The sequence below is a fragment of the Paenibacillus sp. cl141a genome (assembly GCF_900109305.1).
Lineage (GTDB): Bacteria > Bacillota > Bacilli > Paenibacillales > Paenibacillaceae > Paenibacillus_AQ > Paenibacillus_AQ lautus_A.
Window position 1 is genome coordinate 461,372 of sequence record NZ_FNZO01000001.1, and the last position, 57,671, is coordinate 519,042.

Here is a 57,671-nt window from a genome sequence, read left to right on the forward strand (position 1 = left end):
GAACTTCGGCAGGAATTCAAGAGCCATGGATATTCGCCGCCGCAAAGCGAAATCTATCGTGCTCTGCATGAATTGGTGCAGGAGGGTGTTCTATACCGTACCAAACAGCTGAAAGGAAACGATCCGCGGGTCGATTTCCAGGAAATCGTCCTTTATCATTTTACTGACGAAGGTGCCGAGAAGGCCAAACACTATAAAAAACAGGTTAAGACCGATTTGGATCGATGCTTGGGGATCCTTCATAAAGCCGTAAACGACAATTATTAAAATTCGATCCGGAATGCAGCCAAAGGAGGAATGGCCTCGTGAGCAAGAAACTGCGCTTTGGGATTATGAGTACCGCCCGTATAGCAAGAAATTCAATGATACCCGGCATATTGAAATCGGAACGCTGTGAGGTTGGGGCCGTCGCTAGCCGCAATGCCGAAAAAGCCAGGGAACTCGCGGAACGATACCATATTAAAACATACTATGGTTCTTACGATGAGCTTCTGGCGGATCCCGACATTGATGCGGTGTATATTCCGTTGCCGAATCACCTGCATAAACCTTGGACCATCAAAGCCGCTGAGGCCGGAAAGCATGTCCTGTGCGAGAAACCGGCGGCCCTGACGGAAACGGATGTCCGTGAGATGGCTGAGGCAGCCAAAGCACACAACGTGCTGTTCGCCGAAGCCTTCATGTACCGCTACCATCCGAAGCACGCACGCGTCCGCGAAATCATCGAAAGCGGCGAAATCGGCCAGCTTCGCGGAATACACGGGTCGTTCACCTTCAACAATGCGGAGGATAAAAGCAATGTCCGCTACAGCAAGGACATGGGCGGAGGTTCGATCTACGACGTGGGCTGTTATCCCATCTCGGCGGCGAGAATGATATACGGGCAGGAGCCTAAAGCCGTGACGGCCCACGCTTTTTTCTCGGAGGAGCATGACGGCGTGGACATGATGGTCCATGGAATGATGGAATTTGGCAATGGACTGGGCCTGACATTCGACTGTGGCATGTGGACCTACTCCAGATGCTCGTTAGAGATTGCGGGAACCGACGGCAGGATTGAGCTGCCCTCCGCCTTCGGCTGGGAGAGAATGGAGGATATGGCCCAGATATTCGTTCATACGGCCAAGGGAACCCGCGAGGAGAAAGTGGGGATTTACAACCATTTTGCCTTGCAAGCGGATGCCATGGCTGCTGCCGTGATGGACGGCGCGCCATTGCCTTACGGGCCGGAAGATGCCATCAGCAATATCAGAGCCATCGAAGCATGCCTTCAAGCTGCGAGATCATCCTCGCGGGTGGAAATTAAATAATGCTGCGCTATCAAATATAAACGTTAGACCATAAATCGCCAACATGGCGATTTATTTTTTTTGCCTATTGCATTCCTCTTCAAAATCATTAAAATAAACTTAACGTTAAAAAATATTTAACGTAATTATAATTTTAATGAACAATAAAATTTAATGAGACCATTTCATAACGAAGAGGAGAAAGAAACATGCAAAATGCCGCCGTTTTGGAAAAACAAGGATTTGGCCAATTGTTGAAAATCCGTCCATACCTGATTTATTTATCTGCTCAAGCGATTACCCGATTAGGGGATTCCTTGGATTCCATCGCTTACAGCTGGATGGTTTATATGCTCACAGGCTCGGAGCTGTTAATGGGAACCTTGTTCGCTTTTAACTTTCTGCCGGGATTGCTTTTCAGTTTGTTTACGGGAACCTTTGTAGACCGCTGGCCTAAGAAAAGAGTCCTCGCATTAACCTACCTCAGCCGCGGCATCGTGGTGTCTCTGACGGCCTTTCTGTATGCGATCGGTTCTCTTCAAGTCTGGCATCTGTTTGTCTTCACGTTCCTGAATTCAACGCTCGAATGTTTCTCGAGACCCGCCGAAACCTCCATCGTTCCTCGGCTGCTCCCCAAGGAGCAGCTGCTCGCGGGTAATTCTTTCTCCACATCCGTTAGCCGCAGCGCCGAATTAATCGGTCTGTCCATTGCCGGAGCCCTGATCGCCTTGATCGGAATCTCGGGAACGATCCTGATCGATGCCGTGACGTTTCTAATCGCCGCGGTTATTATTGCATTCATGCCGAATCCGGAAGCGGCCGAACAGGCCGAATTCTCTGGACCGGTGCCTGAGAAGAACAGAACGGTGCTCGGCGACATCAAAGAGGCGCTTTTGTTTGTGAAGCAGCATTCGCTGCTTCTCATCACGACGGTTCTGGCGATGATCAATAATTTCTGCTTGGCACCGTTGAACGTGTTGCAGCCGGTCTACGTCAAGGAGACGTTGGGTGCCGGAGCGGGAGGTCTGAGCGTAATGGGAACGGCGCTTCTGATCGGTATGGTTTGCAGCGGGCTCTGGATTGGTCGCTACGGCAAGAGTTTCAAAAAGAGCACCTTGATCATGTCAGGATCGATCATGCTCGGGATCGGATATTTTGCATTAGGGATTCCGGGGTATCTCCCGGCGTGGCGCGTGGAGTCCGCGGCGGTCTGCATGTTCGTTGCCGGTTTTGCCGTCTCGATGCTGAATGCCCCGATCTCGACGTATCTGATGGAAGTAACGCCGCGGCATATGCTTGGCAGAATTGGCGCCCTGATGACGGTATTGTGCACGGCTGCTATTCCTGTCGGAAGCTTGATAACGGGAGTTGTGGCAGAGCATCATTCCCCTCCGGTGCTCTTCTCGATGATGGGATTCGTCATGCTGGTGCCCGTGCTGTTCCTGTTTCGAAAGAAGAGTTTCCGTGCCATCTGAACCCATCGCCATTTTGTAATTTCGACATTCTCGGCCTATAATGAAAAGGTGAAAAATTAACGTGAAGCTGAGGTGTACGGTGTGGAAACGAAGGAATTGACTACACTGGAAGAGATCAAAATATATTCAGATCCATATCGGCTCCAGATTTTGAATGTATTAAACAAGATGGATCGTCCGGCAACCGTAAAGGAGGTTGCGGATAAGATCGGGGATGTGCCTGCGAAGGTTCATTATCATATGAAGAAGCTGGAGCGGATCGGCCTGGTCAAGATCGTATCCACGAAAGAGATCAACGGAATTATCGCTAAATATTACGAGCCTTTTGTCGGTACGGTAAAGATCAAGCGCGGGGCGGATTCCGACGAGCCGGTCATCAAGGAATTGATTCGATCCGAAACGAACAAATTATTATCCGAGCTGTTCGACCAGAATCGAGACCGTTTCTTTAAAAATATGAGCCAGGATGGCGAAGCGACGTCCATGTTGACCAATACCACCTTGTATATGAGCGAAGATGAAGCGCGCGAGTTATTTGTTGAGCTGGATAAAATGCTAACCCCTTATAAAAAGAAGCGCGGGGAAGAGTACGACGAATACGAGTTTTTTGCTTCCAATGTCCGGAACCATAAAAAATCTTGATTACGCAAAAAAAGCTGGTACCCGAGCGTCAGGTACCAGCTTTCCCTTCTAATTTGCCAAATCAATTCATACATTCTTCTTATAATCATCTTGTCCGGGTTTTATGGACATGCCGGGCGATGTGGAAGTTCCGTAATCTTCCACGGCATCCCAAGCGCCGGCGTCATCAAATTTACCGTCGGCTGCTTGGCGGTTGACGCCCGCGCCCGACGGGGGCGGGGTCATGACATCCTCTTCAACCGGACGGTTGTCGTTGATGTCTTTTCGCGGAGTATGCTCGAGGCAATAGGCCGTATAAGGCAAAGCTTCCAGCCGTTCATACGGAATTTCCCGTCCGCATTCGGCGCAGGTTCCGTATTTGCCTTGGTCCATACGCTGCAGGGCAGCATCAATCTGCTCCAATTCAAGCTCGAGCGTCTCCTGAATGGCCAGGTCCCGACCGCGCTCGAAAACTTCGGTGCCTACGTCAGCGGGATGGTTGTCGGCAGCGCTCAGCTCTCCCGTGGAGTCTCGCAGGGAAAGATCCTTGTTGGTGTCTTCCCGGGACTCCAATTGATTTTCCAACCGTTCTTTATCACTGAGCAACCGTTGTCTTAGTTCACTGTATTGTTGTTTTGTCATGCTGGACATAGGAATAGTCGCTCCTCTCTGGGTTATGTGCACTATAGAACTTCTTATAAATTCAATACCCGAAATGGATTGGCAACAATCACATGAAGCATGGGAATGACGGCCTGCCGTTTTTGGAACATTCTCCAAAAAAGCCCCGGAGTGTTTTAATCACGGTGCTTAATATGATATAAACAATGTTAGAGAGAAGGCTAAGAAGAAGGGGCTGCACCAATATTTGGAGGTAAATCGTTATGGATGAACACATGAAACGCCGATTGGATAAACAGAAAAAGCTTTTTCGTCAGCTAGGCATTCAACTGGACGCTTTGTCTATCCATGAAAAGAATTTTTCGAATAAACTGCGGGGTTACGATCAGGAAGAAGTGGATTCCTTTCTGGACGAAGTGATCCAAGATTATGAGCGGTTCTATGCCACCATCTCCGATCTGATGGATAAATGGCAGGAGCAGCAGATCACCATTCGCGATCTGAGGGCTGGCGTTAAGCCAGAAGCTGAGCGTCCGGCACTGAATCCCGAAGAGATCGAAGAGACGGTGGCGAAGCTGGAAGCCGACTTGCGGCTGCTGAAGAAGCAGATCCGCCCTGAACAAAAATTCTATATTGATTAATGCCATACAATGCGAGCGAAATCATTACATAAGAAGTGACCCAGCAACACGAACCACACGTGGCCGATCACCGGCTCCGTGTGGTTTTGTTGTTAGGTTGCCCGGTTTTGAGCCATGGCGGCCCCGGCAGGGGCTTCTCCGGAGTCTCGCTCTCGATCCTGTTTTGCAGCGGGACGGGCGTAAGGAGAGTATTCGAGTAAAGCCGTTTGTTCGGGTCGTTACCTTCAAAGGCAACTTCTTTGTATAGCGAATAAGGCCATAACGGTGCAAGATCGATTTGGTGCGGATCCCCGGTCCGATAGATCAAGAGAAGGATTGTTCCGGGGGATAGCGATGTAATCCAGTGACACCAACCGATCGGGGCATGTACCACCTGACCGGTCACGGCTTGAAACACGAGATTCCGGTGACTTCCCGGATCCACCAGGGAATAACTGATGTCTCCCTGAATGATGTAACACAATTCATCGGTATCCGGATGGCCGTGAGGCGGGAGGCCCTCACCGCGGTCGAGATGGATTTCCGACATGAACATGCCCTGCAGAAGGGGCAGCTCCAGGGACGACACGTTCGCTGCTCCACGACCGGCAGTACGTTCAGCCTGTTTCCTGGAATGATATACATGCCTTGTCACCGCAGTGTCTCCGCAAACGCTGTTACGTTCCTCATATGAGCGGTCCTCCTTTTTTTGGCTGGATACTATTAATAGTATACAAGCACGTCCCCTAACAATATATGCCCAAACGTTTATAAATCTGACTGCCTACGACTAAAGAATCATTGAATGACATGAAAACTGGTTTTGCTTGTAAACCATTTTCATAACAATTACTATGAGAATATGAGCAGACTTATACTGATCGATAATAAGGGAGGTTAGCCGTATGTCTAACAACCTGAAATTCAACATCCGCAGCAAGATTGTCATCGGCTATTTATTGATATTAATGTGTCTTGGAGCTTTTCTCTGGATTGTCTCCGACCGTATCGCTTCCCTGCAGCAAGAAGCGGATTTTATAGAGAAACATGATATCGAAGTACATAATCTCACGCATGAAATCGAGAAGAATATGCTGGAGATGGAAACCGGCCAGAGAGGGTACGTCATTACGGGCGATGAAACCTACCTGGAGCCGTTCAACCAAGCGCTGTCGTCCTGGCAGATCAATTATAACAAGCTGTACAAGCTTGTGAGCGATAACTCGGAGCAAGCCAATCATCTGGAAAATATTAAGGAGAATATCAAGGAGTGGATTACCAACGCCGGACAGCCTGCGGTTCAACTCATGCAGCTGGGACAGGATGAAGAGGCCCTTCATTTCTTTATTAACGATCCCGGAAAGCAGGCGATGAATTCCATTCATGAGCTGTTCCTCTCCTTTCGAAGCAAGGAACGTGAACTGACAACCAGCAGAATCGAGGAAATGAAGGAGAGCAATGCCCGTTTATTGTACACGATGTATCTGTTATGGGCCGGGGCGGCACTGATCACCATATGTGCGGCTTGGGTCATATCGAAAAGCATTGTAAAGCCGATCAACCAAGTAACCAACATCATCTCCGACATCGTCAAGGGAGGAAACCTCTCCCAGCGTATCCATGTGCATTCCAATGACGAGGTCCGTCAGCTGGCCGATACAACCAACGAATTGCTCGCACAGGTCGGCAGGCAGAACTGGGCCAAGGACCATGTTTCGGTCATGTCGACGATTCTTCAATCGTCCGATCGCGTGGAGACGGCCGTGCAGTTCTTCATACATAAGCTGGCTTTGATCATGAAGCTTCCGTACGGGGCGGTGTTTATTACCCGGTCAGGATCGGAACTGGTTAAGGCTGCTGCATTTGCCGACCCGGACGGCGAGCCTTGGAACAAAGTCAGGGATCGCTTCCTGCCGGGCGAAGGTTTGGTGGGGCAGTGCATGCTGGAGCAGCGTATGATCATACTGGATGATATACCGCCCAACTATGTGCGGATCGAATCGGGACTCGGCGATGCTGAGCCTTCCACGCTGCTGCTGGCGCCCGTGATGTTTGAGGGACAAGTTCTCGGCGTGATCGAATTGGCCAAGTTCAAACCCTTCGACGATCTGGAGATTCAGCTGATCGAACAGTTGAATTTCCAGCTGGGAGTGACTTTGAATTCGATTCAAAGCAAAATGGAAATCCAGCAGCTGTATCATGAATCACAAACGCTGAATGAGGAACTGCAGAGCCAGACCGAAGAGCTGCAAGCGCAGACCGAGGAGCTTCAAACGCACTCCGTGGAAATGCATCTGCTGAATGAACGGTTGGGAGCCCAAAAGGAAGCGGCTTTAATCGCAGCCGGCGAATTGGAAAAATACGCGAAGGAGTTGGAGAAGAGTTCCAAATATAAATCGCAGTTCCTGGCCAATATGTCCCATGAGCTGCGGACGCCGCTGAACAGCATGCTCATCCTCTCCCAGATTTTGGCGGAGAACAAACAGGGGAATCTGACGGAGGAAGAACAACATTACGCTACCGTCATTCATAATTCAGGCAGTGAATTGTTGAATTTGATCAATGATATCCTGGATCTGTCCAAGGTCGAGGCAGGTAAGATGCAGATCGAAATGGACTTGGTGAACTTGACGGAATTGCCGGAGCTGATGGAAGGATACTTCTCCAAAAGCGCGGAATCCAAAAATCTGGAATTTGATATCGAGATGGCGGATGACCTGCCCGACATGATGTACAGCGATGGGATGCGCCTCCATCAAATTCTGCGCAACCTGCTCTCCAATGCGATTAAGTTTACGGAGAGCGGCAGCGTGAAACTGCGGGTAAAGAAAATGAATTCGATTGTTACTTCGGATTTCATTATCAGCGGCGAGGTCATTGCTTTTTCCGTTGAGGATACCGGCATCGGGATTGCGGCAGAGCATCTACAGCCGATCTTCGAAGCATTCCAGCAAGGCGAAGAAACCACCGCCAGAAAATTCGGAGGCACGGGTCTCGGTTTATCCATATCGCTGCATTTGGCCAAACTGCTTGGTGGGTATATAACCGTGGAGAGCGAAGTAGGAATCGGCAGCACCTTTATATTATATTTGCCGCTCGTTACGGAGGGCGGTGCAGTCGACAGCCTGTTTATGCTGCCCGAAGTGGCTGCCACGGCAAGCGACAACAACTTGAGCGATATCCGGATGGAAGAGTACGAACAGGAGGAGCTTAGCCGGTTGGAGAACAAAACCGTATTGATCGTCGACGATGATATACGGAATGTGTACGCATTGACCAATGCGCTGGAGAAACTCCAGTTGACCGTGCACACAGCCCAGAACGGCTTCGAGTGCTTGGAGCTGTTAAGCAAACATCCCTCCATCGATGCGGTATTGCTGGATACGGTCATGCCTGAAATGGACGGCGTCGAAACGATGAAGCGGATTCGGGAGAACCCGGAGTGGAGCGATCTGCCTCTGATTGTCATGAGCTCGAATGCGATGAGGGATTCGGATCAATTCCTTGGAGAAGGTGCGAACGGCTACCTTCACAAGCCGCTACAAATCCGCGAGGTCATCCTTACCCTTCAGACATGGATAGGGTAATAAGCGAGCAAGTCAAAATCGGGATATGACGGCGCTAATGTGCTGTTCCTTGCAAGGGCATGTCGTAAGTTGACGAATGCAGGCGGGTTGTTTTATGATGGAAACATAGTAGAAACATAAAACGGCGTGTTACCTGAAACAGGGCATGAGCCAAGAAGAGACATCTTTTTAAAGGGGGTCTTTTCTTGGCTTTTTCAATGTTCATGCGGTGGGAGTATTTCTCCGCATATGAATCCTATGACTGAACACTGTTTAAACTTAAAGGAAAGGGGGAAGTTAATGAGCGGGATCGAGTTGTTTACAGTCGTTCGTGTTATTGGTAACAATGTCGTGATGGTTACTGGCGGCAAAAAAGAATCAGAATACGTCATCTTAGGCAAAGGCATTGGCTTCGGCGCAAAAATTGGCGGCACGATCGCTTCGGACGATAAGCGGATTGAAAAGCTGTTCAGGCTGGAGGATCGGGAGCAGTGGAGCCAAGCTCACCATCTGCTGGAAGAATTTGATCCGCAGGTGATGGAGATTACGGATCAAATACTGAATCTCATCGGACAGGAATTTCCGGGCACATTAAATGACAAGGTATACCTGGCGCTTCCAAGCCATATCCAGTTTACGATCTACAGAATCCGCAAAGGCATGGATATTATTAATCCTTTCCTTGAAGAAACCCGGATCAGCTTCCCAAAAGAATATGATATCGCAGCCAAGGCAGCGGAATTGATCGGCAAGACCTTCGATATAGAGGTTCCCGAGGATGAGATTGGCTTCTTGACCTACCATGTGTATTCGGCCGTCAGTCATGTACCCGTTGGCCATCTGGTCAAGGCATCGAACGTGGTGGGGAGCCTGGTGAAATATATTGAAGAGGAGCGGCAGGTCGCCTTTGACCGGGGAAGCATGGATTATGTTCGTCTGCTCATGCATTTAAGATTCTCGGTAGACCGCATGCTGAATCAGGAAATCCATGTCGACAATCCGTTTGCGGAACAAATCCGCTCCAAGTTCACGCAGGAATACGGTTTGGCAACACGTCTCGCAGGCATGATGGAGAAAGAACTCGGCAAGAAAGTGCCCGAAGCGGAGGTCTGCTTTCTAGCTATGCATTTATACCGGCTCTTCACAGGCCGACTACAACAAAAGAATCAACCCAGGGAGGAATCTTAACATGTTTGATCGTTGGAAAAAGAAAAAAACAGCTACAGTCATTCAACTCACAGCTCCATTGACGGGTAAAGCCGTGCCTTTGTCCCAAGTGCCCGATGAGGCATTTGCTGCCGGACATATGGGCCAAGGCATTGCCATCGAGCCTGCCGAAGGCAAATTAATCGCGCCATTTGACGGGACCGTTGCGCATGTCATCAAGTCCAAGCATGCCGTCATGCTGGAGGATCCCGCAACCGGCCTGCAATATTTGTTCCATATCGGGATTAACACAGTCGGTTTGAAGGGGGAAGGCTTCACAAGCCATGTTCAAGCCGGTGATCAGGTGAAGTCGGGTCAGACGCTCATCGAATTCGACATGGCTGCGATCCAGGCCGCCGGTTATCCGACGATTACGCCGATTATCGTAACCAATGCGGATGAAGTGGCTTCCAAGGTGGACGGTCAGACCGGTGATGTCGTGTCCGGCCAAAGTCCTGTTATGACCATCGAATTGAAATAATTCCATTCGATAGGGAATTAAATATTCGTTGTTGACAAAACAGGAAGACGTGAATTAAGATAACAACATCAAATGAATACGTTTTAAGGCGTGTTACCATAAACATGGGCATGAGCCAAGAAGTAACGGACTATTTAATGCATAGTCGCCGTTCTTCTTGGCTTTTTTTGTTGACCCTAGAATGATAATGGCATCCATGCCGCCTTAAAATGATGAATACAAATGCTCGCAAGGAGGAGGATTTTCTGAGGTTTTTCTTTTCCGGGGTGAATGAAAAAAAATGGTTATTATAACGACGCATTATGTAAACGGTTTCAGCAGAAGCTAAATTATTGAAGTTGAAAGGATGATTGACATGCTGGCTAAATTGCAAAAGCTGGGTAAGTCCCTTATGCTGCCGGTGGCCACGTTGCCTGCGGCAGGTATCTTGCAGGGGCTTGGATTGATCGACTATCAAAAAGACATACCCTTGGGAGCTCTTGGAGCTTTTCTGAATCAATATGTAACTCCGTTCATGACTTCCGGCGCCCTTGCCATTCTGGATAATCTGCCGATTATTTTTGCGATCGGCGTTGCGATCGGATTCGCCGGGGATGCCGTTGCGGGTCTTTCCGCCCTTATCGGGTACATGGTGCTTACAAGAGTACTGGCGCAAGTGCCGCTGCAAATGCCGTTTATACCGGATGACGTGAAGCTGAATATGGGCGTTCTTGGCGGTTTCTTTGTCGGTCTGTGGTCCGCCTACCTGTATAATAAATTCCACAACATTAAGATGCCGGATTGGTTGGGCTTCTTTGCGGGTAAACGCTTCGTTCCGATCATCACGGCAGCCTCCACGATGGTGCTGGCAGTGCTGATCGGCATGATATGGAGCCCGATCCAGGATGGCATTTCCGCCTTCGGCAACTGGGTTGTCGGTCTGGGAGGCATCGGTTCGTTCATCTTCGGTACGGCTAACCGCTTGCTGATCCCTCTGGGTCTGCATCACGTATTAAACTCCATCGCCTGGTTCCAGATCGGCGATTACACCAATGCTGCGGGCGAAGTCGTTCACGGCGACCTGTGGCGTTTCTTTGCGGGAGACCCGACGGCCGGTATGTTCATGTCCGGTTTCTTCCCGATCATGATGTTTGCGATGCCGGCTGCGGCGCTGGCCTTTATGCATACCGCCAAGCCGTCCAAACGCAAGCTCGTCGGCTCCATCTTTATCGGTTCGGCAGTGGCGTCGTTCCTGACGGGGATCACCGAACCGCTTGAATTCGCGTTCATGTTCATTGCTCCGGTACTGTATGTGGTGCATGCGATTTTGACAGGTCTTTCCGGGTTGATCATGTATGCACTGGATGTGCATTTGGGCTTCTCGTTCTCGGCGGGCCTGATCGATTACCTGGTGAATCTGAAGCTGTCTACCAATGCTTGGCTGCTCCTGCCGGTCGGCTTGGCTTTCGGAGTCGTTTACTATCTGCTGTTCAGAATCCTCATTGTCAAGCTGAACTTGAAAACACCTGGACGCGAGGAGGATGACGACGTGGATACGGTTTCTAACGAGGGCGATACAGCTGCCCCGGCTCCATCCGGCGCGGCATCCAATGAGTCCAAGGCGGCCAAGGTTTTGCAAAACATCGGCGGTGCGGATAATATTACAAGCATCGATGCTTGTATCACGCGTCTGCGCCTTGTCGTTAAAGATGAGAAGGCCGTAAAGGACTCGGAGTTGAAAAAATTAGGCGCATCCGGTGTCATGCGTCTGGGTCAAGGCGCGGTTCAGGTCGTATTCGGGCCGCAGGCGGAATCCATTAAAGATGAAATAAAAAAGATGATGTAAAGGCGGCAGAAACTGCTACTTACGAGAGAAACCCTGTGCTATCAAGCACAGGGTTTCTCATTATTGCACAGGTTTCATTACCGGTTCAGGCTTTTGCGCTGCCCCCAGTATCGGAGGTTGACATCGACATCAACCTCAAGGGTCGTTTCGTCGTAGATTTCCTTTTTCTGATCCGCTAATTTCTTCCAGAGTTTGGGATCGATTCGGTACAATTGGAGGCACAGCTCATAGGGATCAGCGTGAATCAATGCGGCTTTACGGAAGGTGTTCAGTAATTCTTTTCGCAGGGTATCTTCCGTTAATCGCTTCATTTCCTTAATCCCCACCTGCTTGTATATATTCTGTACCGTCCCAAAGACGTTCAGCTTGATTCGATACGACGCATCGTTTGGCTTCCGGATGACTTCGATGGTAGATTGGGGCTTCTCCAGCCGAATGCTCCCAACGGCTTCACCGTCCGCCTGAACGACGACGGCAGCGTGAGTATTATTCGATGCTAACCAGCGGGTCCCCAGCAGATCGGATCGTGGGAGCCAGCCCATCAATTCCTTGTTCTTGATCAGAAATCCACCGTTCACTTCCAATATCGGATGCTGCTTTAGATTTTCCGACCAGTTCTGCGTCGAAATATGAAGGGAGGGAAGCAGCACGGTGGCGGCTTTTTCCCTGTAGAGACGAATAAAGTTCACGAATTGGATCGGACGTATAAACGAGAATTGGACATAGCTTTCCCTGGGTTCATGAAGCAGTGAATGCAGGGGGGAGAGCTGAAAGAACGGCGATACCGTAAAAAGATCCTCCATCTTATCCTTGGTCCCGTATATCCATTTCGTATACCGGATTTCCTGGGAACGGTTGGTCAAGTCGAACACTTGGGCCAACAGCTTAGGTTTTAATACCGATTCGCTAAGCACCAAAGCCGTCACATGACCCCAAGAGACCCGCTGTTGACTCGACGTGTACAGATCAATGAGGGCTTCAGTCAACGTGGTCCCGGTTCCTCGGCCAACCCAGATAGGCGCTTTCTCCGTCTGTTTGTTCGATTCTTGTTTGGCAATCGTGGCAAAGTCAAGCATCTGCACATAAATGATATATTTCTCGTCCTTGTAATCTACGCCGAGCGCCGTGATGTAGTTGATATCCTGGACTTCATTGTTGTCCCAGCAGCCTGAGAGCAGCAGAGACGTTAGACATACGAGTATCCATACCCGCTTCATAACGCGCCGCCCTTTTTCCGTTTCCCCGGAAATCGCAAGAGATTGCCCAGGACTTTGGATTTGGAGAAGGGCGAGAAGGGGGCAAGGTACGGCTGCCCGAACGGATTATGGTTTGCTGCATATTGAACGATCATGAAGACCGATATGAAGAAACCGAATAAACCGAACACCGAGGACAGGGTAAGGACAAAGAAACGCATGATCGTCTGGCTGACAACAAAATCCTGATTGGAGTGGGTAGACCCCGCCACAAAGGATAGGGCCCCGATGACGGTCATCGTCGGGGAGAAAAAACCGCCCCGAATCGCCGCATCGCCGATAATGATACCGGAAACCACCGTAATGGTTGACGCGATCGGAGAAGGCATCTGCATGCCGGCTTCCCGCAGCAGAGTGAGGAGAAACAGGATGATCAGCATCTCAAACCCGGTCGGGATCGGAAGGCCGAGCCGGGTATTTGCAACCGTTGCCAGCAGCGGAAAAGGGATTTGATCCTGGTGAAAGGCTAATAGCGTTATATAGAAGCCGGGAAGGAAAATGGAAATCAGGAACCCGAACATTCTCAGAATTCTCCAAGGCATCACGAAATAGAACGGCATTTGGGGGTCTTCGGCAGCGAACAGCAGCTGCATGAAGCTCGCAGGTGCAATCAATAGGACGGGGCTCCCCTGCAAAATAATGACCAATCGGCCGCGGGTCAGAGAGTCGTATGCCAGATCCGTCCGCCCCGTGTAGTCAAACATGGGAAGCACGCTGAACCTGTATGGAGTCAGATGCTCCGCAAGCTCGCCGATCCCTACGGGAGGATCCCCGGCGTAATGGTTTAGCTTGTCCACGATGGCTGTGACGGTCTCCGGTATGACCTTGTCCTTTAAATACATGATGCCGACGGTGGTTTTGCTTTTGTCTCCAAGCTTAAAGGAGGAATAGACAAGTCCCGGTGATTTCAGCCTTTTGCGGATAAGTGCTACATTGATATCCAATTCCTCGACAAACCCGTCGCGAGGTCCTTTGACCGAGGTTTCCGTGGCGCTTTCTTCCGGCGTTCGGCCGATGGTTTTGCCGGCGCTGTACGAATACAGCTTATCGTCCTTGGGAAAATACAAGGCAACGTAGCCGGAATAAACAATGTCATCGACGGACTCCAAATCGGCATCGGCGACATCCAGCGTAAGATAATATTCAAGGCTGGTCGGGTCAAGCGGATGCTTTTGCGAAACGGAAGTATTCCATTCCTTGCTGATGACAGGCAAAAAGATCTCGGACAACACTTTCGAATCGCACATCATCGGGCTGTAAACCATAATCGCCCAAGGCTCTTCATCCATTCCCGGGTAGGACGTTATATAGACGTCATCGGAATCGGCATAACGATCGCGCAGCTGCTGTTCGGTCATGTTCATTGCGGCGTATCTCCTTTCGTGGAACTGGCATCCTGCGGCTCCTGCTGATTCGGTTTGCGGATCAGGAAGAATAACAGGAGGCTTAGGATGGTGATATAAACGGCGGATGCGGGCAAGAAATAGTCGGCCATGGCATAATACATTTTCAAATTGCTGATCGGTGAGGCGCACAGTATGATGAGCAGCGTGGTGGCGGCTAATACGCCAACGCTCTGTCTGGACTTGGGAAGAAGGGTTTCGCAGAGCAAAAAAATCGAAATGGAAATGGAGACATAAGCTCCGCTAAGCCACTGGAAGATGGATAAAAAATCGACGTGTTCCACGAATTTGCCCAGCTTCACGAGACGCCATTGCTCATAGGCGGGGTACCGCTGAAGCTTCATTTCTTCTGGACCAAATTCGGCAATGCCGCCGATCGTGGGTCCAAACGTGAGGAAGATGAGAACCAGATGGATGAGCAGGAACGTCAAGAAACCGGGCTTTTTCTGCAGGTGAGGCCGCAGAAATAAGATTAGGATAAATTGGGACAATCCCCCGAACATGATCGGGATTCCGCTGAGCACCGGCATGAAGCCTTCCTCAAGGACAGGCAGCAAGTAGCTGTAGTTTTTTACTTTCAGGTTGGACACGGACACGAATATGCCAAGCAAGACGACGCAAGGCAGCAAGATGCCGGCGGCAACGCCGATGGTTTTGATTCCATGGTTAATGCTGATAAGGCACAGCATCATGAGCACGAAGGCCGTTGCAATGACAGGGGTTTGGACCATATAGGTCGATTTCGTCCAATCGATGACTTCCTTCAAGGTATAGAAGGCAAAAGCGAAAAAATACAAGCCGGACATGCCCATTGCAAGCATGCGAGCCGCTTTGCCGCTGCTCTCGTCCAACGCTTGCTTGATCGAACGGGGGCCGACTTTTTTGATGATTCCGTAAACTAGCAGAACCCAGGGCATAAATAACACGGCTGACACTAGAATGGTGATCCAGGCATCCCGTCCGGACTTCTCCAGAAGCACAGGGATGATCATGACATGATTGGTCAAACCTGCCGTGAGCATCATAATCATAAACGCCTGATTCGTTGGAATACCGCGAGCTAATGACATGTGTGATCCCCCAATTCTGCTTTCTTCCGTTTATACTTCTCGGGGAACAGCCAAAATATGCGAGAGCATCCAGCCCCCGGGCTGCATAATCCGCTTGCTTGTCTTCTCTTCATGGAACTTTAAAGGCATTTTTAGGCTGGGCGGCACGGTACATAAATCACGGAGAATCCCTTCATAATAAGGAAAGTTTTGAACGAATACATCACGACATCCGGAGGACATAACCGTGAACAGAGGAGCGAAGACCGAGGCAGGGAAAGTAAAAGGGAATCTGAAGTGGTGGCAGCTATCGCTGCTGGGAGTTGCATCAACGATCGGCACGGGGTATTTTCTCGGATCCGCACTGGGTATCCGGCTTGGCGGACCGGCTTTTCTTCTTTCTATTATATTGGCGGCGACGGCCACCTACTTCGTGTTTGATGTGCTGGCGCGAATGACGGCAGAGGATCCGCAAAAAGGCTCGTTCCGAACCTACGCCAAAAAAGCCTACGGCCGGTGGGCAGGCTTCTCAACAGGTTGGATGTACTGGTGCTCCGAAGTGTTGATCATGGGAAGCCAGATGACCGCGCTGGCGATTTTCTCCCGCTTTTGGTTTCCTGGCGTTCCGATGTGGATATTCGCATCAGGATATGCCGTACTGGGGCTTTTTGTCATATGGATCGGCACCAAGGGCTTCGACCGCCTGGAGAATGTGTTGGCTGTTATTAAGGTCGCTGCCATCGTCATGTTTCTTGTCATTGCCGCCGCCGCTTGGATGGGATGGTTGAAAGGCGGGACTAAGCCCCATGTTCCGGGCAGCATGAACGCCTTATTTCCGACGGGCGGAAAAGGCGTGTGGTCGTCCTTGATCTTTGCGTTTTATGCTTTCGGCGGAATTGAAGTCATGGGAGTGATGGCCGTCCGCTTGAAGAATCCGAAGGAAGCGCCGAAATCGGGCAAGGTGATGATTCTCCTGCTGTCCATCGTATATGTGCTGTCTATTGGCATGGCCGTCATGATGGTAGCCTGGAATCGCTTCTCCACGACGAAAAGCCCCTTCGTTGTAGCGCTTAACTCGTATCAACTGCCTTTTATCCCCCATCTATTCAATGCGGTCTTAATCATTGCCGGATTCTCGACGATGGTTGCCTCGCTGTATGCCGTAACCACGATGCTGGTCACGTTATCCGAGGATAAGGATGCGCCCAAGCTGTTTTCCAGAACAATGTTTAAGCGCGATACGCCCATCTTCTCCCTTTCCCTAACCGCCGCCGGGTTGATTGTATCCATCGTGCTGTCTCTGCTCATGCCCGGCAAGATTTACGAGTACCTGACAACTGCGGCAGGCCTTATGCTGCTGTATAACTGGTTTTTTATCCTGATATCGGCAGGCCGGCTGATCGAGCTTACGGGATGGGGCAAGGTCAAAAGATACATCGGAATGATACTCATAGCGGCTGCCGTCAGCGGAACCGCCCTGCACCCGACGAGTCGGCCGGGACTCTGGATCAGTCTCGGGTTCATATTGTTAATCGGACTGGTCGTATTATGCATGCGTTCCGTGTGGAAAAAATCCGGTCAGGGCCGCCTGATGGAGAGGGAAAAGCCCAAGCTTAGCCCCAAACCGGCCCGTTAGAATACGAGCGGATAAAGCAATGCCAGAGCCCGAATTCCGAAATAAACGCCAAACACGATTAGCGAGATCCCGGAAAGCACCGAAATGAGAGAAAGCGCCCGCTCGTTTAAATATCGGCGGAATATGCTGCCGAGCGCGGCCATGAACAAATCCCACAGCACGACCCCGGCGATGACGGCAACGCTGTAGAGAAACAGGTTCCCGGACCCTTCGTCCGCAGCCGTTTTGACCAGGATGGATCCGTAGATGCCGAGCCAGAACAGAATCGTCATCGGATTCGAGACGGACATGAGAAACCCGGAGAGCATGCTTTTCCATAACGAATCATCGCTTTTTTCTTGACTGATCGTCACTTTATTGGCGTTCAGGATGCTTTCCAGCCCGGAATAGATAAGGACAAAAGCGCCGAACAGCCAGAGGAATGTCTGCATGAACGGCGTATTCAGAAAATGAACAACGCCGAGATAGACGAGGACCATATACAGGATATCCGCAAGGACCGCACCAATGCCAAACAGCCAAGCATGCCAGAACCCTTTCTTGATCCCCTTATCAAGCTGCGCCGCATTAATCGGACCAACGGGGGCTGATAGGGAAAGGCCAAGGATCATGTAGCTAATTAGAATACTCATCAACTTCCACCTCTCGTCTGGATCATGGATAACACAGCTTGTACCTGCTTGCTCGTACATTCTATTCGGCGGGCGGACAAACTAAAACTGAATTGGAAATTTTTTCTGGCTTAAAAGAAGACATGAAAAACCGCGCAGTTCCCTGTGCGGTTTTATTTGATTTCGTTTATTTGGTAGGATATAGATGAATGTCAGATGGCTGATATTGCAGCATTACATAACTATAAGAAGAGGTGCATCCCAATGAGCCGCCCATATCGGATTACGGTATTGTCAGACACCCATATGCCCAAAAAAGCGAAGGAACTGCCAGACCCGCTGCTAGAAGATTTACAGCAATCGGAGCTTATTCTTCATGCCGGAGACTGGTCCGATTGGGAGCTCTACGAGCTGTTAAGTCAATATGCTCCCGTGGAGGGAGTGGCCGGTAATGTGGATGACGCGCGGATCGTGGAACGCTTTGGATATAAAAAACGGGTTGAAATCGAGGGCAAGCGCATCGGGATTGTGCACGGACACGGTCAAGGCGGAACGACGCCATCACGAGCCAGAAAAGCTTTTGCAGATACGGAAGTGGACTGCATCTTGTTCGGCCACTCCCATATCCCCTTTAAAGAAGAGGTACAGGGGGTCCTGCTGTTCAATCCCGGTTCCGCTACGGATAAAAGGCGGCAGCCCCGTTATTCGCATGGAAGGATCGAGATCCTGGACGGAAAACTGGAAGCCCATCATGTTTTTTATGATCGGAAGTGAACGAAATCAAGGCAATGGTAAAATCAGTATGGGGCTGCCTGCTTTTGAAATCACCCGTATCAGGTTAATTAATAGAAGTCCCCGATATGGTAAATCATGTGGATGAGAGGATTGTTATGTCAAAGGAAGATAATCAAAAAGATGTGATTCAGGTAGGTTTGTCCGGGTGGGGAGATCATGACAAGCTGTATGACGAAGGGGCAAGGCCTGCAGATAAACTGGAAATGTACAGCAGGCATTTTCCCATCGTGGAGATGGACAATTCGTTCTATGCCATACCCTCGCCGGAACAAATGACAAAATGGGCGGCAGCCGTCCCGGACCATTTCGGTTTTATTGTAAAGGCCTATCAGGGCATGACAGGACATGCCCGCGGACAGGGCAAGGACAGATACCCCAGCGTAAAAGCGATGTTCGATCATTTGCTTGCATCGGTCGAAGAATTGCGAGCGGCGGACAAATTAAGGACCGTGCTTTTCCAATACCCGCCATGGTTTGGTTGCGAACGCAAGCATGTGGACACTCTGAAGCGTACGCGGGAATGGATGAAGGACGTTCCGGTAGCCTTGGAGTTTCGCCATCAGAGCTGGTATGCGCCGGAGTTTCGCGAGAAGACCCTCGCATTTATGCGGAGCGAGGGCTGGATCCACAGCATAGCTGACGAGCCGCAAGCCGGTATCGGATCGGTGCCGGTCGTACTTGAGACATCCGGCACGGAGGCCGTGATGATCCGGATGCACGGACGCAACGCCGATGGGTGGCATTCCAGCGGTCAGCCCAACTGGCGAGAGGTCCGGTATTTGTACCGTTACAGTTCGGGAGAATTGGAACAGCTGAGAGGATGGATAGAACAATTGCTAAAGAAAGCGAAGCAGTGCTGGATCATCTTCAACAACAATTCAGGCGGCGATGCTTCCGACAACGCCAAACAGCTTCTTCAATTGCTGGGGATGGACACCGGGCCCGAGCCGCTGCGGCAGATGGACTGGCTGGAAGAGGATATTTTTTCCGAATAAATGGGGTTAAATGGAACTCCATACAGAGAACTGGTGAATGAGCGGACAAAACGTCAAAAAATTGACGCAAATTCATCTGTTTCTGAGATCATTATTATATATAAAGGGTATTTTCGGTATGGAGGCCAAGTGTATTATAATGTAATCGTAAGAAAACGTTTATTTAATGTAAAATGTAGTATGCAAAATGTAAAATTAGAAATTCCGTCCTTGAGCAATCAAAATAATCTGACGGAGGGAGTCAGCGATGAAGACCCTTGACAGAATGACAGAGGGACCATGGCAGAAATATCACGGTCCGAACTTGGGGTACATTCAAGATCAGTATGAGAAGTTTTTGCAAGACCCGCAATCTGTGGAGCCAGGATACCGCGAGCTGTTCGCCAGCTGGGGGCCGCCTCCATCTTTGGAAAACAATGAAAAGAAAGCGGATTCGCAGGGACAAGGTGTTAGCTACGACCCGCAATTGATGAAAAAAGGGGTAGCTGCCGGCAAACTGGTGTGGAACATTAGAACCTACGGTCATCTGGCCGCCGACATTGATCCGATTGGAATCGGAAACGAAGCCGACACGCGTCTGCTTCAACCGGAAAGCTACCAACTCAGCCAAGCGGATTTGGCCGCCCTGCCTGCAGAGATCGTCTGGGAGGAGGCTCCTGGCGATGTCAAGAACGGCTTAGAGGCAATCCAGCGGCTGTTGCAACTATATACAGGCTCCATTGCCTATGAATTTAGCCACGTCCACGATGAAGAAGAACGCAAGTGGCTCAATCAGCAGGCCGAATCTGGCCGCTACTTGACCGACATGAGCGTTGAAGAGCGCAGGGGACTGTTGAAGAAGCTGCTCGAAGCCGAGCAGTTCGAGGAATTCCTGCATCGCACGTTCGTAGGCGCGAAGCGCTTCTCGGTTGAGGGCAACGAGGCACTCGTGCCGCTGCTCGACGAGATCGTTCGCCAAATGGCCGAAGCGGATGTCAACTCCATTCTCGTGGGTATGGCGCACCGCGGACGTTTGAACGTCCTGGCTCATGTACTGGGCAAGGATTACGGCAAGATTTTCTCGGAGTTCATGCACTCTCCGAATAAACACTTGGTGCCGTCCGAAGGCTCCATGGGCATCAACTACGGCTGGACGGGCGACGTAAAGTACCACTTGGGCGCGGACCGTTACCTGAAGAAGGATGAAGCCCGGCAGGTTCGGATCACGCTTGCGAACAATCCGAGTCACCTGGAATACGTCAATCCGGTAGTAGAGGGCTTTGCTCGTGCCGCCCAGGAGGATCGCAGCGAAGCGGGTTATCCGAAGCAGGATGTGAACAAAGCGCTGAGCATTCAGATTCATGGCGATTCCGCGTTCCCTGGCGAAGGCATTGTGCCGGAAACCTTGAACTTCAATAAACTGCCTGCGTTCCGTACGGGCGGATCGATTCACATCATCGTGAACAACCGCATCGGATTTACGACGGAAGGCAAGGATTCCAGATCGACTCATTATGCGAGCGATTTGGCAAAAGGTTATGAGATTCCGATTATCCACGTGAACGCGGATGATCCGGAAGCGTGTATCGCAGTGGCCCGTCTTGCCAGTGATTACCGCAACAAGTTCAAGAAGAGCATTCTGATCGATCTTGTCGGCTACCGGAAATATGGCCACAACGAGACGGACGATCCGGAAACGACCCAGCCGCTGATCTACCAGAAGGTGAAGAACCATCCAACCGTCAGCACGATTTATATGAAGAAACTGATGGATGGAAACATTCTGACCCAAGAACAAGTGGACGGTTTGAAGAATGGCGTCGTGGAGGTCTTGAAGAACTCTTATGAGAACGTGAAGACGAAGGATCCGGTTGATCAGATTCTGCTCGGACTGAACCCTACGGACGGCAAAACCAAGACGGAAGCCGCGACGAATGTATCTGCAGAGGTGCTGCGCGGCATTAACCGCGAGCTCCTGCAGTGGCCTGAAGGCTTTACGGTATATCCGAAGCTTCAACGCATCCTCGAGCGGCGCAGCAACTCGCTTGACGAGGGCGAGAAGGTGGACTGGGGTCATGCCGAAACGCTGGCCTTCGCTACGATTCTTGCTGACGGCAAGCCGATCCGGATTACGGGACAGGATGCCGAACGTGCAACGTTTGCCCATCGAAACCTGGTGCTTCACGATGCGGTCAATGGAGAAACCTTCTGCCCGCTGCACCGGCTGCCGCAAGCCAAGGCATCGTTCGCGATCCACAACAGCCCGCTGACCGAAGCTGCGGTCGTTGGATTTGAATATGGCTACAATGTGTACTCTCCCGAGACTTTGGTGATCTGGGAAGCGCAGTACGGCGATTTCGTCAACTGTGCACAGGTGATCATCGACCAGTTCATTACGGCCGGCCGTTCGAAGTGGAGACAGAAGTCCAGCTTGGTGATGCTGCTTCCTCACGGCTATGAAGGAAACGGCCCAGAGCACTCCAGTGCTAGATTGGAACGCTTTCTCCAGCTGAGCGGCGAGGATAACTGGACGGTTGCGAATCTGACTTCGGCCGCCCAATATTTCCACCTGCTGCGCAAACAGGCTTCCCTGACCAACACGGACGATGCCAAGCCGCTGGTGGTTATGGCTCCGAAGAGCTTGATCCGTAACCCGCGTGTCGCGTCGCCTGTGAACGCGTTCAGCGAGGGCGGTTTCCAGAAGGTAATGGAACAGCCGGGTCTAGGTCAAACACCTAAGAAGGTGGAACGCCTTGTATTGTGCTCGGGGAAAATTGCGATCGACTTGGAAGACGCGCTGGATAAGCAGAAGGGTGAGGACCAATCCTGGATCCACATTCTTCGTGTGGAACAGTTGTATCCTTTCCCTAAAGAAGAAATTTCCCGTGTGATGCAAAAGTATCCGAACCTGAAAGAGATTCTGTGGGTTCAGGAAGAGCCTCAGAACATGGGCGGCTGGAGCTTCATGGAGCCGAGAATTCGTGAAATTGCACCTAAAGGCACAGAGGTCCGTTACAGCGGACGTCCTGAGCGTTCGAGCCCTGCTAGCGGGTATCAGGATGTTCATGCTTATGAGCAACAGACCATCATTTCTTTTGCCCTTAATCGTAAAACTATAAATCAAGAGATCTCATTGGGGAGGTAGCGGCTGTGAGCGAAATTACTGTACCAGCTATGGGCGAATCCATCACCGAAGGAACGATATTCAAATGGCACGTGAAGGAAGGGGATAGCGTCAACATCGGTGATGTGCTGCTCGAGTTAGAAACGGATAAGGTTAATCTTGAAATTAGCGCAGAGTCTGAAGGCGTTGTGGAAAAAATCCTTCGTCAAGAAGGGGAGAACGTAACGATCGGCGAAGTGATCGGTCAAATTTCTCCGCAGGAAGGCGTTGCAAGCGCATCGGCGCCGAAGTCGGCTGAAGCTCCTGCCTCCGTGCAAACGGAAGCTGCTTCGGCACCCGCCGCAGAAGCACCGAAACCGCAAGCTCCGGTACCGGCTCAGAACGAGGAAGGAGCAGGCCTGACTGCATCGCCATCCGCACGCAAACTGGCTCGTGAACGCGGGATTGATCTGGACCAGGTACAGGGCCGCGACCCGATCGGTCGGATTTACCATGATGATGTGAAGAATCATAACGAAGCTAAGCCGTCTGCTGCGCCTAGCAAGCCGGCAGCTTCAACGCCTGCACCGGCAGCACAAGCACCTGCTGCCGAGTATGGCAAACCGGTTGAACGTACCCGCATGTCCCGTCGTCGTCAAACGATTGCGAATCGATTGGTCGAAGCGCAGCATACGGCTGCCATGCTGACGACCTTCAATGAAGTGGATATGACCGCGATCCTGGACGTGCGCAAGCGTCGTAAGCAAGCATTCCAAGAGAAGCATGACGTAGGGCTCGGTTTCATGTCCTTCTTCACCAAAGCGGTCGTGGGTGCGTTGAAGAGATTCCCGCATCTGAACGCCGAAATCGACGGCGACGATATCGTCGTGAAGAAATTCTATGATATCGGTATTGCGGTATCCGCCAAAGAAGGGCTTGTCGTTCCGGTCGTTCGCGATGCCGATCGTCTTGGTTTTGCCGAGATTGAGAAGGAAATCGGGAATCTGGCTGCCAAAGCCCGCAATAACGCGCTGTCCTTGTCTGAACTGCAAGGCGGTACGTTTACGATTACGAATGGCGGCGTTTTCGGCTCGCTCTTGTCCACGCCGATTCTGAATACGCCTCAGGTGGGTATCCTCGGCATGCACAAAATCCAGCTTCGCCCGGTAGCGATTGATGCTGAACGCATGGAAAATCGTCCGATGATGTACATCGCATTGTCTTACGATCATCGGATCGTTGACGGTTCCGAGGCGGTTCGCTTCCTGGTAACCGTGAAAGAGCTCCTCGAAGATCCGGAGTCGCTGCTTTTGGAAGGATAATCATCCAAGCCAAAGAGACTCATCACCTATATAAGAAGGCCGCATGGCAGTGTCCATGCGGCCTTCTTATATTGCCCGATTAGGATTTAGATTGATTTTTATCGTCTGGATCGGGAAGATCCCGGGGGTTCCAATTCTCAGCCTGAGGCTCCACATCCTGATGGTTCTTCACCTTGTCGCGTTGTTCTTGGGAGTCGTTCTCCGTGTCCTGATGATTGCGCACTTCTTCGCTGTTCGGTTGTTTCATGGGAATACCTCCTTCAGTCAATGTAATACATACATACCCGGTATGGCAAAAGACAAACAGGCTGCAAACGGCAAGTCATTTGATTTTCATCAGGGTTGAAGTTAACATGGTAACTGGAAGCATCACTACATAGGACATGAAAATGATAGATATACGAGAGGAGAGATCGGATATTATGGCGAATCCATCACAGCGCACACTGCTGTTTACTGGTGCGTATGCGGAAGATAATCAAAGCGGGGTATGTGTTTATGAATTTAACGAGGACAGCGGCGAACTGAAGCTGCTCGATGAAGTATCCGGCATTAAGAATCCCACTTTCTTGAACGTCGATCCGGATAACGGACGTTTGTATGCCATCGGCGAAATTGCAGAGCAAGGCGGCAAAGCAGCCGAGGTCATCAGCTTTGAAATTGACTCGGAGGCCGGCAAACTGACCGAATTGAATCGTACCCGCAGTGTCAGCAGCTCCACTTGCCACATTCAGCGTGATGAATCCAGCAAGTATCTGATAGTTTCGAGTTATCATGGAGGCCTGGTAGGTCTTCATTCGATCGGTGAGCATGGACAAGCCGACAGACTGCTGGATGAGAAGAAACATGCGGATCTCGTGGAAGTGCATGATGATCAGCAATCCAGAGCGCACTCGGCATTTTATAGTCCGGATGGTCAATATGTGTTCGTACAGGACCTGGGATTGGACAAGATTCTTGCATACACGATAAATGAGAATAAGCAAGAGCTGAGCTTTCACGGCGAAACCCAGCTGGATGCCGGCGTAGGGCCCCGTCACTTGGCTTTCCATCCAAGCGGTGCCTATGCTTATGTCATCAACGAGCTGAATTCCAGTGTCACAGTGCTTCGCTATGATCAAGAAGCAGGACGTTTAGAGGTGCTGGAAACGGTATCGACATTGCCTGCGGATTTTGACGGGGAGAGCTATTGTGCCGAAATCGCCGTGTCCCCGGATGGCAAAACGGTATACGGATCGAACCGCGGACATGACAGCATTGTAGTATTTAACGTGCATGAAGATACCGGTCGTTTAAGTCCGGTTCAATATATTTCGACGGAGGGCGGCCATCCGCGTCATTTTACGCTCATGCCGGGGGGCAAATTCCTTATCGTTGCCAATCGGGACGGGAATAACCTGGTATTGTTTAACGTGAATCCGGAAGACGGAAAGCTTGACTTTACTGGATATACGGTTTCGCAATCCAAGCCGGTATGCGTAAAACCTGCGGTATTCCAACGATAGGCCTGGAAGACCCGATCCTCTCATAGGAAATGAATGCAAAGAGATCGTTCTTACGGCTCGTGTGGTAAGGTGTTACCATGAGGCGGGGGACGATTTCTTTTTTTCTATCGGGTTAGGCATTACCGAAGGGATATGCTTTGATTGCTGCTAGCTGCATGGCAGGCTCGGATTGCCAAGATTCAGATACGGACTCATTGGGTTATCTATAATCATGAAAACTTAAACGAGGAGGTTGTGGCAATGACAACAAATCAACGTTTGGATGGTAAAGTAGCCATCGTTACCGGTGCTGGTTCCGGAATCGGCCGGGCCGCAGCCCTTCTTATGGCAGAGCAAGGAGCTAAACTGCTGTTGATCGACATCGATCGTGAACGCGTAGAAAATGTGAAGAAAACCATAGAAGATGGCGGGGGCGAGGTGCTCACGGGCAACTGCGATATTTCCAAAGCGGAATCGCTGAAGGATTGCTTCAGTCAAGCCGCTGAGCAGTGGGGAAAGATTGATATCGTATTTGCGAATGCCGGTATTAATGGGACCAAGGCTCCGATCGAGATCATGGAGCTGGATGAATGGGATGCGACCATTAACACAAATTTGAGAGGAACGTTTGCTACGGTAAAATACGCGATTCCTTACTTAAAGGATCATGGCGGAAGCATCATCATTACAAGCTCCATTAACGGAAACCGGGTGTTTACCGGGTTTGGTTTCTCCGCATACAGCACCACGAAGGCGGGACAGGTGGCTTTCATGAAGATGGCGGCGCTGGAGCTCGCCCGTTACAAAATTCGGGTGAATGCCATATGCCCAGGCGCGATTGCAACGAATATTGATGAGAGCACCATTGCGAAGCCGGAGCTGGACGAGGTGACGATTCCGATTGAATATCCGGAGGGAGACCAGCCTTTGGCGGACGGACCGGGACAGCCATCACAGGTTGCTCAGCTCGTAGCCTTTCTGGCATCGGATGATGCTTCCCATATTACCGGTACGGAAATTTATATCGATGGTGCGGAATCCCTCATCCATTGATCAATCCCTACGATCGATTTGACAAATTCATGCGTTTTCCTCATAATGAATGAACGAATTGTCAAATGAATAGTGGTGATAAAGATGGGGATGGGGATTGTTGTTGTGGAGATTTGCGACAGCAACTTGATGAGTGCTTTGGAGCTTGAGCATCTGGAGGAATTGTATCCCGAAATCGCTGTCCTGCGGGCGGATTGCATGAATCTTTGCGGTCTATGCAAGCTCCGTCCATATGCACTGGTGAATGGTAACCGTGTATTCGCGGCAACGACGGAAGAATGCGTCGAGAAGATCAAAGCTGCCATCGAAGCTGAATTGGCTGTTTTCCACGATATTTAATCGCTAGAAACAATTAAATACATGTTGATATAATCCCTTTTAGCACTCAAATGGAAAAGTACATCTGAAACGATGACTTAACTTTTGTTGGCTGAAAGGGATTTTTACATATTGCAACATAAAAAATTTGAATTCGTTATTCTACACGATCTGAAGAGCAACATTCCATCTTAAGAATTATTTAGAATTTCAATTTTAGCGGTTGCTTGATACAGAAACTATGATTATACTTTGATTCAAAAGGAATAAATTATGAAAATAAATATACTTATACTATAATTGGCATCTTGTAAAAAATAAACCATAAGATATCCCTTCATACAATATACACTATAAATTGATGTAATTAAGTATTCCTATACTAAAACCAAGGAGAAATATATGATCCTTCGTTCTATTCCCTCTGTTGCCAGCATATTAAACAATCCCATTATAAAAAATATAGCAAAAAATCATGCAGTATCATCCGACTATATCACAATATTAATAAAAAAGTATCTTGAAGAAGTGAGAAGCGATATCGTCTCAGGGCAGTTGACATCCATATCGGAGGACCAATTGCTAAACGATTTTGTCGATTATATTTGGAAGCGTTTAAAACCCAAGATGGTTCCAGTCGTCAATGCCACTGGCGTTGTTTTGCATACCAATTTAGGACGGTCCGTACTTCCGAATGAGGTTAATCAGCATCTAACAAAAATAGCCGGAAGATACTCGAATTTAGAATATAATCTTGAAACGGGAAAGCGCGGATCCAGACATGATATCGTCGAACAAATTATTACGACTTTGACGGGTGCTGAAGCAGCCTTGGTTGTAAATAATAATGCGTCTGCTGTATTTCTGATACTCAAGGCAATAGCTTCAGGAAAGGAGGTTGTTGTATCCCGAGGTGAAATTGTTGAAATCGGCGGATCATTTCGTATTTCTGACATCATGAAGGAAAGCGGGGCTGTTCTTAACGAAGTTGGTACAACTAACCGCACATATACTTATGACTATGAGCGAGCAATCAATGAGAATACGGCTATGTTGCTTAAGGTTCACAAGAGCAATTTTGTAATGAATGGATATACGCATTCTGTAATGACTGAAGACCTCGTCATGCTCGGACAGAAGCATCATATTCCGGTGTATGAGGATCTTGGCAGCGGTGTATTATACGATTTGAAAAAACACAATATCGGAAACGAGCCGTTTATTAAAGAGATTGTCGACAAAAAAGTAGATTTGATCAGCTTTAGCGGCGATAAATTGTTAGGAGGACCTCAAGCCGGCATTATTATTGGTAGACGCGATCTAATTAATACATTAAAGAAAAATCCGCTCATCAGAGCCTTGCGACCGGATAAGTTAACTCTCGCTGCTTTAGAATCCACGCTATTATTGTATCTTGATGAAAAAAAGTTGGTAGAAGAACTACCTACACTTAGAGATATCCTGCTTACGCCACAAGAAATTAAGAAAAAGGCAGAGGAACTTCGTGACCTACTGTTAGACGACTATAAACCATATGCTGAAATCATTCCAGATTACTCTGAGATCGGTGGCGGGTCGATGCCTGATGTAAAATTGCCTTCTTTTGTTGTCGCCATTAATTCCGATCGATTCGATGTACAGTGGTTGGAAAGAGAACTACGAAAGAATGATCCTCCCATCATTGCTCGAATTCATAAGAATGCTCTTCTTCTAGATGCTAGGACGATACAGGCGGACGAAATTGTGATTGTTGCGCAAGGATTAAACGAGATCTTTGGGACCCGGATGATTTAAAACTATTGAATAGCATTGGAGATCAAACTATGTATTATACGATTGGAATCGCTGGTCATATTAACCACGGTAAGACTTCATTAACGAAGGCATTAACGAATATTGATACCGACCGTTTGAAAGTAGAAAAGGAAAGAAATATCTCCATTGAGCTAGGTTATGCTCAATTCTCATTATTTGGTATAGAAGCATCCATTATCGATGTACCGGGACATGAAAAATTCATAAAAAAAATGATTGCGGGGGTCGCAGGGATAGACCTTGTCATCCTGGTCGTTGCCGCAGATGAAGGGGTAATGCCCCAGACGAGAGAGCATATTGAAATTCTAACGCTGTTAGGGATCGTGAATGGCCTAATCGTTGTCACGAAAATTGATAGGGTAGAACATGATTTTCTGAAGATGGTAGTGGAAGATATAAACAAGGTTGTAAAAGGCTCCATTTTTGAAGGAGTTGAAGTGTTGTTTGTGGATAATATAAGCAAAACAGGGATGTATGAACTTAAGCTATCGCTACATGAGAAGTTGAAAAAAATCCCGCAACGCGTTTCTAACGGAGCTTTAAGATTACCGATTGACCAGGTTTTTACCATTCACGGTCATGGAGTCGTTGTAAGAGGGACGATATACGAAGGGGTTGTAAATAAAGGGGATACGTTAACCGTATTGCCACAACAATGCGCCGTAAAGGCAAAGGAAGTTCAAATACATAACTGTTCTAAAGATAAAGCTTCGGCAGGTCAGCGAGTAGCCATAAATATAGGTGGTGCACTTAAACAAAGCAAAATAAAGAGGGGCGATGTTATCGTCACATCGACCCATTTCACACTAAGTACGATGATTGATGTGTCACTTAACTCAGTAAATCATCTTCAATATCCTGTAAAACAACGTACCCCCATCCATTTTTATTGTGGAACAACTGAATCTTCGGGATACATTGTGTTCTTCGATCGTAATGAATTACGCGAAAGCTCTGAAGTTTTGTGTCAAATTCGATTAAAGAATCCGATTGTCGTTAAACGCGGCGATCGTTTTATTATAAGACGACCTTCACCTCCAGAAACCATTGGTGGCGGATGGGTTATTGGTACGGCCGGCGAAAAATATCGATTTGGTGAAGAAACGATTCAGAAATTATTGCAACAAAGAGAAGCAAATCCGGAAGAAAGAGTACTAGATCTATTATCAACAAAAAAAAGTTTGGACAAGAATGAAATAATTAAGTCATTGTCAATTAGCGGCGATCAAATCGACGTAATACTAAATGGGATGATAGACAGCGATCAAATTGTTGAAATCGAGCCTAGTTTTTTCACTTCTAGGGAAGTTTATAAAGATGCAGGATCGCAGGTAAAGGCTGAAGTGCACAAATACCATGGATTAAATCCTTTTCGAATCGGGATAGGCAAAGCAGAGTGCATTCAAATTTTGGAAAGAAAGTTTCCTAAAAAACTAATTGAAGCGGTAATAAAAAAAGAAATAAAAAAGGGAACCATTGCAAGGGAGCAGCACATTATTTATTTGACAGATTTTGAGCCTCATATCCCGAAAGAACTTGTGTCGAAATTTGACAGAGTTTTAGACAATTTAAAGCAGGATCGGATGGAGGTGAAGGAATGGGGGGAATACTTGAGAAGCGAAAATATTCAAAGTCGATTTGAACATGAATCATATCATTTCATGATTACGAAAAAACTGGGTTATCCAATAGGCGATAAACATCTTATTCATTATGAAACTTTTGAGGATCAATATAAATTACTATATCACGCAACACAACAACTTCCATTTTCTCTGCAAGATGCAAGGGAGATCTTAAGTATACCAAGAAAAAATCTAGTTAAGTTTCTCGAACTTCTGGACCACTTACAATTTACCCAGAGAGTAAAAGAGATCCGAAAATGGACATTGTGAATGAATTAATGGCGAGACTGTGTGGGAATCGAACCCACCGGAGATCCAATAATCTCCCAAAAGGTTTTGAAGACCTAGAGGAACACCAGTATCCCAGCCAGCCTCAAATATCTAATTTTGGAACCTTATTATACAACTATATATTCACATTATCAAGCATCGTCTAAGATCAAAGTTCGTAGTTCAGTTTCATATTTAGGCAATCATACTTTTTGAGCTAATGGTCCTATTTGAAAGAATTATTAATATAACTATAATAAATATTACCAAGTAAATATTTGGGTTGTATTTCTTTTATTTGGATATTTTAAAGAATATTGAAATGATATGCTGGAAGGAGGGAGATTAAGTCAAATTCCATCGGCGTTTCGATCTTAGCAATCCGAATACTATTACTCGTAATACTTGGGAGAGAAAATGTTAAATGAAATTGAAAAAATAAGCGCTATTGAAGAACCTCGTATTTATGATAACGATTCCAAGAAATTTATTGAACATTTTTATGAGCTTCGAAAGAGATTACTTTATTTCGTAGCTGCATTTTTAACGAGTTTAATCATTACCTATTTTACATCGCCATATGTTGTGAATTTGTTGAAATCGTCAGCAATTGCTCACGAAATTGAACTAAATGTTTTTAAAGTCACGGAATCCGTTTCTATTTATGCTAAAACGATGCTCCTTCAAAGCGTGTGTTTGTCATTTCCAATCTTAATTATGCAATTGTTTCTTTTTATTAAGCCGGCAATTAGCAAGAATATCACAAAGGGCTTTATAGTTTTCTCAATTATCGTATCTATCCTCTTTTTTCTTGGAGTGCTCATTGGCTATTACTTCCTGACACCATTTTTATTTTCCTTTTTTCTGGGTGTTACCGAGGAACTGAGTATGAATACGATGTATAACTTCTCCGATTACTTTCAGTTCGTATTTATGATCTGTTTATTGGCCGGATTAATACTGGAAATCCCCGCATTTATGGTTTTTTTAACTCATCTAGGAATCATATCCCCGACTACAATTAAGAAATTTCGTAAATTTTTATATCCCATCTTTTGTATAACTGCTGTTGTTTTAACTCCACCTGACTTTATTTCGGATATTACCGCAATGATTTTATTAATCTCTATTTTCGAAATTGGGCTAGCATTGTGCGCTTTTTTAGAAAATAAACGGAAGAACTGAAAGGGGGGAGCTTATGTTTAATCAAATCGGCGTCCCAGGCATTATTTTATTGTTGATTCTTGGCCTTATCGTATTTGGGGCGAAGAATTTACCGTCAATGGGAAGATCGCTAGGCTCCGCTGTGAAAGAATTTAAAGAAGGGATTTCGAGTAAAGAACCTAATGATCAATAAAATCGAAGGGAACTATATTTATGTTAGAGCTAGCGGGCAGCATATTAAAAGTTGTGTTTTTCTTGATTTTTTTAATATCCTCGGTACCAAAGCTTGCCAACATAAAAAAATTCGTTGATGGCGTCATCGAGTATAGAGTCGTTCCAAGGAAATTATCTGTTATGTATGGTTATACCCTGCCTGTCATCGAACTGTTTGCTTCAATTTTGATTATATTTCACGCAAGTTCATCCTACGGCTTTATGATGACTTTGTTGCTGCTGGTCAGTTTTCTTATCGCGGATATCATGGTTATCAAGTCAAAACGATCCGTTACATGTTCATGTTTCGGAAACTTCTTGGAAAGCCAAGTTGATATTTTTTCGCTTTACCGAAATGGTGCCTTAATCGTATTGAATGTTTTGGCAATAGGATTAACATTTTCTCAACAATCTATATACTCAGTAGCATCATCGGTATTAGGCGTGGTTATAGTCTTAATCTACTTTCTATCGCAGAAAATATGGAATGATTATAAGAAAAACATGAAGCTATTAAAAGCCTAACGGGAGGGTTTATGGACATATTATTTTATTCTAATGTGCTCTTGTGGATAGTTGTTTTATTCATGTTGTTCTCATTATTTCTTATTTATAGACAATTTGGTTCCGTGTATTTGAGCACACGTGACGCCATTACTCGAGACGGTGTATCCATCGGGAGCAAGCTGCCTGAATTTTCAGCAAAATCGTATTTTTCGAATGAAAGAATACCGATCGATTCATTTTATCATAAACCGACATTGATTGCTTTTATCTCGCCTGGTTGCAAACCTTGCCAGGAGTTAATTCCCGAATGGAATAAAGCTTATATGAAATATAATGAAAAAATCAACTTTGTTATAGTAGGGCTCGGGGACAAGACTTCGTTTTCCAAACTTTTAGCGGATAAATCATTGATTGGCGAACTATTATTAGATGAAGAAAGAGAGATACTAGCATCCTGCCAGGTTAGAGTTACACCGTTTGCATTTGTTATAGACGAGAATGGGACAGTCAAAGGAAAAGGATTATGCAACGGTATCGAACACATCCATGGTTTAATATCGGCACTTGAAGGTGAATCTGTGTTAGTTGAAGATACAAATCTCCCTGAAAGGACGGTAAAATAAATGATTAAATGGCTTGAATCGGTTGATAGGTTTACTAAGGTTATGGCTGAAAACTTGGAACGAAAAGTTTCACGATCAACGTTCTTAAAAACAGTTCTTTCGACTGCTTTCCTTTCATTCGTTTCTTTCTCGGCACGTCCGGTTTTTGCGGATGGATCTTCCTCGTGGTGCCAACTTTGGGTATACGATCAATCTGCGACTTGTAATTTTCCTAACCGGAAAGCTTGTCCAGGGTGTTCAAGTTCACAATCAAGCAAATGTCCAACGGGTTATAAAGTCTCTTATGCGCATGGTTATCAATCGACAGGCTGCTGGTGTCTAGGTTATTCTTGGGGTTCCATAGCTTGTTGTGATTGTACATTAAACGGTAACGACTCCACTCGACCATACTCATCGGATTGTGGATGTGCCGTAACGATAAGATAATTTTAGGAGGAATTAGGATTGGAATATGTTGAATTCATCATATTGTTATTCCTGGCTTGCACAGCAGGCGTAACTAAAGTAAGCACAAATTGAGGGCTAAATGTGACCTTCGAGGTCAGTCTTCTCGGTGAGAAGAATTTAAAAACAAGAATGAAGTGCTGGGCTAACTACTTGATGGCTTCGTCCCTATCTGGCGCGTTATCAGGATTTTTGTATACTTTATTATTATTTGTCGTTTTCTCATGGTTGCCGTACATTCTAAAAATGATATTCATGATCGTATTAGTCGGATTATACATTCTGCATGATTTTAAAATTTTAAACTTAAAAGTCCCGCAGCGGAAATGGCAAATCCCAGCCTCTTGGGTTAATGGACCACCAGTTAGAAATATGTGGGTATGGGGAAGCATTCTGGGGGCAGGGATCTTTACGTATTTACCATTTATGACCTTTTATATCCTATATATTTATATAGGGCTCTTTAAAGATCCTACCATTGGCTTACTTTTCGGCTTTTTTTATGGTTTTTCGCGGGCACTGCCAACCGTACTTTTTACAATGAAGACAACTGAATTCGATATGGAGAAAGTTAAGAATTTGTATAAGAACAAAACCGGGTTTTATAAATCCATAAATGGTATTGCATCCACGTTATTCTTGATTTATTTAGTGATGGAGTTGACAATATCGCTAAAATGATAAATGTTCTAAATAAATAAGCGACCGTTCCTCGCAATTGTTAGGGACGGTCGCTTGTTATTTCTTCAGGTTATTTATAATCAGGAAGCATTGTGGCTTGCAGCAACAATCTCTTCACACTCCGCGGAGCAGCAGCCATGATGAAGCTCCTCACACTCTTCGCAGCATACATGCTGCAGGTGGCAAGCGTCATTATCGCAGTTGATATACCGATCTTCGGGCTTTCCGCAATGGTGGCATTTACCAACGATTACATCCTCGTCCGTTTGATTGATCGGCACGGAAATGCGCTCATCAAATACATAACATTTTCCGTCGAACAAACGGCCTTGTACTTCTGGGTCTTTCCCGTAGGTGACAATGCCGCCGTCAAGCTGGGCAACGTCTTTGAAGCCTTCCTTGAGCATAAAGCCGGTCAGTTTCTCACAGCGGATGCCCCCTGTGCAGTAAGTCAGGATGGTTTTATCCTTGTGCTCGCTCAGGTTCTCGCGAATCCATTCCGGAAACTCCCGGAAGGATTGCACCTCGGGTCTTATTGCATTGCGGAAATGACCGATGTCGTACTCATAATCATTCCGTCCGTCGATGACGATGACATCATCACGCTGCAAGTGTTCAAAGAATTCCTGGGGCGATAGGCGTTTTCCGCTGATCACGTTAGGGTCGAGCTCATCCTCGACACGGAACGTAACGAGTTCTTCGCGGTGACGGACGAACATCTTTTTGAAGGCGTGCCCTTCCGATGGGTCAATTTTGAACACCATATCCGCGAATAGCGGATTGGCGTGCATATCCTGCATATATTGCTCAGTCTGTTCAACCGTACCGGATACCGTACCATTGATGCCTTCGGATGCAACCAGGATGCGTCCTTTGAGCCCGAGATCTTTGCAGTATTGCAGATGCTCGTCTTTGAACGCTTCAGGGTCCGGGATTTGAACAAATTTATAATAGAGAAGGATCTGATAGTTCTGTTGCTCTGACATGATTTAATCACCTGTTCTTTATTAAGATTCAGCCATACGTATACCTATAGAATTGTAGTGAATTCATTCCACATAGTCAACTTAAATGTATAGAAAGTTTGCCATGATATGTGAATTTAAGGGGTTTCAGGAATGCTTGAAAGCGGTTATGATGAAGGGGTGAGCAGGAGAACACTTTCATTATTGGAGGCGTTGAACAGAATGGTACATATCGAGCAAAATGCACTCGTATTGTTTCAGGGCGACAGCATTACCGATTGCGGGCGAAATTACGAGGAGCCGGACAGTTTGGGGCACGGATATGCGCTGATGGCTGCTTCCCGGCTTGGTATGGAGCTGCCTTTGAAAAGGCTTCGTTTTGTAAACCGGGGAATCAGCGGCAACCGGGTCGTCGATCTGCGGGGGCGCTGGGAGGAAGATTGCATCGATCTGGATCCGACATGGGTATCCATCCTGGTCGGCATCAATGAAACCGGCAGGAGGTTTAATCGTGGCGAAACCACGTCCGTGGAAGCCTATTATGAAGGATACCGGGAGCTTCTTATCCAAACCCGCGAGTTAACCGGCGCCAGTTTCATTCTCATGGAGCCCTTTCTGCTGCCCGTTACGGAAGTGAAGAAGGAATGGCGGGAGGATTTGGATCCCAAAATTCAAGCCGTACGCGAATTGTCGCGCGAATTTGAAACCTTGTACGTTCCGCTCGACGGCATATTTGCTGCAGCCAGCGCCAAGATTGAGATGAGTTATTGGGCGCCCGATGGCGTGCATCCATCGCCGGCAGGGCATGCTCTAATGGCAGATGCGTGGCTTGCGACCATGCAGGGCCGTTCCATTCTGTAGACGCTGAGTTTTTTTCTACTATATAAATAGGGTTTCGTTATACTGGCATCCCCGGAGACGTATGACATCCGGGGATGTTCTTTATGGAAAGCATCCTCCCTTAGAAAATCTTGATTGACGAATACAATTGGGTACATATAAAATGTTCATAATAGACCGTTGTTCAATAGGAACGACTTATTTTTTGACTTTAATGCTTTCGTCTATGAAAGCGGGGAAGCGCTGTCGCTTTATGTAGAAAATTATTGAAGCGGTTAATAAAAGAGAGGGGATTCATGATGAAGAGAAAAATGTGGTTATCACTTACACTCTCCGCGCTGCTGGTTACGGCAGTAGGCTGCGGGGACAAGCCGGAAGGCGGCGGTACGACTCAAACGGGCAGCGGCGGAGATGCCGAGAAGAAATCCTACAGCATCGCGATTTCGCAGATCGTTGAGCATCCATCCTTGGATGCGACGCGGGAAGGCATTCTGGCAGCATTGAAGGACGCTGGAATCTCGGAGGATGACAAGACGCTGAAGATTGATTACAACAATGCACAAGGTGACCCGGCGAACAACCTCTCGATCGGACAGAAGTTGAAGGATACGAAAGCGGATCTGGTGATCGCAATTGCAACCGATTCGGCACAGGCTGTGGCGCAGAACGTGAAGGAGAAGCCGGTCTTGTTCGCAGCTGTAACAGATCCGCTCGATGCGAAGCTGGTCAGCGATTTGAAGAAACCAGGGGGCAACATCACCGGGGCATCTGACACGAACCCGGAAGCAACCAAACAATTGATGAATTTTGTAAATACTCATTTTCCAAATGTTAAGAGGATTGGTTTGGTCTTAGATGAAGGAGAAGCAAATGCGGTTGTTATGGCCAACACGGCAGAAGAGGTGCTTTCGGAGCATGGAATCGAGCTTGTGAAAGCTGCCGTTACCAATACTTCGGAAGTGAAGCAAGCAGCGGAATCGCTAGTCGGTAAAGTCGATGCCTTCTATATCACGCTGGATAATACTGTGGTAAGTGGAGTCGAGACAATTATTCAGACAGCACAAAAAAACAAAATACCGTTTTTTTCCAGTGACCGCGATACGGTGGAGAAGGGAGCTTTTGCAACGGTTGGATTCAAGTACTACGATCATGGATATCAAGTCGGCCAGATGGCCGTAGAGATCCTGAAAAACGGCAAGAACCCGGGGGACATGGAAATCACGAAGCCGGATAAGCTGGATCTGATCCTGAACACGAAGGTTGCGGCTGACTATGGTATTGAAGTGACCGACGCCATGAAACAGGAAGTCAAGGACCCGGACAACAACATCATCGAGTAACGGTAAGGCGCGGAGATAACAGCCCGCGCCTTACTTCTTAATCCTTAAGGAGGTCATGACATGCTGGATTTCGTGATGAGACTGGATGGTCCGATTGAATTGGGGCTTCTGTATGCGTTGATGGCACTCGGCGTATATATCACGTTCCGAATTTTGGATTTTCCGGATTTAACAGTGGATGGAAGTTTTACGACAGGCGCAGCGATTGCAGCGATTCTGATCACAAACGGCGTAAATCCATGGCTTGCTACGCTGGCTGCTTTTGCCGGAGGTATGTTAGCCGGTATCTGTACAGGCCTGCTGCACACCAAAGGTAAAATCAACGGTTTGCTGTCGGGCATTATTATGATGATTGCGCTGTATTCGATCAATATGAGGATCATGGGCAAGCCTAATATTTCGTTGAGCCAGGAAGCGAATATCTTCGGATCGATCGATCCGATTTATATTATGTTGGTAATCGTAATTATCGGAAAGCTGCTGCTTGATGCGTTCTTTCGTACGGATCTTGGCCTTGCGCTGCGCGCGACAGGCGATAACAAGCGGATGATCCGCAGCTTTGGTGCCAACACGGACACGACAACCATTCTGGGGCTAAGCATCTCGAACGGGCTGGTGGCCTTATCCGGCGCTGTGGTTGCCCAGCAATCAAGTTTTGCGGACATCGGCTCCGGTATTGGAATGATTGTCATTGGCTTGGCGTCCGTTATCATTGGCGAGGCTGTTCTGGGAACCGGCTCGGTATTCCGGACAACGCTCGCGGTCGTATGCGGTTCGATTATTTATCGGATTGTCGTTGCCGCTGCCTATGAAATTCCATGGCTGGAGGCTTCGGATTTAAAATTGATCACGGCGATCATCGTTATTATCGCTCTCGTGGTTCCGACCATCAACCGGGCGATGAAGCAGCGTTCACAGGCACGGAGGCGCTCATCCGAACTGTTAGCTACGCAAGGGAAGACCAAAGGAGGTGCCCTCTGATGCTGGAAATGAACCATGTGTCCAAGCTGTTTAACCCGGGGACGGTGGATGAGAAAATCGCCTTGATGGACGTCAACCTTCATTTGAAGTCTGGGGATTTCGTGACGGTTATCGGAAGCAATGGTGCGGGCAAATCCACACTGATGAATATCATTTCCGGGGTAATGAAGCCGGACGCGGGTGAAGTGCGCATTGACGGCACTTCGATCGGCCATCTGCCGGAATTCCGTCGCAGCCGCTGGATCGGCCGGGTATTTCAGGATCCGATGGCGGGCACGGCGCCGCATATGACCATCGAAGAGAATCTGGCGATGGCATATCGTCGTGGCCAATCCCGCGGGCTCAGCATAGGCGTTACAGCCTCCAAGCGGGCCGGCTTCCGCAAACATCTAGAGCGGCTCGGCATTGGACTTGAGGATCGGCTCCGAGCCAAAGTAGGAATGTTGTCGGGAGGGGAGCGTCAAGCACTAAGCTTGCTGATGGCAACCTTCACGCAGCCGCAAATCCTGCTGCTCGATGAACATACGGCGGCGCTCGATCCCGCTCGTGCGGAGCTGATTACCCGCATAACCGATGACATCGTACGCGACATGAAGCTGACCACGCTTATGGTCACACATAACATGGAGCAAGCCATCCGTCTTGGCAATCGCCTCATTATGATGGATAAGGGGCGCATCATTCTGGATGTGGACGAAGAGCGCAAGAAATCCCTGACGGTGGAGCAGCTGCTTGGGGAATTTGAGCAGATTAGCGGCCATAGGCTGTCCGATGATCGTTTGGTTCTGGGATAATTTTCTACTTCAAGACAAGGAATCTTTGGACTCAAGATGAATTAGAATGTTCATAGAATTCAGCAAATAAAAGCGCTTCCGAAAATTTCGGAGCGCTTTTTCTCATAGTGTCATTTCATTTGACGATATATAAATAGAATAAGATTTGCAGGAAAATTGGCATTTTTAAATCTTATTGGGTATTTCATGTAAAAAAATGACGTAAATAAGTATTGACCGCTGGAATATTAATCAATATGATTACTGTATAGAGAAATATACTAATATTTGGGTTCTGATCCTGGAGGGTGGTGTTAGCTTGGAAATGACAGCAACGATTCGCGAACAAATGGAAGAGTTTCTACATAAGAACGAAATGACGATTAATCGGTTTGCTGAAATATCGGAGGTCAACAGCGGCACACTCAGCAACATTCTGAATGGGAACCGCCCGATTTCCATGCAGCAATTGGACCGAATTACGTCAGGCATGGGTCTGGAAGAGGGTTATTTCTACGAGTTGTACATAGATGAATGCATTTTTCATGCTACGCCGGATTGGCGTCGACTGGGACCGTTTCTCCACAGGTGTGCGGAACTGGGGAAGCTGGATTGTTTGGACAAGGCTGTCCGAATGACGATGGATAATATTTCTTACTCCCCGCTGCTCTTTGAAACAGCCGAGCTTTTTTTCAAAGAGGGAAAGCATGAGGCGGCCGTGCTGCTCTACAGGAGTGTGGCTGAGAGCGAAAGATTCCAGCATTCGGAACGGCTAGCCCTTTGCCAGTATAGGTTGTTTACGCTTGGGCTTACGGATGATCAGGATGCAAACTTGCAAGCGGCCGTATATTTTGAGCCATACGTGGATCGTTTAGATGAAATGTATCAGTTAGATGCGCTTAGACAATTAATTAATATAAATGTATCGCTTAATCGTTGGGATAAAGTTGAAGAATTAGCCAATAAGATGGGAAGTAAAGCGAAAATCCAGTATCAAAATAACATGAAAATGTATGATTTAGGAGACAAAGAGGTAAAACCGTTAATTTTTTATATTCTATATGGAGAATTAATCCTAGCAAATGTTTGTCGAGAGAAAGGTGATTATGAAAAAGGGTTATATTATATATCGTTATATTCAAATCCCGACTGGATATATGAACCGACTGAAAATGATCTTCAAATTATCGAACAATTCAAAGAATGGGGAAAAGCTAACAAGTACCTCTACCAGCTTATGATCGGACAGGTTGAGATTCTACCTGAATACATCAACTATATTTCTATAAAAGAAAATGAAGTCTTTCCTGCCCTGTGCAATATAATGATAGCTGCCAACCGTTATGATATAAATGTTGATCAAATTTTGGAGCGTTTTGAAGTGTATTTAACACTCAAAAATCAATCAAGTAATATAGGAACCATAAGTCGCCAAATCAATGCGGAAAGGTATACCCGACTTTTGTCTGAATTAGGAATATATTATTTAAATGCAAAAAATTACGACAAAGGTTTACAATATATATTGGAAAGTTTAGTTAGTTCTATTACAATTAATAGTAACAAAGGTATGCTAAGATGCATGGGGTTATTTGAACAATTCCGGGACTTTTCTTCGCTTGAAACCCAGAAACGATTTAAAAAATTAGTTAGTGAGGTGCAAAAGTTAAATGAAAAAAAGATTGGCTTGTCTACTAGCTACAGTTAGTATTCTAATGTTTATAGTATTTCCCAATATTTCGAATAATGCGGAATTGTTAGATCCAACGCATCGGGCTACATCATCGCATGATCATGGGGTCGGAAGCTGAGCAAGTTTTGGATTATGTATTTATACTAAAAATAGAAATGTCTTGAAGAAGATGGTTCCAGAATATATTAGGGGCTATCTTCTTTTTATTAGGTTTCATTTACTATTGACCTAACGAATGTAAAATAATAGCATGTAATTAATTATTTACTATACTAATATTTGGTTTTCCATCTGGGGGTGTTGTTACTTGGAGACGACAACCACGATTCGCGGAGAAATAGTAAGATATTTGCAGAATCATCGTATGACGATTAACCAATTTGCGAGGATATCCGGCATTAACAGCGGAACACTTAGTAATATTTTGAATGGTAATCGTCCCATGTCCATGCACCAGTTAGACCGGATTACCGAAGGGATGGGTCTGGAAGAGGGGCACTTCTATAATCTTTACATATCGGAAAGTATTTTCCATACTACTCCGGATTGGCGGAGGCTGAGGCCTTTTCTTGAGCGATGTGCTGAACTGGATAAATTGGATTATTTGCATAAAGCTGCACGAATGACGTTGGAAAACATCAATTACGCACCAATGCTTTTCGAAATGGCGGAAGAATTGTTCATCGGGGAAAAGTATAAAGCGGCTGCGTTATTATACGAATGCGTAGCCGAATGCGAAAAATTGCAGTATTCCGAACGGCTAGCTCTTTGCCAATATCGACTATTCATAATCAAGTTAGGTGAGAACCAAGAGGAAAATTTACAAGCTGCCGTATATTTCGAGCCTTATATTGATAGGTTGGATGAAATGTATCAGTTGGATGCGTATGTTAAGCTTATCAATCTGAATATATCTTTGCAGCGTATGGATAAAATCGAAGCTCTTGCCAAAAGAATGGAACATCAATCCAGAATTCATTATCAGCAAAATAGAAATACGTTTGAATCACTTGAATTTCCAAATAGACCTCTTCTTTTTTATTTACTTTATTCGTACCTAGTTCAGGCATATTTGCATCAAGAGCGTGGGAATTACGAAAATGCATTCTACTATGTATCCTTGTATGATAAACCAGAGTGGGTAATAAATCCCAGTCCTGAAGAATCTCATATCATAGGTCAGTTTAGCGAATGGGCTGAAGCTAATCGTTATATGTATAGCTTGATGAGCGGACAACCAGGTGCCCTACATCAGTATGTAGATTACGTTGAATCGAGAGAAAATGAGATCTTTCTTGCTCTATGCAATATCATGGTCGCAGCCAATCGTTATCAACTTCATGTTGATCCAATTTTGGACCGTTTTAAAGAGCATTTGCATTATAGATCGCAGCAAAATGAGCTTGGAAAGATAAGCGATCAGGTCACAATAAACCGTTACACCCGCCTTCTCGCCGAATTAGGGATATACTATTTGAATGCCAAACAGCAAAATCGCGGTTTATCCTATATCCTGGACAGTCTCGAGTATTCGATCAGAATCAAAAGCGATAACGGGATGCTGCGCTGCATGGGGATCTTTGAGCAGTTCCGCCATGCTGCAACCGAGGATATACTAAAACGGTATAATGAACTGATTCGCGATGTCCAAAAATTATCCGTGTATGCCTGGAGCCCGGTTGTGTAGGGCTCTTCGGTGCGTCCATGCGTTATTACATGACATTGCCGCCAGGATGTGACCTCCCGGGGCTATGGCCTAAAGTCCGGGTTTGTGATAAACTCGGATAAGTTTATTTTTACATATCGGATGAAAAGTAAGGAGTCCATGTCATGACATCAAGAACATCGATAGATCCAAACACCAATTCCACAGGGCGCACATGGTTGATCTTTGCAGGCATTATCCTTATTGCCATTAACCTCAGGGCGGCGATTACTTCGGTAGGTCCGCTGATCGGAATTATTCGAGAGGATACGGGGATTTCGAACACATTGGCAGGCATGCTGACAACGCTGCCGCTATTAGCCTTTGCTTTACTATCGCCGATGGCGCCGGCCATGGCCAAAAAATGGGGGCTGGAGACAGCCCTTCTGCTGAGCATGGTCGTGCTGACTTTCGGCATCGGCATACGCTCGATATCGTCTCCCTATACGCTGTTGATAGGTACCGCATTCCTAGGGATGGCCATAGCCGTCGGGAACGTGCTGCTCCCGAGTCTGGTCAAGCGGGACTTCCCGCGCCATATCGGTTTGATGACAGGCACCTACTCTGCCTCGATGAACCTGCTCGCCGCGATTGCATCGGGGGTCAGCATTCCGCTGGCTACCCAAGCCGGGCTTGGTTGGCAGGGCTCCCTGTTAATTTGGGGATCCTTGTCCTTATTGGCGATGATCGTATGGCTGATCCAGCGCCGCAGTTCCGGAAAGACCGCTGAGGTCAGTTCGGCTGCCGGAAAGCAGCAGAACGTGCTGAAGTCGCCGCTTGCTTGGTATATTACTTTATTTATGGGGCTTCAATCGTTTACGTTCTACGTGAACATCTCATGGCTGCCCGAGATTCTGAGAAGCCAAGGCATGGATTACGGTGCCGCAGGATGGATGCTCTCGATTCTCCAATTTGTCAGCCTGCCATTTTCCTTCATCATTCCTGTCTTGGCCGGCCGGAATCCGAACCAGCGTGTACTGGTAACGATCTCTGCATTGTCCATGCTGATCGGTTATGCCGGTTTGTTATCCGGCATGTCTTCGATGAATCTCCTATGGGTGATGCTGGTAGGTATTTCGGGCGGGGCGAATTTCAGTTTGTCCCTGATGTTCTTCACCCTTCGTACCAAAACGGCCCACGAAGCCGCCGCGTTATCCGGCATGGCCCAGTCGCTGGGTTATTTGCTGGCTGCCGTCGGTCCGATGCTGATCGGGTTCCTGCATGACGCAACGGGAGGATGGAAGGTGCCTCTGACGGTGCTGTCCGCCGTTGTCGTGGTGTTGTTCTTCTTTGGTTTTGGGGCAGCGAAGCCAGGTTATCTGTCCGTTCCGGACGAAACGAAGACGGAGGCTTAAAGCTGCAGAAGTCAGCATCTGGTGATACATCTTGCTATAAGAACAATATGAAGAGCGATCCATGGAGATACTCCAGTTGGGTCGCTCTTTTTTAATGCATGTGCGGACTTTCGAACGATAGCACTCAAAGGTTCTGAAAATTTTACATTACGTTTACATAAATGGGTAGATTGATCATGAGAATATGGTATACTCTGAAATTTGATAAAGATGATCTGTATCCTTAAGACTGAACGGGTTAAGAGTTCTATTACTTTACATCAAGCAAACGGGGAGTGATGGTATCTTGAATCTACAGACAGATAAAGAGCAAACACAGTCTCAGGTTGGCAACAGACAACCGTCTGGAAGATGGCGTGCGCTCGGCGAAACCTGGTGGACTGCTCTGCAGCTGGGACTTACTTCTTTTGGCGGGCCGATTGCCCATCTCGGATACTTCCACCAGACCTATGTACGGCGGAAACAATGGCTGGATGAGAAAAGCTACGCGGATCTAGTGGCCTTGGCCCAGTTCCTTCCCGGACCTGCCAGCAGCCAGGTAGGCATTGGCGTTGGGGTTATGAGAGCCGGACTCTGGGGCGGACTTGTCGCCTGGCTCGGCTTCACGCTGCCGTCCGTGCTCATGCTTATGATTTTTGCCTATCTCATGCAAACCTTCGATCCCGGCTCGGCAGGCTGGATTCAGGGACTTAAAATCGTCGCGGTAGCCATCGTAGCGCAAGCGGTGCTCGGAATGGCAGGAAAGCTGGCATCAGGCCCTGCCCGGGCGGCTGTAGCGTTAATCGCCATGGCAGTCGTGCTGCTGTGGCAGAGTCCCGTGTCTCAAGTGACGGTGATCGCTCTTGCCGGCCTATCGGGATTGTGGCTGTTCAAGCGTCAAGCAAACGAAGAGGCAACACCCGAGATGAAAATGCCGATCGGACGGAGCGCCGGACTCTTTTGCCTGGGAGCGTTTGTCGTTCTGTTGGTAGGTCTCCCGCTCCTTAAAGGGATCACCGATAATGGATGGGTAGCCATTGTGGACAGCTTCTACCGTGCCGGATCGCTTGTATTCGGCGGAGGGCATGTCGTTCTTCCGCTGCTGGAGAGCGAGACGGTACTGAACGGATGGATATCTAAAGAGGATTTTCTAACCGGTTACGGGGCGACACAAGCGGTTCCTGGCCCGTTGTTTACATTTGCCGCTTATCTTGGGGTCCTGATTCAGGGAATACCCGGGGGCATCGTTGCCACGCTTGCCATCTTTCTGCCCGGATTTCTGCTCATGGTAGGAGCCATGCCATTCTGGAATGGCGTCAGAAGAAACCCGAAACTGCAGGGCATGCTGACAGGCATGAACGCGGCTGTGGTCGGAATTCTGCTGGCCGCTTTGTACCATCCCATATGGACTTCCTCCATCCACGGCCCGCTTGAATTTGTGATCGGCGCGGGACTGTTCGGGATGCTGATGTTCTGGAAGAGTCCCCCGTGGCTTGTTGTCATCATTGGCGCATTAGCAGGACAGTTTCTCCTGTGAAGGCCTTATTGAATAGCCCTCGGCACGGTGTGCCGGGGGTTATTTGATCGATTAGGAGTAAATCGCATCGGATTGGTTAAATATTAGGGTGTATCTCTATTCGGGAAGCATGCGTTGATCACAAGAGTTTTTAGCTCTTAATTCGATACAGAAATGAGTGGATAAACCTACATGATGGACAGCGACGTGAAAGATTGCATTATTGTTGGCGGCGGAATTGCAGGTCTGCAGGCAGCTATACAACTGGGACGGTATTCGGCCTACGATGTACTGGTCATCGACCGGGGAACGGGGCGTTCCACCATCTGCAAGAGCTACCGCAACATACTAGGATGGCCGGAAGGGGTGTCCGGTGAAGAGCTCAGACAGCGAGGGCGGAAGCAGGCGGAGGCCGTGGGCGTTGCGTTTGCAGCCGATGATATACGGAAGGCCGAACGGGATGAAGCGAAGTGTTTTGTGTTAACCGGAAAAGACGGAACCAGGTACAGGGCAAAAAGCATGCTGCTTGCAACAGGCTTGATGGACCGCTTTCCCAAGCTGCCGGGCCTGATGTCTACGCTGGGCACATCCGTTTTTGTATGTCCCGATTGCGATGGATATGAAATTCAGGATCGAAAAACCGTTGTGCTGGGATCAGGCGATCCCGGTGCCAGTATGGCCATCTTGTTGTCCGAGCGGGCGAAGGAAATCATCTATGTCGATCATGAGGGACAGCCGGCTTCGTCCGAGAACATGACGCAGTTAGTGAATCTTGGGATTCCGTATATAGAGAAAAGAGTAACCGAAATTCAGGAGGAAGGCGGCATCCTATCGGCTGTCGTGCTGGAAGACGGCAGCATCATACGCGCCGAGCGCGGTTTCATTTCCTTTGGAGGGAACATGATCTATTCCGAATTGGCCGAGCAGTTGGGGGCGGAACTGGAGCACAACCGGCATGTGAAGACCGATCCCCGATCCAAAATGACGAGTGTCGAACTGCTGTGGGCTGCAGGCGACCTGGGCGTCCATTCCGAATTAACCACCGTGGCGATGGGGGAAGGCGCAACGGCTGCGATCTGGATCCATAAAACGCTGAAAAAGATGACAAGCCAAGCCGTAACATAATGTTAGGAGTCAGGCTGGAATATTCGCATGGTCCAGGCCATGACATGATAACTAAAGAACCCGCCTGATCGGGCACGGGACGTAAGGAGCGATACCGTGGATCAAGGCGGGTTTTCTGTGCTATCAGCGGACTGTCACCTTGAATTCAAGTCGAGAGACTAGACGTTATGACAGACCGAATCTCGTGATATGATCTTCGAGTTTATATTTTTGCAGCAATTCCGTTTGCTTGGGACCGATCAGGTCAAAATGCGGGTATGGCTGGCGGTGATGGATATACTGCGGATTTAATCCATTGGATATGCACCAGTCCTTCAGGCGCGAAATATCCGAGCAGCCTACTTTGGTTACGGTATGAAACTCCGGAAACCGCTTATCGTACCAATAATGGGTTAAAAACGCGATATCGCCTTTGGCGACTTTCTGTTTCCATTGCTGTAATTCCTGCTTCGAGATGCCGAATGCCATGTTAGTCTCATCCTCATTCGTATATTCATTCTTCTCATTATACCAGCATATACTTGACTGCACCTACTTGTTTTCATAGCCTGGTGCTGCGAAGTCTGAAGCGCTGCCTTACCGTTGATCGAATCGATGTCGAAAGAGGGGGAACGTTATGATACTGGAATCAGCCATTCTTTATATTAAATCTGGGCTGGCAAGCGAATTCGAAAGTGCCTTTCGGGAGGCTTCCGGCGTATTGTTATCCAAAAAGGGGTATGTAGGCCATGAACTTCACAAGTGCGTGGAGAACCGGGATGAATATATATTCCTTGTCCGCTGGAGCGGCATTAAGGATCACCTGATCGGCTTCCGCGGGCACCCGGACTATAAGAAATGGGTTGCCTCTCTGGAACCGTTTTATGCAAAGGCGCCTGAGGTCAAGCATTATATCGACATCCGGATCGACAGCCGCGAGCAGGCGGAATCGGAGTTGGCTAAACTGTTGATTCCGGAAAGCGGCTCGGATTCCGCCGAGGAAAACAGGCCGTCAGAATAAAAGGGGCTTCATTTTATCGGCTAATACAACACGGCAAGAGTATCCCCTACTGAGGGTGATTTCCCGGGAGCCGTCCTTGGACGGCTTCTTGGCGTTATTGGAGGAGGCGCACCCTGGTCATTGAAGGCTTGGCCAAACTTGGCTTATTTTGTCCCGAATAACAGGAATTATGGGATGGCGTGACGAACTTTGTTGTTAAGTTAAACTACATAAGGGGTGGTTACAATCATTACAGATTATCAGGGCGTCCGACGTCTTGCCGACGACATTCGGGCAAACGTTTCCAAAGTTATGGTAGGCAAGGAGCAGCTGATTGACAGATTGTTTATTGCCATGGTCACATCGGGTCATGTACTGCTGGAAGATGTTCCGGGAACCGGGAAGACGCTGTTGGCCAAATCCATCTCCAGGTCGATTGATTGCACGTTTAAGCGAGTACAGTTTACGCCGGATTTGCTGCCGTCCGATCTGAGCGGCATTTATTTCTATAATCAACAATCCGCGACGTTTGAATTCCGTCCCGGTCCGCTGTTCACCAATATCCTGCTCGCTGATGAAATCAACAGAGCCACGCCTCGTACGCAGTCCAGCCTGCTCGAGTGCATGGAGGAGCGCCAGATCAGCATCGACGGAGTAACCCATCAACTGAAAGAACCGTTTCTGGTCATCGCCACGCAGAACCCGCTGGAGCAGCAAGGAACGTTTCCGCTGCCGGAGGCACAGCTGGACCGCTTTTTATTCAAACTGAACATGGGGTATCCTACCTCGGAGGAAAGCGTGAATATTTTGAAGCGCTTCAAAGACGAACAGCCGCTGGAATCCCTGACGGCCATCGCAGCGTCCGACAGCATCGTACAAGCCAGGCATATCGTCAGCAAAGTACATGTCAGCGATGAGATGTTGGCTTATATAGTCGAACTTTCCGAGCATTCGAGACGGGATGAAGCCGTCGCCTCCGGCGTAAGCCCGAGGGGCTGCCAGGCATTATTGAAGGCGGTGCAGGTACAGGCCGTCCTGAACGGTAGAGAGTTCGTTACGCCTGATGACGTGAAGGAGCTCGCCGTGCCGACGTGGGCGCACCGCTTGAAGCTGCGGGGGACGCTCCACAACCGCGGCGGCGCGACTGCGTCAGAAGAAGTGATCCAACGATTGCTGCAGCAGGTTGCCGTACCGACAGAAGAAGGCATCTCGTCGTAGGGGGCGATGGCGATGGGAGCCTACTGGATATTGTTAATCGCTGCTGTAGTTGTAGTCGTGCAGGGCAAGATTTTCAAACGGACGGCACTCCAAAAGCTGAACTACAGCCGTTCCTTCAAGGTATCGACCTGCTATGAGGGAGATTCCGTGGAATTGATCGAAATCATCGAGAACCGTAAAGCGCTGCCGGTGCCCTGGCTTCGGGTAGAATCCCAGTTCCGCTCGGGTCTGGCGTTCGATAACCAATTGAACCTGGACATCAGCGAGGGGCAATTCAATCAGAACCATAAGAGCTTCTTCAGTCTGCTGCCGTGGACCAAGATTCTTCGAAGACATCGAATTACCGCGAAACGAAGAGGTTTGTACAAGCTGGGAACGGTATCGATGACGACAGGGGATTTGGTCGGCATGGAGTCGGTTGTCCAGAGCAAGACCCTGTCCGGCGGAATTATCGTGTATCCGATGCCGATGGATGCGTCGGACATGGAGCTGCCGGTTCAGACCTGGATGGGGGAGATGCTGGTCCGCAGATGGATCATGGAGGATCCGTTCCTGATATCGGGCGTTCGCGAATATCGGGACGGTGATCCGCTGAAGGATATCCAATGGAAAGCGACTGCACGGACGGGAACCCTGCAGGTTCACAGGCGGGATACGACCGCGGACAGCCGGCTCTTCATCTATTTGAATATTGAAGATCATGAGCAGATGTGGAGCAAGGCAACGCGTCCGGAGGCCATTGAGTATGGCATCCGCCTGGCTGCCGGCATTACGGCGCATTTATTGTCACAGGGTATGGAGATCGGGATGGGGACCAATGGAACCCTTGGCGAGGATTCAAGCGATGAAGCATTTGTTCCGGTCGCAGGCGGCATGATGCAGCAGGAGCTGATATTCGAAATGCTGGCCAGACTGGAGCTGACCCGCCGGCTTTCTTTTCATGATTATTTGGCCCACGAGCTGTCGCGGCATGAAGAAGCTAAAGATATCCTCATTCTGAGCACTTACGTCAGTCCCAGGCTGGAAGAGATGTTTCAGCGATTCCGGGATAACGGGCACACGATCCAGGTATTCCTTCTCCGCGACGTGCCGTCCCCCGCGAAGGAGGTGTCCGCATGACCGGTCGAGGCTCCGGATTCATAAGGGCTTTTTTGCAGGGATTGGTGGAGTGCGTATTGTATTTCCCGGTGCTCTTCATTCCGGCATTCTATCTGCTGCCTGAATCGTACCGATGGATATGGCCCGCCCTGGTCTTAGGCGGGTACGTCCTGGGCTACGCAGGTGCACATTGGTTCAACATGGATCGTCAGTTCAAAGCGTTCGTATGGGCTTGCCTGGTTTCCGTTGCTGTATCCGTTGCCTTTGTAGGGGTTGATATCGCCCTTGCTTACGTTATCCCGCTGTTGTTTATTGCCAGTATTCGCGGAAGCCGGATGGAGCAGGTGAACTGGAAATTGATGTTCCCGGGAACATACTTCCTAATCGGGTTGATTCTGTACGGGGTCAGCAGCTTTTTTCTCAGTTTCATGGACTCCTTCCGCGACGGAATATTGTCTCTGACCTGGATGGGAGCGGCTGCGTTAGGATTGACCCTGCTGATCGTCAACCGGCAATACGTGCTGGACGAAACGCTGCCAGGCAATGACCAGCCCGTGCTGGAACGGCGCGTGCTGCGCTACAATCGCTGGTTTATCATCGTTTTGCTGATCCTTATTGCGCTGGTCGCTTTTCTTCCCCAGCTGCAGCAGTGGGTCTCCGATATGGCGAGGGGGATCGCCGCCTGGATCTCCGGATGGTTCAGCTCGGGTGCAGAGCAAGTGCCGGAGCCGCCTTCAATGTCGGAACCTCCTCCCGAGATGCCGTTTCTCGATGAAGAAACCAAGCCGCCCAGCCAGTGGATGAAAGTTCTGGAGCAAGTGCTGATTTATGGCGTGTTCACCGTGATCGGGATCGGCATGCTATACGTTCTGTTCCGGTTTGGTAAAGTGCTGCCCAGTCTCTACAGAAAATTCTCCGCGTGGATGAACAGGATGATGAACAGGCAGAATGTCCAGCCCCAGCTGGGCTATGAAGACGAAGTGGAGAATATAGAGCATGACCCGGCATCCAAGCGGCTGCGACGGCTGTTGTCCGGCGTGCGTATCGGCGGAAAGCATCGGGAAGGAGATGGCCCGGAACATCTGAATGAGAAAATCCGACAAATGTATCGTTTGATACTTTCCCGAAGCATCAGGGAAGGCTATAATTGGAAAGCGTCATTTACACCGCGGGAGACCGAAAACGATCTTAAGGAATGGGACGGACGGAAGGATCGCGTTCCGCAGTCCTTGATCGAGCTGTACGAGGAAGCCCGCTATGGAAACCGTACCATTACGAAAGAAGAAGTGGAAGGACTGCAACTTGACCGGAAGCCTAAATGAGGAGTGAACATCTTGTCGGTACAAAAAGAAAGCAACGCTGTTATTCACTACGGGGATCCCGCGGTAACCGGGGGCGTCTCCGTTTTTGATAAGGAATTTGACAAGCTGTTTTATTATGACGGAACCGACTTGGGGTTAACCTACCAAGCCCAAGAATCCAAGTTTCGCCTGTGGGCACCCACGGCCACCGAGGCCTACGTGCTGCTGTACCCGGATTGGAAGACGTCAGAAGCCCGGCGTTTCCCGATGACGCGGGACGTGAAGGGAACCTGGCTGCTGAAAATAGAAGAGAATCTTCATGGGATGTTCTACACCTACCAGGTGCTCATCGGGGATCAATGGAATGAAGCAGTCGATCCCTACGCGGCAGCCGTAGGCGTCAATGGCGATCGGGCTTACATCGTGGATATGGCAGGGACCGATCCCGAGCGTTGGACAGACGAGAAGCCGCCGTTCCAAAGCCCGCTGGATGCCGTTATCTATGAACTGCATGTTCGTGATTACACCATTCATCCGGACAGCGGAGTGGAGTTCAAGGGCAAGTTTAAAGGTCTGACGGAGACGGGTACCCGGGGGCCGGGAGGGATTCGTACAGGACTTGATCATATCGTGGAGCTCGGGGCCACGCATGTGGAACTGCTGCCGATTTATGATTTTGCCACGGAAAGCGTGGATGAGACCAGGCTGCATGAGCCTCAGTACAACTGGGGGTACGACCCGAAGAACTACAATGCTCCTGAAGGCTCGTATGCTACCGATCCGTATGTGCCGGAGATTCGGATCCGTGAATTGAAGGAGCTGATTCAGACCTTCCATGAACAAGGCCTGCGGGTCATCATGGACGTGGTGTATAACCACGTTTATGACGGGTATTTGGTCAACTTTACGAAGCTGGTGCCGGGATATTATCTCCGCTACACAAAAGACGGCAAATTCTCCAACGGATCCGGGTGCGGCAATGACACGGCATCCGAGCGTCCGATGATGCGGAAGTTCATTGTGGAATCCGTCCTGCATTGGGTGAAGGAGTATCGGGTGGACGGTTTCCGCTTTGACCTGATGGGATTGCTGGATGTGCAGACGATGAATGAAATCCGTGCGCGCCTGGACGAAATCGATCCTTCCATCATGACGATCGGCGAAGGCTGGGTCATGAATACCGAGCTGGACGAGAAGAAACGGGCGAATCAGTTGCAAGCGGCCTTGATGCCGCGAATCGCGCACTTTAACGATGGTTTCCGTGACGCAGTTAAAGGGGATATCTTTCATTATGATTATAAAGGCTTTGTGAGCGGCGGCGTCGGATATCAAAACAAGGTGAAACAAGGCATCGTGGGCGGCATTCCGTATTCCCAAGATATCAAGGCGTTTGCTTCCGAGCCGGATCAGTGCGTGAATTATGTGGAGTGTCACGATAACCATACCCTGTGGGATAAAATCATGCTGTCTACGGATGGGGAGTCGGATGCCGTTCGCCGCGATATGCACCGGTTGTCATCGGCCATGATTCTTACCAGTCAAGGCATTCCTTTTCTGCACGCCGGCCAAGAGTATTATCGCTCCAAGAACGGTGTGGAGAACAGCTACAATGCCAGCGATGAGGTGAACCGGCTTGATTGGGGAATGGCATCGGAACACCAGGACGGGGTGAAGTACATCCAGCGGCTCGTTCAGCTGCGCAGGAATCATCCGGCGTTCAGAATGAGGGATGCAGCGTCGATCCGCAAGCATCTCCATTTCGAGCCGTGCCCGGAGCATGCTGTTGCTTTCACGCTTCGCGATCATGCGGGCGGCGACCCGGCAGAGCATATTTATGTGCTCTATTATGTCGGTCGCAAACCGTCCTCCCTGACGATACCCGAGTTGGGAGAATGGAAGGTTCGGTTTGGCGAAGAACATGTGAAGGGAATGAGCCGGGATTCCCTTGTAGTCGAAGGTATAGGCGCGGTGGTATTAACTTGTTAAATCCTTGACCGTTTGCCCACATTGCCAAGAAATGCATAATGCCTGATTCTATCATCATCTGATATGCTGAGAATATCAGATGATAGAATCGAGGCGCCCCTTTGAAGAAATATATCCTGTCACTTTGTTTCCTTTTGTCATTTACTGCGTTTATAAACCCCCTTCAGGCATCAGCAGCTCAAGCTCCTAGCCCGACCGCTTTTCACGATATTTCGACCAGCTTTGCAAAAGACGCGATTTACCGTCTGGCCAAGCGAGGCATCGTAAGCGGGGATGGCACAGGAGCTTTTTTGCCGCGAAATCCGGTCACGCGGGCCGAATTTATCGCCATGGTTGCCAGAATGCTGAACATGGAGCCTGTTCCGAACGATCTCCCCGCCTTTCAGGACGTATCCCGTTCAGCTTGGTACTATGGCTGGGTTCATGCAGGCCTTAATTTATCCATCGTGGAGGGGAACGGCTACAAGTTCTTTCCGAATGCTTCGATCACAAGACAGGAAGCCGCGGTCATCGTTATTCGTGCCATGAAGGATAGTGGATACGATAACGGATATACCGCCGGCTACTATACGGATTCGAAATCGATCGCGGCATGGGCTTGGCGTGCGGTCGGCCAAGCGACGAATACAGGCTGGCTGCAAGGAAGCCAAGGCCAATTCAGACCGCTGGACCCGATCACCCGGGAAGAAACGGCGATGCTGCTGGACAGGGTCCTTCAATCGGGAAACGTGAAATCCATGATCGACAGCCAGCCGGCCGCGAATATTCATATGGGCTGGTTGTACAATGGCTCGACCAAGCAATATATCTCCTATGCCAAACGGGCCGGGTTGAATGTGCTGGTGCCGCGGTGGTATTACATGGAGTCTAACGGGAAGCTTTCGGACAGCACCGACATCGAGCTGCTGAATTGGGCACATAACAATGGCCGGCAGGTGTGGGCTATGGTGGGCAACCGCGCGAATGCGGAAGGAACCCACCAGGTTCTAAGCAGTCCGCAGTCCCGGAAGTCTGTCGTAGACAGCATCGCTGCGAGCGTATCCCGCTACCGATTGGATGGGATCAATATCGATTTTGAGAACGTCATGCCTGAGGACAGGCAGAATCTGACGGCCTTCATCACGCAGTTATCCCTGGAAATGAAACGGCTTGGAGCCAAGTTATCCATTGATGTTTCACCTGATCTGAATACGGATTGGACGGCTGCCTTCGATTATGCGGTGCTTGGCAGTCTAGTGGACTATATGGTGCTCATGAGTTATGACCAGCACTGGGGCGGTTCGCCGAAAGCGGGCTCCGTATCCTCGCTGCCATGGAGCGAATCCGCGCTGAGCAAGCTGCTGACCCAAGTGCCGGCTAAGAAGAGCATCATTGCGTATCCGCTCTATACGAGGGATTGGCAGATTGCTTCATCGGTGTCCTCGTCGGATATCAGTTTGATTGAACAGGGACATCGCATCCGTCTGACCCGGGCTTCCTTAACTTGGAATGCCAGCGTGGCGCAATATGAAGCAGCTTATAGCAGCAGAGGCATCCGGCATCGCATATGGACCGAGGATTCCCGCTCCCTGTCATGGAAACATCTCATGGCCGCCAAATATCGAATTGCCGGGTATGCCTATTGGTATCCGGGAGCAGAAACGACGGACGTGTGGCAGGCGATTGACAATGCGGAGCGTTATGCTTCGTATTCGTTCCGAATCTAAGAGCAGACAGGTTACATCCAAGACCAATCCCGATGAATGGGGTTGGTCTTTTTTTACTTGTAAAACGGTTATTCCGTGATACAATAATTGAAATTTAATTTGAATGATTTTCCTGTAGGAGTGATCAAATGACCGTTTGTGCGGAGGAACGTTTACAGCAGCTGGGCATCACCTTGCCAAAAGCCGGATCGCCGGCAGCCAAGTATGCCAACTACGTCATCGTGAACGGGTTGATGTATGTTTCCGGCAAGGGTCCATCCGGGCAGCCAAGGGGCAAATTGGGCGAGCATTACACAACGGAGCAGGGATACGAATATGCTCGACTGACCGGAATCGAAGTCTTAGCCGTATTGAGGGAAGGCCTGGGATCGCTTGATAAAGTGAAGCGGGTGGTTAAGGTTCAGGGCTTCATTAACGCAACAACCGATTACGAAGAGCATCATATGGTGTTGAATGGATTCTCGGACTTGATGCTTGAGGTGTTCGGGGATCAAGGGATCCATGCCAGATCCGTATTCGGCGCGGTATCCTTGCGGAATCAGCTGCCTGTCATTGTGGATTCGATTTTTCAAGTGGAGGGATAGCCTTGACGTTAGCATTAAGGGAGCTGCTGGAGAAGGAGGATGAGAGTCTGCTGTTTATGGTCCAGGAGATTGGCTCCGGCGAGAACGGCTTTGTTAACGGCTTAAATAGCAGCAGCATGGAGGAATTCTCCTCCAAGGTCCGTCGCAATTACGAAATGGCACGAAGCATTAATCTGCCGGATGAGTATGTTCCCCAGACGATTTATTGGCTGTATCATAACGGCAAGCCTGTAGGTTACGGCAAGCTCAGACACCGCTTGAATGAGAAGCTGTTGGAGTCAGGGGGGCATATCGGGTATGTCATCAGGCCGTCGGAGCGGGGGAATGGATATAGCAAACAGATGCTGGCGGGGCTCGTTAAGAAAGCCTGTGAGAAGAACATAAGCCGGGTCCTTCTAACTTGCGATGAAACCAATCTGGCTTCCCGTCGCATCATAGAATGGAATCATGGGGAACTCAGTTCCATTGCGGACGGGAATTGCAAATACTGGATCGATACGGCTGCTAGGCTGGAATAGGGGGATAGATACCGATCATCATGAGCTTTAGATTAATTACGCCTTAACTTCGCTTCAACCAGTCGAACATCCGGTTGATCGCCGCGGCATGCTGCAGCGGCGGGAAATGATGTCCCAGCCCTTCGTACAGGTGGGCTTCTGGCTGGTGTCCCAGTTCTTGAAGCTTGTCCAGCATCCGGAAGCTGTGTCCAACCCGGACCTGCTCGTCCCGCGTTCCGTGCACGATCAGGACAGGGCATCGGATTCGATCCGCATAATGAATCGGGGACCGAAGAAGGTATCGTTCCGGAAACTTGGTCGGCGTACCGCCAATGACGCGTTTCATCATTCTGCGCAGATCGATCCGTTCCTCGTAGGTCTGCGCCAGGTCGGAGACGCCGCTCCATAGAATCATTTTGGATACATGAGATGACCGGGCGGCTGCCACGGCAGCATTGATCGCCCCGCGGGAGAAGCCCAGCAGATGCATACGGTTGTTGTCTATCCATGCAATGCGGGATAACCATTCCAAGGCGGTGATCACATCCATCGTATCGGCACCCCCAAACTCATCCCTGCCCTCGCTGCCTTCGTTTCCGCGATAGGCCGGAGCAAACACGGCATAGCCTTGCGCCGCGAATTCTTCGACCCATTTCAACCTGACCGCGCCGATCCGGCCTATGCCTCCGCGGCAATACAGGACCAGCGGCAGCTTAGGTTCGATCGACCCGGAGGCTCCTTCCGGAACAGGGTCCTTATACAAGGAGCATGCAAGCGTGCCGGTTACCGTAACGCCGGGTAAGGCGTCGACCGTTTCGGACATCTCCTGGCTGCGATTAAGGGACAATTGCGGCGGCAGACCCAGATATCCTTTCACATGCAATCCCTCTGAGACGTAATCGATATGATAGATCATGAATGTCTTACCCCCTATGCTGAATCATCATGTTGTAGCGTATGTGAACTCTTGGTCAGACGACGGAGTTCAAGTAAGTATAGTATTTACTCGTCGTTGAAATCAAGGGGCGATGTAAGAAATTACAATTTGCCAAACGGCTGAATATCTGATATATTATGATCTCGGGCATGATGACATGTCCATTGTCATGGCGGTCGTGGCGAAGGGGTTAACGCACCGGATTGTGGCTCCGGCATTCGTGGGTTCAAGTCCCATCGATCGCCCTTAAGTAAGTATACATAACGAGAAGGAGAGCCGACAGGCTCTCCTTTTTCGTAAATCCTCTTCAATAGATACGGATGTCAGACGACATTTAAGATGGTATAATGGATTGAAATCGAGGTGAGTATTTGTGGCAAAAAAGAAACGAACGTCCCCGGCGCCACGGACGGAAACTGCCGATAAACCCGCAACGCTAAAAGATATGCTGGACCCACAAGTTTTGGCAAAGCTGAAGGCGACAACCGAGTCTTTAAAGGCCTCTGAAGCCGAGCGGCTGGAGAAGGAGCGGCAGGAACGGGAAGCTGCACGCAAGGCGGAACAGAAGCGTCGCGATAACGATTTTGAATATCTGCTGGAACACAGCGAGATGGATTGGAAAAAGTACAAATGACAGGCGGCGGCACGCTGTCTGTTTTTTAATATAAATATCAGATAAGGATAGGTTTAAAAAACCAGGCCTATCTGGTAATGCAATATAAACGACTGAAGTCTACACAGTGAACCAAATGCGGAGGAAGAACGAGAACATGAATCATGGCCGTGCTATAAGGATCGGGATAGGCGGGGGGACGGGCAGCGGCAAAACGACGCTAAGCCTCCAACTCAAGGAGAAGCTTGTCGAGTATCGGGTGGCGCTCTTTCATATGGACAAATATTATAAGTCCGTCAGACCTATGTCTAAAGCGCCCTTTACGAATACAATCTTTGAGGATTTTAACCATCCGGACGCCGTCAACATCCAGCGTCTGACCGATGAGATAGAACAAGCCGCCCGTTGCGGTGACCATGATGTCATCGTC

At 48.7% G+C, this 57,671-nt stretch carries 53 protein-coding genes and 2 tRNA genes (2 of these 55 running past the window's edge); 44 read left to right on the top strand and 11 right to left on the bottom strand.

Annotated elements, in window-relative coordinates:
• The 4 genes from BMX45_RS02200 to BMX45_RS02215 form a co-directional block, all read left to right on the top strand.
• A protein-coding gene (locus BMX45_RS02200; RefSeq protein ID WP_090908287.1) for a replication termination protein crosses the window boundary here: on the top strand, positions 1-267 show its 3' portion. It extends 93 nt beyond the left edge of the window; the window shows 267 of its 360 coding nt (coding positions 94-360); its start codon lies beyond the left edge, outside the window; its stop codon occupies positions 265-267.
• A 38-nt stretch (positions 268-305) separates the two neighbouring features.
• A complete protein-coding gene (locus BMX45_RS02205; protein WP_090908288.1) occupies positions 306-1,310 on the top strand; it encodes a Gfo/Idh/MocA family protein in 1,005 nt (334 codons plus the stop codon).
• Between the two features lie 188 nt (positions 1,311-1,498).
• Positions 1,499-2,764 carry an MFS transporter gene (locus tag BMX45_RS02210; protein ID WP_090908289.1) on the top strand — a complete coding sequence of 422 codons (1,266 nt, stop codon included), beginning with the start codon at positions 1,499-1,501 and terminating at the stop codon, positions 2,762-2,764.
• 81 nt (positions 2,765-2,845) lie between these two features.
• On the top strand, positions 2,846-3,406 hold the full coding sequence (locus BMX45_RS02215; protein WP_090908290.1) for a winged helix-turn-helix domain-containing protein: 561 nt from the start codon (positions 2,846-2,848) through the stop codon (positions 3,404-3,406).
• Positions 3,407-3,472: 66 nt separating this feature from the next.
• On the opposite strand, the gene BMX45_RS02220 is transcribed toward BMX45_RS02215, so the two are convergent.
• Positions 3,473-4,036 carry a TraR/DksA C4-type zinc finger protein gene (locus BMX45_RS02220; RefSeq protein WP_090908291.1) on the bottom strand — a complete coding sequence of 188 codons (564 nt, stop codon included), beginning with the start codon at positions 4,034-4,036 and terminating at the stop codon, positions 3,473-3,475.
• Positions 4,037-4,269: 233 nt separating this feature from the next.
• Here BMX45_RS02220 and BMX45_RS02225 point away from each other — a divergent pair, with 233 nt between their 5' ends.
• A complete protein-coding gene (locus tag BMX45_RS02225) occupies positions 4,270-4,647 on the top strand; it encodes a DivIVA domain-containing protein (protein ID WP_090908292.1) in 378 nt (125 codons plus the stop codon).
• Positions 4,648-4,714: 67 nt separating this feature from the next.
• Here BMX45_RS02225 and BMX45_RS02230 read toward each other — a convergent pair whose 3' ends face one another.
• Entirely contained in the window at positions 4,715-5,281 is a 567-nt protein-coding gene (locus tag BMX45_RS02230) for a cupin domain-containing protein (RefSeq protein ID WP_090908293.1), read from the bottom strand.
• Between the two features lie 250 nt (positions 5,282-5,531).
• Here BMX45_RS02230 and BMX45_RS02235 point away from each other — a divergent pair, with 250 nt between their 5' ends.
• The 4 genes from BMX45_RS02235 to nagE all read left to right on the top strand — a co-directional run bounded on the left by BMX45_RS02235 (position 5,532) and on the right by nagE (position 11,704).
• On the top strand, positions 5,532-8,213 hold the full coding sequence (locus BMX45_RS02235) for a CHASE3 domain-containing protein (protein WP_090908294.1): 2,682 nt from the start codon (positions 5,532-5,534) through the stop codon (positions 8,211-8,213).
• A gap of 279 nt (positions 8,214-8,492) precedes the next feature.
• Positions 8,493-9,380 carry a PRD domain-containing protein gene (locus BMX45_RS02240; RefSeq protein WP_090908295.1) on the top strand — a complete coding sequence of 296 codons (888 nt, stop codon included), beginning with the start codon at positions 8,493-8,495 and terminating at the stop codon, positions 9,378-9,380.
• 1 nt (position 9,381) lies between these two features.
• The gene (locus tag BMX45_RS02245; RefSeq protein ID WP_090908296.1) at positions 9,382-9,879 is read left to right on the top strand and encodes a PTS sugar transporter subunit IIA; all 498 of its coding nucleotides are present in this window, start codon (positions 9,382-9,384) and stop codon (positions 9,877-9,879) included.
• A gap of 355 nt (positions 9,880-10,234) precedes the next feature.
• On the top strand, positions 10,235-11,704 hold the full coding sequence (gene nagE / locus BMX45_RS02250; protein ID WP_090908297.1) for an N-acetylglucosamine-specific PTS transporter subunit IIBC: 1,470 nt from the start codon (positions 10,235-10,237) through the stop codon (positions 11,702-11,704).
• A 77-nt stretch (positions 11,705-11,781) separates the two neighbouring features.
• On the opposite strand, the gene BMX45_RS02255 is transcribed toward nagE, so the two are convergent.
• From BMX45_RS02255 to BMX45_RS02265, 3 genes are read right to left on the bottom strand one after another with little or no spacing between them, the layout of a single operon-like run.
• Positions 11,782-12,921: a Ger(x)C family spore germination protein gene (locus BMX45_RS02255; RefSeq protein WP_090908298.1), complete on the bottom strand. Its 1,140-nt coding sequence runs from the start codon at positions 12,919-12,921 to the stop codon at positions 11,782-11,784.
• A complete protein-coding gene (locus BMX45_RS02260) occupies positions 12,918-14,324 on the bottom strand; it encodes a spore germination protein (RefSeq protein ID WP_090908299.1) in 1,407 nt (468 codons plus the stop codon). The genes BMX45_RS02255 and BMX45_RS02260 overlap by 4 nt, the downstream gene beginning before the upstream one ends.
• Positions 14,321-15,433: a GerAB/ArcD/ProY family transporter gene (locus BMX45_RS02265; RefSeq protein ID WP_090908300.1), complete on the bottom strand. Its 1,113-nt coding sequence runs from the start codon at positions 15,431-15,433 to the stop codon at positions 14,321-14,323. The genes BMX45_RS02260 and BMX45_RS02265 overlap by 4 nt, the downstream gene beginning before the upstream one ends.
• Positions 15,434-15,659: 226 nt before the next feature.
• On the opposite strand from BMX45_RS02265, the gene BMX45_RS02270 reads away from it, so the two are divergent.
• A complete protein-coding gene (locus BMX45_RS02270) occupies positions 15,660-17,048 on the top strand; it encodes an amino acid permease (RefSeq protein ID WP_090908301.1) in 1,389 nt (462 codons plus the stop codon).
• On the opposite strand, the gene BMX45_RS02275 is transcribed toward BMX45_RS02270, so the two are convergent.
• On the bottom strand, positions 17,045-17,680 hold the full coding sequence (locus BMX45_RS02275) for a LysE family transporter (RefSeq protein ID WP_090908302.1): 636 nt from the start codon (positions 17,678-17,680) through the stop codon (positions 17,045-17,047). The genes BMX45_RS02270 and BMX45_RS02275 overlap by 4 nt on opposite strands.
• 243 nt (positions 17,681-17,923) lie before the next feature.
• Between BMX45_RS02275 and BMX45_RS02280 the strand changes: the two genes are divergently transcribed.
• The 4 genes from BMX45_RS02280 (at position 17,924) to odhB (ending at position 23,853) form a co-directional block, all read left to right on the top strand.
• Positions 17,924-18,433 carry a metallophosphoesterase family protein gene (locus BMX45_RS02280; protein WP_090908303.1) on the top strand — a complete coding sequence of 170 codons (510 nt, stop codon included), beginning with the start codon at positions 17,924-17,926 and terminating at the stop codon, positions 18,431-18,433.
• Between the two features lie 116 nt (positions 18,434-18,549).
• Entirely contained in the window at positions 18,550-19,449 is a 900-nt protein-coding gene (locus BMX45_RS02285) for a DUF72 domain-containing protein (protein ID WP_254777920.1), read from the top strand.
• 247 nt (positions 19,450-19,696) lie between these two features.
• Entirely contained in the window at positions 19,697-22,573 is a 2,877-nt protein-coding gene (locus tag BMX45_RS02295) for a 2-oxoglutarate dehydrogenase E1 component (protein WP_090908306.1), read from the top strand.
• Positions 22,574-22,578: 5 nt separating this feature from the next.
• On the top strand, positions 22,579-23,853 hold the full coding sequence (gene odhB, locus BMX45_RS02300) for a 2-oxoglutarate dehydrogenase complex dihydrolipoyllysine-residue succinyltransferase (RefSeq protein WP_090908307.1): 1,275 nt from the start codon (positions 22,579-22,581) through the stop codon (positions 23,851-23,853).
• A 79-nt stretch (positions 23,854-23,932) separates the two neighbouring features.
• On the opposite strand, the gene BMX45_RS31190 is transcribed toward odhB, so the two are convergent.
• Positions 23,933-24,100, bottom strand: coding sequence for a hypothetical protein (locus BMX45_RS31190; RefSeq protein WP_015736214.1), 168 nt, complete (start codon positions 24,098-24,100; stop codon positions 23,933-23,935).
• A gap of 175 nt (positions 24,101-24,275) precedes the next feature.
• On the opposite strand from BMX45_RS31190, the gene BMX45_RS02305 reads away from it, so the two are divergent.
• The 5 genes from BMX45_RS02305 (at position 24,276) to selB (ending at position 30,418) form a co-directional block, all read left to right on the top strand.
• Positions 24,276-25,358, top strand: coding sequence for a lactonase family protein (locus BMX45_RS02305; protein ID WP_090908308.1), 1,083 nt, complete (start codon positions 24,276-24,278; stop codon positions 25,356-25,358).
• A 240-nt stretch (positions 25,359-25,598) separates the two neighbouring features.
• The gene (locus BMX45_RS02310; protein ID WP_015736211.1) at positions 25,599-26,390 is read left to right on the top strand and encodes an SDR family oxidoreductase; all 792 of its coding nucleotides are present in this window, start codon (positions 25,599-25,601) and stop codon (positions 26,388-26,390) included.
• Between the two features lie 90 nt (positions 26,391-26,480).
• The gene (locus BMX45_RS02315; RefSeq protein ID WP_090908309.1) at positions 26,481-26,729 is read left to right on the top strand and encodes a YuzB family protein; all 249 of its coding nucleotides are present in this window, start codon (positions 26,481-26,483) and stop codon (positions 26,727-26,729) included.
• A 381-nt stretch (positions 26,730-27,110) separates the two neighbouring features.
• On the top strand, positions 27,111-28,502 hold the full coding sequence (gene selA / locus BMX45_RS02320; protein ID WP_090908310.1) for an L-seryl-tRNA(Sec) selenium transferase: 1,392 nt from the start codon (positions 27,111-27,113) through the stop codon (positions 28,500-28,502).
• A gap of 29 nt (positions 28,503-28,531) precedes the next feature.
• Positions 28,532-30,418 carry a selenocysteine-specific translation elongation factor gene (gene selB / locus BMX45_RS02325; protein WP_090908311.1) on the top strand — a complete coding sequence of 629 codons (1,887 nt, stop codon included), beginning with the start codon at positions 28,532-28,534 and terminating at the stop codon, positions 30,416-30,418.
• 9 nt (positions 30,419-30,427) lie between these two features.
• Here selB and BMX45_RS31195 read toward each other — a convergent pair.
• Positions 30,428-30,523, bottom strand: a tRNA-Sec gene (locus BMX45_RS31195).
• 300 nt (positions 30,524-30,823) lie between these two features.
• Here BMX45_RS31195 and tatC point away from each other — a divergent pair.
• The 5 genes from tatC to BMX45_RS02350 all read left to right on the top strand — a co-directional run bounded on the left by tatC (position 30,824) and on the right by BMX45_RS02350 (position 34,050).
• Positions 30,824-31,603, top strand: coding sequence for a twin-arginine translocase subunit TatC (tatC, locus tag BMX45_RS02330; protein ID WP_175495021.1), 780 nt, complete (start codon positions 30,824-30,826; stop codon positions 31,601-31,603).
• Positions 31,604-31,616: 13 nt separating this feature from the next.
• A complete protein-coding gene (locus BMX45_RS02335) occupies positions 31,617-31,775 on the top strand; it encodes a twin-arginine translocase TatA/TatE family subunit (RefSeq protein ID WP_036661523.1) in 159 nt (52 codons plus the stop codon).
• 20 nt (positions 31,776-31,795) lie between these two features.
• A complete protein-coding gene (locus BMX45_RS02340) occupies positions 31,796-32,320 on the top strand; it encodes a MauE/DoxX family redox-associated membrane protein (RefSeq protein ID WP_090908313.1) in 525 nt (174 codons plus the stop codon).
• 11 nt (positions 32,321-32,331) lie between these two features.
• Positions 32,332-32,925, top strand: coding sequence for a TlpA family protein disulfide reductase (locus BMX45_RS02345; protein ID WP_090908314.1), 594 nt, complete (start codon positions 32,332-32,334; stop codon positions 32,923-32,925).
• A 528-nt stretch (positions 32,926-33,453) separates the two neighbouring features.
• On the top strand, positions 33,454-34,050 hold the full coding sequence (locus tag BMX45_RS02350) for a hypothetical protein (protein WP_090908315.1): 597 nt from the start codon (positions 33,454-33,456) through the stop codon (positions 34,048-34,050).
• Between the two features lie 80 nt (positions 34,051-34,130).
• On the opposite strand, the gene BMX45_RS02355 is transcribed toward BMX45_RS02350, so the two are convergent.
• Complete coding sequence (locus BMX45_RS02355) at positions 34,131-35,036, bottom strand: oxygen-dependent tRNA uridine(34) hydroxylase TrhO (protein ID WP_090908316.1); 906 nt, start codon at positions 35,034-35,036, stop codon at positions 34,131-34,133.
• Between the two features lie 201 nt (positions 35,037-35,237).
• Here BMX45_RS02355 and BMX45_RS02360 point away from each other — a divergent pair, with 201 nt between their 5' ends.
• The 9 genes from BMX45_RS02360 (at position 35,238) to BMX45_RS02400 (ending at position 46,322) form a co-directional block, all read left to right on the top strand.
• The gene (locus BMX45_RS02360; RefSeq protein ID WP_090908777.1) at positions 35,238-35,876 is read left to right on the top strand and encodes an SGNH/GDSL hydrolase family protein; all 639 of its coding nucleotides are present in this window, start codon (positions 35,238-35,240) and stop codon (positions 35,874-35,876) included.
• Positions 35,877-36,154: 278 nt separating this feature from the next.
• On the top strand, positions 36,155-37,195 hold the full coding sequence (locus BMX45_RS02365; protein ID WP_090908778.1) for an ABC transporter substrate-binding protein: 1,041 nt from the start codon (positions 36,155-36,157) through the stop codon (positions 37,193-37,195).
• Positions 37,196-37,255: 60 nt separating this feature from the next.
• Entirely contained in the window at positions 37,256-38,176 is a 921-nt protein-coding gene (locus BMX45_RS02370; protein ID WP_090908317.1) for an ABC transporter permease, read from the top strand.
• Positions 38,176-38,970, top strand: a complete 795-nt coding sequence (locus BMX45_RS02375; protein ID WP_090908318.1) for an ABC transporter ATP-binding protein — start codon at positions 38,176-38,178, stop codon at positions 38,968-38,970. Before BMX45_RS02370 ends, BMX45_RS02375 begins: the two co-directional genes overlap by 1 nt.
• Before the next feature lie 298 nt (positions 38,971-39,268).
• Positions 39,269-40,657 (top strand): helix-turn-helix domain-containing protein, encoded by a 1,389-nt coding sequence (locus tag BMX45_RS02380; protein ID WP_090908319.1) that lies wholly within the window; start codon positions 39,269-39,271, stop codon positions 40,655-40,657.
• Between the two features lie 292 nt (positions 40,658-40,949).
• Positions 40,950-42,329: a helix-turn-helix domain-containing protein gene (locus BMX45_RS02385; RefSeq protein ID WP_090908320.1), complete on the top strand. Its 1,380-nt coding sequence runs from the start codon at positions 40,950-40,952 to the stop codon at positions 42,327-42,329.
• Between the two features lie 143 nt (positions 42,330-42,472).
• Positions 42,473-43,702, top strand: coding sequence for a CynX/NimT family MFS transporter (locus tag BMX45_RS02390; RefSeq protein ID WP_090908321.1), 1,230 nt, complete (start codon positions 42,473-42,475; stop codon positions 43,700-43,702).
• Positions 43,703-43,988: 286 nt separating this feature from the next.
• A complete protein-coding gene (locus BMX45_RS02395) occupies positions 43,989-45,218 on the top strand; it encodes a chromate transporter (RefSeq protein ID WP_090908322.1) in 1,230 nt (409 codons plus the stop codon).
• A gap of 171 nt (positions 45,219-45,389) precedes the next feature.
• The gene (locus BMX45_RS02400) at positions 45,390-46,322 is read left to right on the top strand and encodes an NAD(P)/FAD-dependent oxidoreductase (RefSeq protein WP_090908323.1); all 933 of its coding nucleotides are present in this window, start codon (positions 45,390-45,392) and stop codon (positions 46,320-46,322) included.
• A gap of 165 nt (positions 46,323-46,487) precedes the next feature.
• On the opposite strand, the gene BMX45_RS02405 is transcribed toward BMX45_RS02400, so the two are convergent.
• Positions 46,488-46,790 (bottom strand): hypothetical protein, encoded by a 303-nt coding sequence (locus BMX45_RS02405; protein WP_090908324.1) that lies wholly within the window; start codon positions 46,788-46,790, stop codon positions 46,488-46,490.
• A gap of 148 nt (positions 46,791-46,938) precedes the next feature.
• Here BMX45_RS02405 and BMX45_RS02410 point away from each other — a divergent pair, with 148 nt between their 5' ends.
• The 8 genes from BMX45_RS02410 (at position 46,939) to BMX45_RS02445 (ending at position 55,712) form a co-directional block, all read left to right on the top strand.
• Positions 46,939-47,322 (top strand): antibiotic biosynthesis monooxygenase family protein, encoded by a 384-nt coding sequence (locus BMX45_RS02410; protein ID WP_090908325.1) that lies wholly within the window; start codon positions 46,939-46,941, stop codon positions 47,320-47,322.
• Positions 47,323-47,538: 216 nt separating this feature from the next.
• Positions 47,539-48,519 (top strand): AAA family ATPase, encoded by a 981-nt coding sequence (locus tag BMX45_RS02415; RefSeq protein ID WP_090908326.1) that lies wholly within the window; start codon positions 47,539-47,541, stop codon positions 48,517-48,519.
• A 12-nt stretch (positions 48,520-48,531) separates the two neighbouring features.
• Positions 48,532-49,638 (top strand): DUF58 domain-containing protein, encoded by a 1,107-nt coding sequence (locus BMX45_RS02420; protein WP_090908327.1) that lies wholly within the window; start codon positions 48,532-48,534, stop codon positions 49,636-49,638.
• The gene (locus tag BMX45_RS02425; RefSeq protein ID WP_090908328.1) at positions 49,635-50,939 is read left to right on the top strand and encodes a DUF4129 domain-containing protein; all 1,305 of its coding nucleotides are present in this window, start codon (positions 49,635-49,637) and stop codon (positions 50,937-50,939) included. The genes BMX45_RS02420 and BMX45_RS02425 overlap by 4 nt, the downstream gene beginning before the upstream one ends.
• A 12-nt stretch (positions 50,940-50,951) precedes the next feature.
• Positions 50,952-52,904 carry a type I pullulanase gene (gene pulA, locus BMX45_RS02430; protein WP_090908329.1) on the top strand — a complete coding sequence of 651 codons (1,953 nt, stop codon included), beginning with the start codon at positions 50,952-50,954 and terminating at the stop codon, positions 52,902-52,904.
• Positions 52,905-53,038: 134 nt separating this feature from the next.
• Positions 53,039-54,610, top strand: coding sequence for an S-layer homology domain-containing protein (locus tag BMX45_RS02435; RefSeq protein ID WP_254777921.1), 1,572 nt, complete (start codon positions 53,039-53,041; stop codon positions 54,608-54,610).
• 128 nt (positions 54,611-54,738) lie between these two features.
• Positions 54,739-55,194 carry a RidA family protein gene (locus tag BMX45_RS02440; RefSeq protein WP_090908331.1) on the top strand — a complete coding sequence of 152 codons (456 nt, stop codon included), beginning with the start codon at positions 54,739-54,741 and terminating at the stop codon, positions 55,192-55,194.
• 2 nt (positions 55,195-55,196) lie between these two features.
• Complete coding sequence (locus BMX45_RS02445; RefSeq protein ID WP_090908332.1) at positions 55,197-55,712, top strand: GNAT family N-acetyltransferase; 516 nt, start codon at positions 55,197-55,199, stop codon at positions 55,710-55,712.
• Between the two features lie 43 nt (positions 55,713-55,755).
• Here the strand turns inward: BMX45_RS02445 and BMX45_RS02450 are convergent, their stop codons facing one another.
• Positions 55,756-56,607 (bottom strand): alpha/beta hydrolase family protein, encoded by an 852-nt coding sequence (locus tag BMX45_RS02450; protein ID WP_090908333.1) that lies wholly within the window; start codon positions 56,605-56,607, stop codon positions 55,756-55,758.
• Positions 56,608-56,800: 193 nt separating this feature from the next.
• On the opposite strand from BMX45_RS02450, the gene BMX45_RS02455 reads away from it, so the two are divergent.
• From BMX45_RS02455 to BMX45_RS02465, 3 genes are all read left to right on the top strand, one after another.
• Positions 56,801-56,873: transfer RNA gene (locus BMX45_RS02455), tRNA-His, on the top strand.
• A gap of 128 nt (positions 56,874-57,001) precedes the next feature.
• A complete protein-coding gene (locus BMX45_RS02460) occupies positions 57,002-57,262 on the top strand; it encodes a YqkE family protein (protein WP_015736189.1) in 261 nt (86 codons plus the stop codon).
• Between the two features lie 136 nt (positions 57,263-57,398).
• Positions 57,399-57,671: the start of an AAA family ATPase gene (locus BMX45_RS02465; RefSeq protein WP_009590685.1), read on the top strand. The gene runs 309 nt beyond the window's last position; the window shows 273 of its 582 coding nt (coding positions 1-273); the start codon lies at positions 57,399-57,401; its stop codon lies off the right edge, out of view.

What these genes read in the sequence shown, in the direction of transcription:
- BMX45_RS02245 (WP_090908296.1), top strand. Translation starts at nt 9,382, where the DNA reads ATGTTTGATCGTTGGAAAAAGAAAAAAACAGCTACAGTCATTCAACTC.
- BMX45_RS02370 (WP_090908317.1), top strand. Translation starts at nt 37,256, where the DNA reads ATGCTGGATTTCGTGATGAGACTGGATGGTCCGATTGAATTGGGGCTT.
- BMX45_RS02365 (WP_090908778.1), top strand. Translation starts at nt 36,155, where the DNA reads ATGAAGAGAAAAATGTGGTTATCACTTACACTCTCCGCGCTGCTGGTT.
- BMX45_RS02315 (WP_090908309.1), top strand. Translation starts at nt 26,481, where the DNA reads ATGGGGATTGTTGTTGTGGAGATTTGCGACAGCAACTTGATGAGTGCT.
- BMX45_RS02220 (WP_090908291.1), bottom strand. Translation starts at nt 4,036, where the DNA reads ATGTCCAGCATGACAAAACAACAATACAGTGAACTAAGACAACGGTTG.
- BMX45_RS02295 (WP_090908306.1), top strand. Translation starts at nt 19,697, where the DNA reads ATGAAGACCCTTGACAGAATGACAGAGGGACCATGGCAGAAATATCAC.
- BMX45_RS02260 (WP_090908299.1), bottom strand. Translation starts at nt 14,324, where the DNA reads ATGAACATGACCGAACAGCAGCTGCGCGATCGTTATGCCGATTCCGAT.
- BMX45_RS02345 (WP_090908314.1), top strand. Translation starts at nt 32,332, where the DNA reads ATGGACATATTATTTTATTCTAATGTGCTCTTGTGGATAGTTGTTTTA.
- BMX45_RS02285 (WP_254777920.1), top strand. Translation starts at nt 18,550, where the DNA reads ATGTCAAAGGAAGATAATCAAAAAGATGTGATTCAGGTAGGTTTGTCC.
- BMX45_RS02280 (WP_090908303.1), top strand. Translation starts at nt 17,924, where the DNA reads ATGAGCCGCCCATATCGGATTACGGTATTGTCAGACACCCATATGCCC.
- BMX45_RS02275 (WP_090908302.1), bottom strand. Translation starts at nt 17,680, where the DNA reads ATGAGTATTCTAATTAGCTACATGATCCTTGGCCTTTCCCTATCAGCC.
- BMX45_RS02235 (WP_090908294.1), top strand. Translation starts at nt 5,532, where the DNA reads ATGTCTAACAACCTGAAATTCAACATCCGCAGCAAGATTGTCATCGGC.
- BMX45_RS02425 (WP_090908328.1), top strand. Translation starts at nt 49,635, where the DNA reads ATGACCGGTCGAGGCTCCGGATTCATAAGGGCTTTTTTGCAGGGATTG.
- BMX45_RS02400 (WP_090908323.1), top strand. Translation starts at nt 45,390, where the DNA reads ATGATGGACAGCGACGTGAAAGATTGCATTATTGTTGGCGGCGGAATT.
- BMX45_RS31190 (WP_015736214.1), bottom strand. Translation starts at nt 24,100, where the DNA reads ATGAAACAACCGAACAGCGAAGAAGTGCGCAATCATCAGGACACGGAG.
- BMX45_RS02310 (WP_015736211.1), top strand. Translation starts at nt 25,599, where the DNA reads ATGACAACAAATCAACGTTTGGATGGTAAAGTAGCCATCGTTACCGGT.
- BMX45_RS02410 (WP_090908325.1), top strand. Translation starts at nt 46,939, where the DNA reads ATGATACTGGAATCAGCCATTCTTTATATTAAATCTGGGCTGGCAAGC.
- BMX45_RS02210 (WP_090908289.1), top strand. Translation starts at nt 1,499, where the DNA reads ATGCAAAATGCCGCCGTTTTGGAAAAACAAGGATTTGGCCAATTGTTG.
- BMX45_RS02420 (WP_090908327.1), top strand. Translation starts at nt 48,532, where the DNA reads ATGGGAGCCTACTGGATATTGTTAATCGCTGCTGTAGTTGTAGTCGTG.
- BMX45_RS02265 (WP_090908300.1), bottom strand. Translation starts at nt 15,433, where the DNA reads ATGTCATTAGCTCGCGGTATTCCAACGAATCAGGCGTTTATGATTATG.
- BMX45_RS02355 (WP_090908316.1), bottom strand. Translation starts at nt 35,036, where the DNA reads ATGTCAGAGCAACAGAACTATCAGATCCTTCTCTATTATAAATTTGTT.
- selB (WP_090908311.1), top strand. Translation starts at nt 28,532, where the DNA reads ATGTATTATACGATTGGAATCGCTGGTCATATTAACCACGGTAAGACT.
- BMX45_RS02440 (WP_090908331.1), top strand. Translation starts at nt 54,739, where the DNA reads ATGACCGTTTGTGCGGAGGAACGTTTACAGCAGCTGGGCATCACCTTG.
- BMX45_RS02405 (WP_090908324.1), bottom strand. Translation starts at nt 46,790, where the DNA reads ATGGCATTCGGCATCTCGAAGCAGGAATTACAGCAATGGAAACAGAAA.
- BMX45_RS02375 (WP_090908318.1), top strand. Translation starts at nt 38,176, where the DNA reads ATGCTGGAAATGAACCATGTGTCCAAGCTGTTTAACCCGGGGACGGTG.
- BMX45_RS02335 (WP_036661523.1), top strand. Translation starts at nt 31,617, where the DNA reads ATGTTTAATCAAATCGGCGTCCCAGGCATTATTTTATTGTTGATTCTT.
- BMX45_RS02305 (WP_090908308.1), top strand. Translation starts at nt 24,276, where the DNA reads ATGGCGAATCCATCACAGCGCACACTGCTGTTTACTGGTGCGTATGCG.
- BMX45_RS02255 (WP_090908298.1), bottom strand. Translation starts at nt 12,921, where the DNA reads ATGAAGCGGGTATGGATACTCGTATGTCTAACGTCTCTGCTGCTCTCA.
- BMX45_RS02360 (WP_090908777.1), top strand. Translation starts at nt 35,238, where the DNA reads ATGGTACATATCGAGCAAAATGCACTCGTATTGTTTCAGGGCGACAGC.
- BMX45_RS02340 (WP_090908313.1), top strand. Translation starts at nt 31,796, where the DNA reads ATGTTAGAGCTAGCGGGCAGCATATTAAAAGTTGTGTTTTTCTTGATT.
- BMX45_RS02390 (WP_090908321.1), top strand. Translation starts at nt 42,473, where the DNA reads ATGACATCAAGAACATCGATAGATCCAAACACCAATTCCACAGGGCGC.
- selA (WP_090908310.1), top strand. Translation starts at nt 27,111, where the DNA reads ATGATCCTTCGTTCTATTCCCTCTGTTGCCAGCATATTAAACAATCCC.
- BMX45_RS02450 (WP_090908333.1), bottom strand. Translation starts at nt 56,607, where the DNA reads ATGATCTATCATATCGATTACGTCTCAGAGGGATTGCATGTGAAAGGA.
- BMX45_RS02225 (WP_090908292.1), top strand. Translation starts at nt 4,270, where the DNA reads ATGGATGAACACATGAAACGCCGATTGGATAAACAGAAAAAGCTTTTT.
- BMX45_RS02240 (WP_090908295.1), top strand. Translation starts at nt 8,493, where the DNA reads ATGAGCGGGATCGAGTTGTTTACAGTCGTTCGTGTTATTGGTAACAAT.
- nagE (WP_090908297.1), top strand. Translation starts at nt 10,235, where the DNA reads ATGCTGGCTAAATTGCAAAAGCTGGGTAAGTCCCTTATGCTGCCGGTG.